41 protein-coding genes and 1 rRNA gene (1 of these 42 only partly in view) are annotated in these 44,168 nt (G+C 51.6%); 14 read left to right on the top strand and 28 right to left on the bottom strand.

The features are described 5' to 3' along the window. Both C4F37_RS22850 and gmhB read right to left on the bottom strand, forming a co-directional pair. Window positions 1–112, bottom strand: a 16S ribosomal RNA gene (locus tag C4F37_RS22850); the annotation flags it as partial. Window positions 113–477: 365 nt separating this feature from the next. Further along, entirely contained in the window at window positions 478–1,050 is a 573-nt protein-coding gene (gene gmhB, locus C4F37_RS22845) for a D-glycero-beta-D-manno-heptose 1,7-bisphosphate 7-phosphatase (protein WP_001140167.1), read from the bottom strand. Window positions 1,051–1,237: 187 nt separating this feature from the next. Here gmhB and metN point away from each other — a divergent pair, with 187 nt between their 5' ends. From metN to C4F37_RS22810, 7 genes are all read left to right on the top strand, one after another. After that, window positions 1,238–2,269: a methionine ABC transporter ATP-binding protein MetN gene (gene metN / locus C4F37_RS22840; protein WP_000593994.1), complete on the top strand. Its 1,032-nt coding sequence runs from the start codon at window positions 1,238–1,240 to the stop codon at window positions 2,267–2,269. Next, complete coding sequence (locus tag C4F37_RS22835) at window positions 2,262–2,915, top strand: methionine ABC transporter permease MetI (protein WP_001294595.1); 654 nt, start codon at window positions 2,262–2,264, stop codon at window positions 2,913–2,915. The genes metN and C4F37_RS22835 overlap by 8 nt, the downstream gene beginning before the upstream one ends. Window positions 2,916–2,954: 39 nt before the next feature. Next, window positions 2,955–3,770, top strand: coding sequence for a methionine ABC transporter substrate-binding lipoprotein MetQ (gene metQ, locus C4F37_RS22830; RefSeq protein WP_000874226.1), 816 nt, complete (start codon window positions 2,955–2,957; stop codon window positions 3,768–3,770). A 117-nt stretch (window positions 3,771–3,887) separates the two neighbouring features. Continuing rightward, entirely contained in the window at window positions 3,888–4,292 is a 405-nt protein-coding gene (rcsF, locus tag C4F37_RS22825; RefSeq protein WP_001202329.1) for an Rcs stress response system protein RcsF, read from the top strand. Then, window positions 4,289–4,996, top strand: a complete 708-nt coding sequence (gene tsaA / locus C4F37_RS22820) for a tRNA (N6-threonylcarbamoyladenosine(37)-N6)-methyltransferase TrmO (RefSeq protein WP_000094007.1) — start codon at window positions 4,289–4,291, stop codon at window positions 4,994–4,996. Before rcsF ends, tsaA begins: the two co-directional genes overlap by 4 nt. A gap of 110 nt (window positions 4,997–5,106) precedes the next feature. Next, entirely contained in the window at window positions 5,107–6,825 is a 1,719-nt protein-coding gene (proS, locus tag C4F37_RS22815) for a proline--tRNA ligase (protein ID WP_001260694.1), read from the top strand. Between the two features lie 52 nt (window positions 6,826–6,877). Then, on the top strand, window positions 6,878–7,702 hold the full coding sequence (locus tag C4F37_RS22810) for a YaeF family permuted papain-like enzyme (RefSeq protein ID WP_000360465.1): 825 nt from the start codon (window positions 6,878–6,880) through the stop codon (window positions 7,700–7,702). A 155-nt stretch (window positions 7,703–7,857) separates the two neighbouring features. Here the strand turns inward: C4F37_RS22810 and nlpE are convergent, their stop codons facing one another. The 3 genes from nlpE to C4F37_RS22795 are packed head-to-tail and all read right to left on the bottom strand — an operon-like array spanning window position 7,858 to window position 9,546. Next, a complete protein-coding gene (gene nlpE / locus C4F37_RS22805; protein WP_000239186.1) occupies window positions 7,858–8,568 on the bottom strand; it encodes an envelope stress response activation lipoprotein NlpE in 711 nt (236 codons plus the stop codon). Between the two features lie 13 nt (window positions 8,569–8,581). Beyond that, window positions 8,582–9,004 carry an alternative ribosome rescue aminoacyl-tRNA hydrolase ArfB gene (arfB, locus tag C4F37_RS22800; protein WP_000635534.1) on the bottom strand — a complete coding sequence of 141 codons (423 nt, stop codon included), beginning with the start codon at window positions 9,002–9,004 and terminating at the stop codon, window positions 8,582–8,584. Continuing rightward, entirely contained in the window at window positions 9,001–9,546 is a 546-nt protein-coding gene (locus C4F37_RS22795) for a YaeQ family protein (protein WP_001540755.1), read from the bottom strand. Before C4F37_RS22795 ends, arfB begins: the two co-directional genes overlap by 4 nt. 165 nt (window positions 9,547–9,711) lie before the next feature. On the opposite strand from C4F37_RS22795, the gene C4F37_RS22790 reads away from it, so the two are divergent. Both C4F37_RS22790 and rof read left to right on the top strand, forming a co-directional pair. After that, entirely contained in the window at window positions 9,712–9,912 is a 201-nt protein-coding gene (locus C4F37_RS22790; RefSeq protein WP_000417058.1) for a YaeP family protein, read from the top strand. Further along, window positions 9,899–10,159 (top strand): Rho-binding antiterminator, encoded by a 261-nt coding sequence (gene rof, locus C4F37_RS22785; protein ID WP_000062305.1) that lies wholly within the window; start codon window positions 9,899–9,901, stop codon window positions 10,157–10,159. The genes C4F37_RS22790 and rof overlap by 14 nt, the downstream gene beginning before the upstream one ends. A gap of 33 nt (window positions 10,160–10,192) precedes the next feature. On the opposite strand, the gene tilS is transcribed toward rof, so the two are convergent. The 20 genes from tilS to rpsB form a co-directional block, all read right to left on the bottom strand. Beyond that, window positions 10,193–11,506, bottom strand: coding sequence for a tRNA lysidine(34) synthetase TilS (tilS, locus tag C4F37_RS22780; protein ID WP_001773843.1), 1,314 nt, complete (start codon window positions 11,504–11,506; stop codon window positions 10,193–10,195). A gap of 64 nt (window positions 11,507–11,570) precedes the next feature. Then, a complete protein-coding gene (locus C4F37_RS22775) occupies window positions 11,571–11,960 on the bottom strand; it encodes a VOC family protein (protein WP_000901082.1) in 390 nt (129 codons plus the stop codon). Between the two features lie 56 nt (window positions 11,961–12,016). Then, window positions 12,017–14,158, bottom strand: a complete 2,142-nt coding sequence (gene ldcC / locus C4F37_RS22770; RefSeq protein ID WP_001540752.1) for a lysine decarboxylase LdcC — start codon at window positions 14,156–14,158, stop codon at window positions 12,017–12,019. 97 nt (window positions 14,159–14,255) lie between these two features. Next, entirely contained in the window at window positions 14,256–15,215 is a 960-nt protein-coding gene (gene accA / locus C4F37_RS22765; protein ID WP_000055741.1) for an acetyl-CoA carboxylase carboxyl transferase subunit alpha, read from the bottom strand. A 12-nt stretch (window positions 15,216–15,227) separates the two neighbouring features. After that, entirely contained in the window at window positions 15,228–18,710 is a 3,483-nt protein-coding gene (gene dnaE / locus C4F37_RS22760; RefSeq protein WP_001294747.1) for a DNA polymerase III subunit alpha, read from the bottom strand. Window positions 18,711–18,746: 36 nt separating this feature from the next. Then, window positions 18,747–19,343 (bottom strand): ribonuclease HII, encoded by a 597-nt coding sequence (rnhB, locus tag C4F37_RS22755; protein WP_000569423.1) that lies wholly within the window; start codon window positions 19,341–19,343, stop codon window positions 18,747–18,749. Beyond that, on the bottom strand, window positions 19,340–20,488 hold the full coding sequence (gene lpxB / locus C4F37_RS22750; protein ID WP_000139678.1) for a lipid-A-disaccharide synthase: 1,149 nt from the start codon (window positions 20,486–20,488) through the stop codon (window positions 19,340–19,342). Before lpxB ends, rnhB begins: the two co-directional genes overlap by 4 nt. Next, the gene (lpxA, locus tag C4F37_RS22745; protein ID WP_000565966.1) at window positions 20,488–21,276 is read right to left on the bottom strand and encodes an acyl-ACP--UDP-N-acetylglucosamine O-acyltransferase; all 789 of its coding nucleotides are present in this window, start codon (window positions 21,274–21,276) and stop codon (window positions 20,488–20,490) included. Before lpxA ends, lpxB begins: the two co-directional genes overlap by 1 nt. Before the next feature lie 3 nt (window positions 21,277–21,279). Then, window positions 21,280–21,735: a 3-hydroxyacyl-ACP dehydratase FabZ gene (fabZ, locus tag C4F37_RS22740; protein WP_000210739.1), complete on the bottom strand. Its 456-nt coding sequence runs from the start codon at window positions 21,733–21,735 to the stop codon at window positions 21,280–21,282. A gap of 104 nt (window positions 21,736–21,839) precedes the next feature. Continuing rightward, the gene (lpxD, locus tag C4F37_RS22735; RefSeq protein WP_001540749.1) at window positions 21,840–22,865 is read right to left on the bottom strand and encodes a UDP-3-O-(3-hydroxymyristoyl)glucosamine N-acyltransferase; all 1,026 of its coding nucleotides are present in this window, start codon (window positions 22,863–22,865) and stop codon (window positions 21,840–21,842) included. Between the two features lie 3 nt (window positions 22,866–22,868). Continuing rightward, window positions 22,869–23,354: a molecular chaperone Skp gene (skp, locus tag C4F37_RS22730; protein WP_000758956.1), complete on the bottom strand. Its 486-nt coding sequence runs from the start codon at window positions 23,352–23,354 to the stop codon at window positions 22,869–22,871. 121 nt (window positions 23,355–23,475) lie between these two features. Then, entirely contained in the window at window positions 23,476–25,908 is a 2,433-nt protein-coding gene (gene bamA, locus C4F37_RS22725; protein WP_001240896.1) for an outer membrane protein assembly factor BamA, read from the bottom strand. A gap of 29 nt (window positions 25,909–25,937) precedes the next feature. Then, entirely contained in the window at window positions 25,938–27,290 is a 1,353-nt protein-coding gene (rseP, locus tag C4F37_RS22720; protein ID WP_001298422.1) for a sigma E protease regulator RseP, read from the bottom strand. A gap of 11 nt (window positions 27,291–27,301) precedes the next feature. Then, entirely contained in the window at window positions 27,302–28,159 is an 858-nt protein-coding gene (gene cdsA, locus C4F37_RS22715) for a phosphatidate cytidylyltransferase (RefSeq protein WP_000922441.1), read from the bottom strand. Between the two features lie 12 nt (window positions 28,160–28,171). Next, entirely contained in the window at window positions 28,172–28,930 is a 759-nt protein-coding gene (gene ispU, locus C4F37_RS22710) for a (2E,6E)-farnesyl-diphosphate-specific ditrans,polycis-undecaprenyl-diphosphate synthase (protein ID WP_001295562.1), read from the bottom strand. Window positions 28,931–29,118: 188 nt separating this feature from the next. Beyond that, complete coding sequence (gene ispC / locus C4F37_RS22705; protein ID WP_000811911.1) at window positions 29,119–30,315, bottom strand: 1-deoxy-D-xylulose-5-phosphate reductoisomerase; 1,197 nt, start codon at window positions 30,313–30,315, stop codon at window positions 29,119–29,121. Window positions 30,316–30,406: 91 nt separating this feature from the next. Next, the gene (frr, locus tag C4F37_RS22700) at window positions 30,407–30,964 is read right to left on the bottom strand and encodes a ribosome recycling factor (protein WP_000622418.1); all 558 of its coding nucleotides are present in this window, start codon (window positions 30,962–30,964) and stop codon (window positions 30,407–30,409) included. 149 nt (window positions 30,965–31,113) lie between these two features. Then, entirely contained in the window at window positions 31,114–31,839 is a 726-nt protein-coding gene (gene pyrH / locus C4F37_RS22695; protein ID WP_000224573.1) for a UMP kinase, read from the bottom strand. Between the two features lie 146 nt (window positions 31,840–31,985). Then, complete coding sequence (gene tsf / locus C4F37_RS22690) at window positions 31,986–32,837, bottom strand: translation elongation factor Ts (RefSeq protein WP_000818114.1); 852 nt, start codon at window positions 32,835–32,837, stop codon at window positions 31,986–31,988. 134 nt (window positions 32,838–32,971) lie between these two features. Then, a complete protein-coding gene (gene rpsB / locus C4F37_RS22685; protein WP_000246882.1) occupies window positions 32,972–33,697 on the bottom strand; it encodes a 30S ribosomal protein S2 in 726 nt (241 codons plus the stop codon). A gap of 367 nt (window positions 33,698–34,064) precedes the next feature. Between rpsB and map the strand changes: the two genes are divergently transcribed. From map to C4F37_RS22655, 5 genes are all read left to right on the top strand, one after another. Beyond that, on the top strand, window positions 34,065–34,859 hold the full coding sequence (gene map, locus C4F37_RS22675; protein WP_001018194.1) for a type I methionyl aminopeptidase: 795 nt from the start codon (window positions 34,065–34,067) through the stop codon (window positions 34,857–34,859). A 61-nt stretch (window positions 34,860–34,920) separates the two neighbouring features. After that, complete coding sequence (gene glnD / locus C4F37_RS22670; protein ID WP_001094534.1) at window positions 34,921–37,593, top strand: bifunctional uridylyltransferase/uridylyl-removing protein GlnD; 2,673 nt, start codon at window positions 34,921–34,923, stop codon at window positions 37,591–37,593. Window positions 37,594–37,623: 30 nt separating this feature from the next. After that, window positions 37,624–38,448: a 2,3,4,5-tetrahydropyridine-2,6-dicarboxylate N-succinyltransferase gene (gene dapD, locus C4F37_RS22665; protein ID WP_001186656.1), complete on the top strand. Its 825-nt coding sequence runs from the start codon at window positions 37,624–37,626 to the stop codon at window positions 38,446–38,448. Window positions 38,449–38,501: 53 nt separating this feature from the next. Beyond that, a complete protein-coding gene (gene yaeI / locus C4F37_RS22660) occupies window positions 38,502–39,314 on the top strand; it encodes a phosphodiesterase YaeI (RefSeq protein WP_001532914.1) in 813 nt (270 codons plus the stop codon). A 161-nt stretch (window positions 39,315–39,475) separates the two neighbouring features. Then, window positions 39,476–39,862, top strand: a complete 387-nt coding sequence (locus tag C4F37_RS22655) for a DUF3461 family protein (protein WP_000272188.1) — start codon at window positions 39,476–39,478, stop codon at window positions 39,860–39,862. 53 nt (window positions 39,863–39,915) lie between these two features. Here the strand turns inward: C4F37_RS22655 and cdaR are convergent, their stop codons facing one another. The 3 genes from cdaR to dgt all read right to left on the bottom strand — a co-directional run. Then, the gene (cdaR, locus tag C4F37_RS22650; RefSeq protein WP_000929439.1) at window positions 39,916–41,073 is read right to left on the bottom strand and encodes a DNA-binding transcriptional regulator CdaR; all 1,158 of its coding nucleotides are present in this window, start codon (window positions 41,071–41,073) and stop codon (window positions 39,916–39,918) included. Between the two features lie 154 nt (window positions 41,074–41,227). Beyond that, complete coding sequence (degP, locus tag C4F37_RS22645; protein ID WP_000753942.1) at window positions 41,228–42,652, bottom strand: serine endoprotease DegP; 1,425 nt, start codon at window positions 42,650–42,652, stop codon at window positions 41,228–41,230. Between the two features lie 129 nt (window positions 42,653–42,781). Then, window positions 42,782–44,168 carry the 3' portion of a dGTPase gene (dgt, locus tag C4F37_RS22635; protein WP_000057086.1) on the bottom strand. Its footprint extends 131 nt past the window's final position, so only the last 1,387 of its 1,518 coding nucleotides appear in the window; its start codon lies off the right edge, out of view; the stop codon is at window positions 42,782–42,784.

The following is a 44,168-nucleotide window of genomic DNA, read 5'->3' as shown; positions in this document are numbered from 1 at the left end:
CCGTCCGCCACTCGTCAGCAAAGCAGCAAGCTGCTTCCTGTTACCGTTCGACTTGCATGTGTTAGGCCTGCCGCCAGCGTTCAATCTGAGCCATGATCAAACTCTTCAATTTAAAAGTTTGATGCTCAAAGAATTAAACTTCGTAATGAATTACGTGTTCACTCCTGAGACTTGGTATTCATTTTTCGTCTTGCGACGTTAAGAATCCGTATCTTCGAGTGCCCACACAGATTGTCTGATAAATTGTTAAAGAGCAGTTGCGACGCGGCTTTCAGCTCACTGTCGCGAGGTGGCGTATATTACGCTTTCCTCTTTCAGAGTCAACCCTGAATTTCAGGATTTTTCTCTTCAACCGAACCGGCTGTTTGTGTAAAGTGATTCACATCCGCCGTGTCGATGGAGGCGCATTATAGGGAGTCGTTTCAGGAAGACAAGCGGAAAAATGCATTTTTATTTCAACCGCTCATCTTTTAATCATCACGCCGGTTTTTGCTGCTTTTTTATCGCTTGCGGAAGGTCTGCCAGACTATTTAACACCCAATCCGCCGCGTTTTCTGCTTCAGGCGTAATAGGTTTACCCGTACGCACCAGCACTTTTGTTCCCACGCTCGCCGCAGCCGCTGCCTGCATATCTTCTAATTTATCGCCCACCATATAAGAAGCGGCCATATCAATATGCAAATAATCGCGTGCTGACAAAAACATCCCCGGATGTGGTTTGCGGCAGTCGCAGACCTGGCGAAACTCTTCAACACTACCCTGCGGATGATGCGGGCAATAATAGATGCCATCCAGATCGACATCGCGGTCCGCCAGCGACCAGTCCATCCACTCGGTCAGCGTTTCAAACTGTGCTTCAGTAAATTTACCGCGAGCAATGCCAGACTGGTTGGTTACTACCACCAGCGCAAAGCCCATTTTTTTTAGCTCGCGCATGGCGTCAATAACACCGTCGATAAATTCAAAGTTGTCGATCTCATGGACATAGCCGTGATCAACATTAATGGTGCCATCACGGTCAAGAAAAATTGCGGGTACGCTCTTCGCCACCTTTTATAGCTCCTTAATAAGGCATGTGACGCTAGTATCGCATGTTTCGACCTGCAAGAAAGTGCTCTTCGCATAAACCTGATTGATTTAGACGTCTGGATGCCTTAACATCCATTTCATTGACGGCGATGCCCGTTCCAGGCATTCGAAATGCCACGACTAACTTAATGACGATAATAAATAATCAATGATAAAACTTTCGAATATCACCAAAGTGTTCCACCAGGGCACCCGCACCATCCAGGCGTTGAACAACGTCAGCCTGCATGTGCCAGCTGGACAAATTTATGGCGTTATCGGTGCCTCAGGCGCGGGTAAGAGTACGCTTATACGTTGTGTAAACCTGCTGGAGCGCCCAACCGAGGGTAGCGTGCTGGTTGATGGCCAGGAGCTGACCACGCTGTCAGAATCTGAGTTGACTAAAGCTCGCCGCCAGATTGGTATGATTTTCCAGCATTTTAACCTGCTCTCTTCGCGTACTGTTTTTGGCAACGTGGCTCTGCCGCTGGAGCTGGACAACACGCCGAAAGACGAAATCAAACGTCGCGTGACGGAATTGCTGTCATTGGTTGGTCTTGGTGATAAGCATGATAGCTATCCGTCGAACCTTTCCGGTGGGCAGAAACAGCGTGTGGCGATTGCCCGTGCGTTAGCCAGCAATCCTAAAGTATTGCTGTGTGATGAAGCCACCAGCGCGCTGGACCCGGCAACGACACGTTCTATTCTCGAACTGCTTAAAGACATCAACCGCCGTCTGGGTTTGACGATTCTGTTGATCACCCACGAAATGGACGTTGTGAAGCGCATTTGTGATTGCGTGGCGGTTATCAGTAATGGCGAACTGATCGAGCAGGACACGGTAAGTGAAGTGTTCTCGCATCCGAAAACGCCGCTGGCGCAGAAGTTTATTCAGTCGACCCTGCATCTGGATATCCCGGAAGATTATCAGGAGCGTCTGCAAGCGGAACCATTCACTGACTGCGTGCCGATGCTGCGTCTGGAGTTTACCGGTCAATCGGTCGATGCCCCACTGCTTTCTGAAACCGCGCGTCGTTTCAACGTCAACAACAACATTATTAGCGCGCAGATGGATTACGCCGGTGGCGTTAAGTTCGGCATCATGCTGACTGAAATGCACGGCACACAACAAGATACGCAAGCCGCCATTGCCTGGCTGCAGGAACACCATGTAAAAGTAGAGGTACTGGGTTATGTCTGAGCCGATGATGTGGCTGCTGGTTCGTGGCGTATGGGAAACGCTGGCAATGACCTTCGTATCCGGTTTTTTTGGCTTTGTGATTGGTCTGCCGGTTGGCGTTCTGCTTTATGTCACGCGTCCGGGGCAAATTATTGCTAACGCGAAGTTGTATCGTACCATTTCTGCGATTGTGAACATTTTCCGTTCCATCCCGTTCATTATCTTGCTGGTATGGATGATTCCGTTTACCCGCGTTATTGTCGGTACATCGATTGGATTGCAGGCAGCGATTGTTCCGTTAACCGTTGGTGCAGCACCGTTTATTGCCCGTATGGTCGAGAACGCTCTGCTGGAGATCCCAACCGGGTTAATTGAAGCCTCCCGCGCAATGGGTGCCACGCCAATGCAGATCGTTCGTAAAGTGCTGTTACCGGAAGCGTTGCCGGGTCTGGTGAATGCGGCAACTATCACCCTGATTACCCTGGTCGGTTATTCCGCGATGGGTGGTGCAGTCGGTGCCGGTGGTTTAGGTCAGATTGGCTATCAGTATGGCTACATCGGCTATAACGCGACGGTGATGAATACGGTACTGGTATTGCTGGTCATTCTGGTTTATTTAATTCAGTTCGCAGGCGACCGCATCGTCCGGGCTGTCACTCGCAAGTAACGTTCAACACAACATAAATAATTGAAGAAGGAATAAGGTATGGCGTTCAAATTCAAAACCTTTGCGGCAGTGGGAGCCCTGATTGGATCACTGGCACTGGTAGGCTGCGGTCAGGATGAAAAAGATCCAAACCACATTAAAGTCGGCGTGATTGTTGGTGCCGAACAGCAGGTTGCAGAAGTCGCGCAGAAAGTTGCGAAAGACAAATATGGCCTGGACGTTGAGCTGGTAACCTTCAACGACTATGTTCTGCCAAACGAAGCATTGAGCAAAGGCGATATCGACGCCAACGCCTTCCAGCATAAACCGTACCTTGATCAGCAACTGAAAGATCGTGGCTACAAACTGGTCGCAGTAGGCAACACTTTTGTTTATCCGATTGCAGGTTACTCCAAGAAAATCAAATCACTGGATGAACTGCAGGATGGTTCGCAGGTTGCCGTGCCAAACGACCCAACTAACCTTGGTCGTTCACTGCTGCTGCTGCAAAAAGTGGGCTTGATCAAACTGAAAGATGGCGTTGGCCTGCTGCCGACCGTTCTTGATGTTGTTGAGAACCCAAAAAATCTGAAAATTGTTGAACTGGAAGCACCGCAGCTGCCGCGCTCTCTGGACGACGCGCAAATCGCTCTGGCAGTTATCAATACCACCTATGCCAGCCAGATTGGCCTGACTCCAGCGAAAGACGGTATCTTTGTCGAAGATAAAGAGTCCCCGTACGTAAACCTGATCGTAACGCGTGAAGACAACAAAGACGCCGAAAACGTGAAGAAATTCGTTCAGGCTTATCAGTCTGACGAAGTTTACGAAGCAGCAAACAAAGTGTTTAACGGCGGCGCTGTTAAAGGCTGGTAATATTTAGGCTGTTTCCACAATTTGTAATATCATTCAGGACGGGCGCTTGCCCGTCTTGTCATTTTTACAAGCGCCTGATTCAATATTGACGTTTTGATCATACATTGAGGAAATACTATGCGTGCTTTACCGATCTGTTTAGTAGCACTCATGCTAAGCGGCTGTTCCATGTTAAGCAGATCCCCTGTCGAACCCGTTCAAAGCACTGCACCCCAGCCGAAAGCGGAGCCTGCAAAACCGAAAGCGCCGCGCGCCACGCCGGTCCGAATTTATACCAATGCAGAAGAATTAGTCGGCAAACCGTTCCGCGATCTCGGTGAAGTCAGTGGCGACTCTTGCCAGGCCTCTAATCAGGACTCTCCGCCGAGCATTCCAACCGCACGTAAGCGGATGCAAATCAACGCCTCGAAAATGAAAGCCAATGCGGTATTACTGCATAGCTGCGAAGTCACCAGCGGTACGCCAGGCTGCTATCGTCAGGCTGTATGTATCGGTTCTGCGCTTAACATCACGGCGAAATGAGCAGTTTCCAGTTCGAGCAAATAGGCGTTATTCGCTCGCCCTATAAAGAAAAATTCGCCGTTCCGCGCCAGCCAGGTCTGGTAAAAAGCGCCAACGGCGAACTACATCTCATTGCTCCCTACAACCAGGCCGACGCCGTTCGCGGCCTGGAAGCATTCAGCCATTTATGGATCCTTTTCGTCTTTCATCAAACGATGGAAGGCGGCTGGCGTCCGACTGTGCGTCCGCCTCGTCTTGGCGGTAATGCCAGAATGGGTGTTTTCGCTACGCGCTCCACTTTTCGCCCTAACCCAATTGGTATGTCGCTGGTAGAGCTGAAAGAGGTTGTTTGCCATAAAGACAGCGTGATTCTGAAGCTCGGCAGTCTGGATCTGGTCGATGGTACGCCGGTAGTGGATATCAAACCGTATCTCCCCTTTGCCGAATCGCTTCCCGATGCCAGTGCCAGCTATGCGCAAAGTGCGCCAGCGGCAGAAATGGCGGTGTGTTTTACCGCAGAGGTCGAAAAGCAGCTTTTGACGCTGAAGAAGCGTTATCCGCAGTTAACGCTGTTTATCCGCGAAGTACTGGCGCAGGACCCGCGCCCGGCCTATCGTAAAGGTGAGGAAACGGGCAAAACCTATGCCGTCTGGCTGCATGATTTTAACGTTCGCTGGCGCGTCACCGACGCAGGTTTTGAAGTCTTTGCGCTGGAACCGCGTTAAATTCACGCCCTTCTCTTTTGACATTTCTTTTGCACTGGTAAACTAAATCACTTTTTTTGTCCCAGGCTCGCCTTGAGCCTGTTCTACCTTCCAACTGGAACCGTAACAACATGCGTACTAGCCAATACCTGCTCTCCACTCTCAAGGAGACACCTGCCGACGCCGAGGTGATCAGCCATCAGCTGATGCTGCGCGCCGGGATGATCCGCAAGCTGGCCTCCGGGTTATATACCTGGCTGCCGACCGGCGTGCGCGTTCTGAAAAAAGTCGAAAACATCGTGCGTGAAGAGATGAACAACGCCGGTGCGATCGAGGTGTTAATGCCGGTGGTTCAGCCATCTGAACTGTGGCAAGAGAGTGGTCGTTGGGAACAGTATGGCCCGGAATTGCTGCGTATTGCTGACCGTGGTGACCGTCCGTTCGTACTCGGCCCAACTCATGAAGAAGTGATTACAGACCTGATTCGTAACGAGCTGAGCTCTTACAAACAGCTGCCGCTGAACTTCTATCAGATCCAGACCAAGTTCCGCGACGAAGTGCGTCCGCGTTTCGGCGTCATGCGTTCCCGCGAATTCCTGATGAAAGATGCTTACTCTTTCCATACTTCTCAGGAATCCCTGCAGGAAACCTACGATGCAATGTATGCGGCCTACAGCAAAATCTTCAGCCGCATGGGGCTGGATTTCCGCGCCGTACAGGCCGATACCGGTTCTATCGGCGGTAGCGCCTCTCACGAATTTCAGGTGCTGGCGCAGAGCGGTGAAGACGATGTGGTCTTCTCCGATACTTCTGACTATGCAGCGAACATTGAACTGGCAGAAGCTATCGCGCCGAAAGAACCGCGCGCTGCTGCTACCCAGGAAATGACGCTGGTTGATACGCCGAACGCGAAGACCATCGCGGAACTGGTTGAACAGTTCAATCTGCCGATTGAGAAAACGGTTAAGACTCTGCTGGTTAAAGCCGTTGAAGGCAGTAGCTTCCCGCTGGTTGCGCTGCTGGTGCGCGGTGACCACGAGCTGAACGAAGTTAAAGCAGAAAAACTGCCGCAGGTTGCCAGCCCGCTGACTTTTGCGACCGAAGAAGAAATTCGTGCCGTGGTTAAAGCCGGTCCGGGTTCACTGGGTCCGGTAAACATGCCGATTCCGGTGGTGATTGACCGTACCGTTGCGGCGATGAGTGATTTCGCTGCTGGTGCTAACATCGATGGTAAACACTACTTCGGTATCAACTGGGATCGCGATGTCGCTACCCCGGAAATTGCTGATATCCGCAACGTGGTGGCTGGCGATCCAAGCCCGGATGGTCAGGGTACGCTGCTGATCAAACGTGGTATCGAAGTCGGTCACATCTTCCAGCTGGGTACCAAGTACTCCGAAGCACTGAAAGCCTCCGTACAGGGTGAAGATGGCCGTAACCAAATCCTGACGATGGGTTGCTACGGTATCGGCGTAACGCGTGTGGTAGCTGCGGCGATTGAGCAGAACTACGACGAACGCGGCATCGTATGGCCTGACGCTATCGCGCCGTTCCAGGTGGCGATTCTGCCAATGAACATGCACAAATCCTTCCGCGTACAGGAACTTGCTGAGAAACTGTACAGCGAACTGCGCGCACAAGGTATCGAAGTGCTGCTGGATGACCGCAAAGAGCGTCCGGGCGTGATGTTTGCTGATATGGAACTGATCGGTATTCCGCACACTATTGTGCTGGGCGACCGTAACCTCGACAACGATGATATCGAATATAAATATCGTCGTAACGGCGAGAAACAGTTAATTAAGACTGGTGACATCGTCGATTATCTGGTGAAACAGATTAAAGGCTGATGCCAGAAAGGGTCCTGAATTTCGGGGCCCTTTTTTACATGGATTGTATAAAATGGATAAACCAAAGGCGTACTGCCGCCTGCTTCTCCCCTGCTTTCTTTTACTTTCGGCCTGTACCGTTGATATCAGCCAGCCAGACTCATCAGCCACAGTGGTAAATGCCGAGGCGAAAACATGGGCTGTTAAATTCCAGCATCAAAGCTCTTTCACCGAACAATCAATAAAAGAAATAACGGAACCAGATCTCAAACCCGGCGATTTGCTTTTCTCCTCAAGCCTTGGGGTAACCTCATTTGGTATCCGCGTATTCAGCACTTCCTCTGTGAGTCACGTTGCAATCTATTTGGGAGATAATAACGTTGCCGAAGCGACAGGCGCTGGCGTCCAGATTGTTTCCCTTAAAAAAGCCATAAAGCATAGTGATAAGCTTTTCGTCTTACGAGTCCCGGATCTTACCCCGCAACAAGCCACAGAAATCACCGCGTTCGCCAACAAAATTAAAGATAGCGGTTACAACTATCGCGGCATTGTCGAATTTATTCCATTTATGGTGACTCGCCAGATGTGCTCACTAAATCCGTTCTCCGAGGATTTTCGTCAACAGTGCGTCAGCGGCCTGGCGAAAGCGCAGTTAAGCAGTGTGGGCGAAGGAGACAAAAAGTCGTGGTTTTGTTCGGAATTTGTCACTGATGCATTTGCCAAAGCCGGGCATCCGCTTACGCTGGCGCAATCAGGCTGGATTAGCCCTGCCGATCTGATGCATATGCGTACTGGCGATATCTCTGCGTTTAAGCCAGAAACGCAGTTACAGTATGTTGGGCACATGAAGCCTGGGATTTATATCAAGGCAGGCCGCTTTGTTGGGCTGACTCAGTGATAAAAGCCAGCCTCGTGCGCAAAATGCCGGATGCGGCGTGAACGCCTTATCCGGCCTACAAAATTGTGCTAATTCAAAATATTGCATTGTATGCTTTAGGACTGATAAGCGCAGCGCATGAGGCAATATTTCATTTGTTTCTGTCTCAAGACGGGTTACAGCCCCAAACTACTGCAATCCTGGTTTGGGTAAAATTTACCTGCCGTATCGGGCGCTAATACTTTGGTCGGCGCACCGGTATCCGGATTAGCCTCAAGCGTAAAGTGACCTTCTACTGACAGTAATACCGGTTTTTCACTGTTACCGCGCGCAGCCAGGTAGCCACGCTCCAGCTCTGCGTTATTCGCCACCATGAAACGTTTTCCGGTCGCGCAATCAGTGAAGGTCGCCGCATCAGCCATATAAAAATACATGCCCCGCAGGGTCATCGGTGTCATGGGTAAGCTGGATTGTGCCGGTTCCAGCGTATAGTTGAACTGCGATTCAATCGGATTACCTTCACGATCGAGCATCTCCAGCGCATCTCCTTTCGCGCGATAATATGACTTTTCACCTTTGCTATCGGTTAATACCAGCTTGTCAGCGGTTCGCGCCCATGTACCGTAGGAAGCGAAGGAGGAAGGTTCTTCACGAGCCCCCAGATAACGCTCATTCATCACCCAGGTTCCGTCTTTTTCGAGGAACAGAGAGGTTTCGATTCCTTCGCAATCAGCACACGGCAGCACGCCGCGCCAACTTTGCGGCATCGGTTTCAGTTCGGCAGCCTGTGCCGGAGAAAGCGTATCGACTTCGGCCCGATTATTACATCCCATCAGAGTAAAGAGGCTGATTACAGCCATCGCTGTCACTATCGCTTTTTTCACCATCCATTCCTTCTTTTTATTCCCGACCGCTGCGCACTTTGCCGCGCATCGCCTTCACGCTTGATTTTTGTGCTTTCGATGCCAGCCTGCGCTCTTTTGATGCGCGGGTGGGCCGCGTGGGTCGTCGGGCTTTTTGTTCTGTTGTTAAATCTTTAATCACTGCCACCAGCCGGGCCAGCGCCGCTTCGCGGTTGAGCTCCTGATTGCGGTATTCCTGTGCCTTAATGACAATCACCCCATCACTGCTGATCAAGTGATGGCTGGCGGCGAGCAGACGTTCTTTGTAATACTCTGGCAGGCTGGACGCCCGAATGTCAAAACGCAGATGAATAGCCGTTGAGGTCTTATTAACATGCTGCCCGCCCGCGCCCTGCGCACGAATGGCGGTGATCTCAAGCTCACCATCGGGGATAGCAACATGTCGGGAAATCACAATCATGAAGGTTGTTGCCAGGCGGTTAAGTTCACTTCCAGATTATTCTTATCATCCGATAACCAGATCACGCCATCCTGAATCGTTGCCTGCAGCGTCATGGTACGATCGGCAAAGGCGCTTACTTTCGCCAGTTGTTCATCGTCCAGATACCAGATGGAAAGATTGGCAAACTGCGCACATTTGCTCTGATTTTGCTGCCACCAGATTTGCGCCGCCCGACTATTATAGGCAAACAGCGCCACTTCTGCGGCCTGGGTGCAGGCTTTCTTAATCCGTCGCTCATCCGGCAGCCCCAGCTCAATCCACAAATCAATACCCAAATGATCGTTACGCAGCCACGCTTCCGGCTCATCATCGGCACACAAACCACGGGTAAATTGCAGACGTTCATCGGCATATTTTAGCCACGCCAGCAGGCGCAGCATCATGCGCTCCTGGGTTTCTGAAGGATGGCGCGCCAGCGTCAGAGAGGCATCGAGAAACTGGTTGCGGTCGAGATCGGCCACATTAACCGTCGCTTTATAAATTGTCGCTTTAAGCGCCATAAGAAAACTCCTTTCGAATCAGGAGGCCATTGTAACGGAATACGTGCAGTTGCGGCGCTGATATTGCAGAAATGAGTGTGGTATAGTCACCTTGCGAAACAGAGTTTATCTTCGTAGGCTTAGACTTGCATCCACGGTTAAGTCAGAGTGCTGACAGGAGGGCATGTGGAAAAATATTGTGAGTTAATACGCAAGCGGTACGCGGAAATCGCCAGCGGAGACTTAGGATACGTTCCGGACGCGCTGGGCTGCGTTTTGAAAGTGCTGAATGAAATGGCTGCCGACGACGCCCTTTCTGAGGCTGTCAGGGAAAAAGCAGCATACGCTGCGGCAAACTTACTGGTGAGCGATTATGTCAATGAATGATACGTATCAACCAATCAATTGTGATGATTACGATAATCTTGAGCTCGCCTGCCAGCATCATTTAATGCTGGCACTTGAGCTGAAAGATGGCGAAAAATTGCAGGCGAAGGCCAGCGATTTAGTCTCCCGCAAAAATGTGGAGTATCTGGTCGTCGAGGCCGCTGGTGCAACCCGCGAGCTGCGTCTGGATAAAATTACCAGCTTTAGCCACCCGGAAATCGGTACGGTGGTGGTGAGCGAGTCCTGATTGACTTTCGCCGGATGCGACGTTTGATGCGTCTTATCCGGCTTTCACTTGACTAAGCGTTTTCTGCCAGACAAAACTGACGCCATTCTCACCTACAGCCACACCTTCTTGCGTCACAAATACCCCTGCCGCCGCAATCAGCGTTTCGCCATAAAACAGCAGTGGCGTGGTGTCACGTAGCCACGGCGGAACGCCTAACTCTTGCCAGATTTTCTTCAGCTTACGTCCGCCGTTGCGCCCGACAATATGCAGCAATCCTGGCGCTTTGAAACGCACGCTGACCGCTTCGTCTGCACGCGGAGGGCGAATATCGCCTCCCGCAGTAAGCTGTACACTTCCCAGCCCCGCCGGTAATTCCAGCGGTTGTAGCCACGTCTGCCACGGCAGAATGGTTTCGCTTTGCCCAGTGACGGATTTAATCCACCACAGTTGCGACTGATAGCGGCGGATTTCAAACGCACCCAAACGTAAACAGGGGGAAGCATCTTCTCGCGCCAGCGCCACTTCCTGCCAGATCCTCACCAACGCGTCGCGGGAAGGCATCGGTGCATTCTGCCCTGCCAGCCAGCGGCGGATAATCGCCGCGCGACGGGCATCACTCATCGCCAGCATTGGCGCAATCTGCAGCGTCCCCTGCGGAGTTTGACAGTGCGCTAAATCATCCGCCAGCAGTTCATCTAACAGGCTCTCTTGTTCAGCGCAAAGTGCGGCGCTGCGGGCTGTTGCTTCGGCAAAATGCGGCCAACGCTGCTGCAATAACGGCACTACGCGCAGGCGCAGAAAGTTACGATCGTAGCTATCATCCTGATTACTTTCGTCTTCAATCCAGCGTAAACCATGCGCCAACACCCACTGCACCAGTTCCCCCCGCGTGCGGGCAAGCAACGGGCGGATAAGCTGTGTTCCGGCAAACTCCGAAACTTCCGCCATAGCCGAAAGCCCGGCAGGGCCGCTACCGCGTTTTAGCGCCAGCAGAAAGGTTTCACATTGATCGTCGAGATGTTGCGCTGTAACCAGCACTTCACCGGGCAACAAGGTGCGGGCAAATGCCTGATAACGTGCCTGCCGCGCCTGGGCCTCAATACCTAGCCCCTCTTGCGCAAGCTGCACACGTTCGACCACCAGCGGCACCTGCCACTGTTGGCAGATGTTTTCACAATGTTTCACCCAGGCATCAGCATTGGCGCTTAAACCGTGATGCACATGGATAGCGCGCAGAGTGACGCCCGGATTTTCCGTCCGCCACTGCACCAGTTGATGCAGTAAGACAGTAGAATCAAGGCCGCCGCTAAAGGCCACCAGAATCTGGCGTGAGGAGAGAAGTTGTCTATTGAGCGTGAGTGTCATGATGGTGCGATTTTACAGTAGCAATGCCGGGCACGTTACCGGGCAAATGCGGCGATGACAAGCCTTACTGCTCATACAGTTCCAACGGCAGCCCGTCCGGATCGTTAAAGAACGTGAAGCGTTTTTGCGTGTAGGGATCGACACGGATGGCTTCACACTTCACGTTATGGCTTTCAAGGTGCGCCACTGCCGCATCGATATCATCAACGCTAAAAGCCAGATGACGCAGGCCGCAAGCTTCCGGTCGGCTGGGGCGCTCCGGCGGGAACGGAAATGAGAAAAGCTCAATCACATATTGTCCATTAAGCGCCAAATCCCCTTTCCACGAGTCGCGCGCTTCGCGATAGACTTCGCTTTGCAGCGTGAAACCAAGAATATCGCAGTAGAAAGCTTTGCTCATCGCATAATCCGTCGCAATAATCGCAATATGGTGAACCTGTTTTAAACCCAGCATAACGTCTCCTTTATTTGTTAACAGCACGTTACTCGCCCGGAAGCCGCTCTGGCAAGTTATCCTGCCATTTTTAGGACTCGTACGCGGTAAACACCGTCTTCGTCCTGTTTCGCGCCGTGAATATCCGTTTCAAAACCGGGGTAATGTTGCCCTACGGAACAAAGCATCAGTAGAAAATCGAGTACCGTGCGGCTCTCTTCGGTAAGCATTTCTCCCGGCATCAGCAGCGGTACGCCGGGTGGATAAGGCAGGATCATATTTGCCGATACTCTACCGACCAGTTGTTCCAGCGCAATGGTTTCTACTTCGCCTTTAATCTGTCTCTGCCATGCCTGATGTGGCGTCATGATCATCTCCGGCAAGGTATCAAATGCCCGCAACATCAAACCGGGAAGATCGTGTTTACGAATCAGCTTATGGATCCCTTGCGCCAGATCCTGAATACGCATATTGCGGTAGAAATCGGGATCTTCTGCATAGAGATCGGGCAGCATATTTTTGATCCGCAGGTTGAGATCGTAAGAGCGCTTAAATTCCGTCAACCCACGCAATAATCCCATTGCTTTGGTTTTATCGATGCCAATACTAAAGAGAAACAGCAGGTTATAAGGGCCGGTTTTCTCTACTACGATCCCACGTTCGTCGAGGAATTTTGCCACCAGCGCCGCCGGGATCCCCTCCTCGCTCATATTGCCCTGCTCGTCCATCCCCGGTGTCAAAATAGTGACTTTAACCGGATCGAGAAACATGTGATTGGCATCCGCATCGCTAAAGCCGTGCCACTGTTCGCCAGGCGCAACGGGCCAGCATTCGGCTTCATCCACCTGCGGCGGTTGCCAGATATCGAAAAACCAGCCGTCAGACTCTTCCCGCAGCCGCTGGACCTCTTTGCGAAAATGCAGAGCTCGTTCTACTGAACGGTTAATCAGCCGTTTGCCCGGATTACCACGCAACATCGCCGCCGCCGTCTCAACAGAAGCAACAATGGGATAACTGGGCGAGGTGGTGGTATGCATCATAAAGGCTTCGTTAAACGCCTCTTCGTCATACTCACCTTTAATGTGGATCAGCGACGCCTGCGATAACGCCGCCAGCATTTTGTGGGTCGACTGCGTTTCGAAGATCACTTTTCCTGCAACACGCTCGCCGCTCATACCACTTTTACCCTGGTAGATTGGATGAAAATGGGTGTACGGCACCCAGGCAGAATCGAAGTGAATCGACGGGACATCCAGCGTCTGTTTGATCCAGTCGGTGTTGTAGAGCAAGCCATCATAGGTGGAGTTGGTGATCACCGCATGAACCGGCCATTGTGCCTGCGTGGTGGCAGCGACTTTCTCTTCGATGCTGTCGCGAGTAAATTCACGGCGCGGGATCCCACCCAGAATCCCCAACGCATTACGCGTCGGTTTCAGCCAGACTGGCACTACATCGTTCATCATCAACAGATGCGCCAGCGATTTATGACAATTGCGGTCGATCAACAGCGTACTGCCGGATGGCGCGGCGTACATACCCACAATTTTGTTCGACGTCGATGTTCCGTTGGTAACGATATAACTCTGTTCCGCGCCAAACGTCCGCGCGATGTACTCTTCCGCTTCCAGGTGTGGCCCGGTGTGGTCGAGCAACGAACCAAGCTCGGTGACCGAAATAGAGACGTCCGCCTTGAGGGTATTCCCGCCGAAAAAATCATAAAACAGACAGCCAACCGGGCTTTTTTGATATGCGGTGCCGCCCATATGCCCCGGCGTACAAAAGGTGTACTTCCGCTCTTTGACGTAGGTAAACAAGGCTTTCGTGAACGGCGGCGTAATGTTATCAAGATATTCGTTGGTGTACTGACGCATACGAATGGCGATATCTTCCGCCTGCCCCAGCGCATATTCAAAAAACCAGAGCGCCATCCGCATATCCTGCACGCTGACATCCATCGTCGAGTGGGTGTTGATGAAGGCATAAAGCGGGAGATATTCATTAAGTTGATTGATATCGCTACATAAATCGAGACTGTACTCATCCCAGTCAAAAATCACGCCGCAAATTCGTGGGTTATGTTCGATAAACTTCAGCAAATCAACGCTGTTTTGTGGCCAGATAATCTGAAAGCCTTGCGCCACCAGCGCCGACTCCAGTTCTTTGATGGGCTCATCTTTATAAAAGACGCCATGCGGTCCCATAATGGCAATGATGTTCATGTGTTCCTCCTGGTAAATCCTTCCTTAATCATAGCCTGCTCAAACCGTGGCGATAAAAAAGGGCCACCGAAGTGACCCTTTTCAGAACATTTGCCGATTACGCGTAGCCGTAGCTCATCAGGCGCTGATAACGACGATTTTTTAAATCTTCAGTGCTTAACACGTCGAGATCGGCCAGATCCGCCAGCAGCTGCGCTTTCAGAGACGCCGCCATCGCTTCCGGGTTACGGTGAGCACCGCCCAGCGGTTCCGGGATGATGGAGTCGATCAGTTTCAGCTCTTTCAGACGCGGAGCGATGATACCCATCGCTTCAGCCGCCAGCGGCGCTTTGTCAGCGCTCTTCCACAGAATGGACGCACAACCTTCCGGCGAGATAACGGAATAGGTGCTGTATTGCAGCATATTCACTTTATCGCCCACGCCAATCGCCAGCGCACCACCAGAACCACCTTCACCGATAACCGTACAAACTACCGGTACGCCGAGGCGAGACATTTCACGCAGGTTGCGTGCAATGGCTTCAGACTGACCACGTTCTTCTGCGCCCACGCCCGGATAAGCCCCCGGGGTGTCGATAAAGGTGATGATAGGCATCTTAAAACGTTCAGCCATTTGCATCAGACGCAGTGCTTTGCGGTAACCTTCTGGCGCTGGCATACCAAAGTTACGGCGAATTTTTTCTTTGGTTTCACGACCTTTTTGATGACCAATGATCATCACCGGACGACCATCGAGACGGGCGATACCACCGACGATAGCTTTATCGTCTGCATACGCGCGGTCTCCAGCCAGTTCGTCAAATTCATCAAATGCCAGGCGAACGTAATCCAGGGTATAAGGACGCTGTGGATGGCGTGCCAGTTGCGCAATCTGCCATGCACCGAGATCGGCGAAGATTTTACGCGTCAGTTCTACGCTTTTTTCACGCAAACGATGCACTTCTTCATCGATGTTAATATCCAGTTTCTCATCCTGACGGCTAACCGCGGTCAGAGAATCGATTTTCGCTTCCAGCTCTGCAATCGGCTGTTCAAAATCAAGGAAATTCAGACTCATAGTATTCCTGTATTAGTCAAACTCCAGTTCCACCTGCTCCGAACCAATGAGGCCACGGAGATCGTTTAATAAACGATCGCTCGGAGAGACACGCCACGTCGCGCCAAAACGCAATCGCGCGCGTGCATCCGCCCTCTGATAGTAGAGATGTACTGGAATTGTCCCAGAGCGGTGGGGTTCCAGAGACTGACGGAGTCGGTTTAAAAGCTGGTCATCAATTTGCCTGTCCGTCAGCGAGATAGCAAGCCCGCGAGCATATTTTTCCCGGGCTTCGTCAATATCCATCACTTCGCGAGCGGTCATTTTAAGCCCACCGCTGAAGTCATCAAAGCTGACCTGTCCGCTGACGATAAGTATGCGGTCTTTTTCCAGCAATTGCTGGTATTTATCCAGGGCGTCAGTAAACAACATCACTTCCAGCCGCCCGGAACGGTCATCCAGCGTGCAGATACCGATACGATTGCCGCGCTTGGTGACCATAACCCGCGCGGCAACAACGAGCCCCGCAGCCGTGATGACTTTACCACGTTCTGTCGGGTGCATGTCTTTCAGCCTTACGCCTCCGACATAACGCTCAATCTCTTTTAAATACTGGTTGATAGGGTGTCCCGTCAGGTACAGACCTAACGTTTCACGTTCCCCATCTAATACCACCTGCTCCGGCCACGGTTGGCAGCTGGCGTAGGATTGTTCAATTTGTTCCGGCTCTTCGGCCAGCACGCCGAACATATCGGCCTGACCGATAGCTTCCGCTTTCGCGTGTTGATCTGCCGCTTTTAACGCATCGCCCAGCGAGTTCATCAGCGCCGCGCGGTGTGGCCCAAGACGGTCAAACGCCCCGGACATGATCAGTTTTTCCAGCACCCGCCGGTTTAACTTTTTGGTGTCGGTACGGGCGCAGAGATCAAACAGTTCGCGGAAGTAGCCGCCTTTATTACGGGCTTCGATGATGGCCTCAATCGGGCCTTCACCTACCCCTTTGATCGCGCCAATACCATACACGATTTCGCCGTCGTCGTTGACGTGGAAATGGTAAAGACCGGAGTTTATATCTGGTGGCAGGATTTTCAGCCCCATCCGCCAGCACTCATCCACCAGGCCCACCACCTTCTCGGTGTTGTCCATATCGGCGGTCATTACCGCCGCCATAAACTCCGCCGGATAGTGCGCTTTCAGCCATAACGTTTGATATGACACCAAAGCATAGGCCGCCGAGTGCGATTTGTTAAATCCGTAACCCGCGAATTTCTCCACCAGGTCGAAGATTTTCATCGCCAGTTCGGCGTTGATTCCGTTCTTTTCTGCACCTTCAGCAAATACAGAACGCTGCTTAGCCATCTCTTCCGGCTTTTTCTTACCCATCGCACGACGCAGCATATCCGCGCCACCGAGGGTATAACCAGAAAGCACCTGGGCAATCTGCATGACCTGTTCCTGATACAGGATGATGCCGTAGGTTGGCTCCAGTACCGGTTTCAGGCTTTCATGCTGCCACTGCACGTCCGGATAGGAGATCTCTTCGCGACCATGTTTACGGTCGATAAAGTTATCCACCATCCCTGATTGCAACGGGCCGGGGCGGAACAGTGCCACCAGTGCGATCATATCTTCGAAGCAGTCAGGTTGCAGACGCTTGATCAGGTCCTTCATGCCGCGCGATTCAAGCTGGAATACCGCCGTGGTTTCCGAGCGTTGCAGCATGTCGAAGCTTTTCTTGTCATCCAGCGGGATCGCGGCGATATCCAGCGGCGGCTCGCCATTCTTCGCCCGCCGCTTGTTGATCATCTCCAGCGCCCAGTTGATGATGGTGAGCGTACGCAAACCGAGGAAGTCGAACTTCACCAGCCCGGCGTATTCAACGTCGCTTTTATCAAACTGGGTGACCGGATGTTTGCCCTCTTCATCGCAATAAAGCGGCGCAAAATCAGTAATTTTGGTCGGCGCGATAACCACCCCACCGGCGTGCTTACCGGCGTTACGGGTGACCCCTTCCAGTTTGCGCGCCATGTCGATCAGCGCCTTAACTTCTTCATCCGCTTCGTAGATTTCCGGCAGCTGCGGCTCGGCTTCAAACGCTTTCGCCAGCGTCATACCCGGATCGGGCGGGATCAGTTTCGAGATACGATCGACAAATCCGTACGGATGCCCCAATACACGGCCTACGTCGCGGATCACCGCTTTCGCCGCCATCGTACCGAAGGTGATAATCTGCGATACCGCATCGCGACCGTACATGTCCGCCACATGTTCGATAACCTGGTCACGTTTCTCCATACAGAAGTCAACGTCGAAGTCAGGCATAGAGACACGTTCCGGGTTAAGGAAACGTTCGAACAGCAGGTCAAATTCCAGCGGATCGAGATCGGTGATTTTTAACGCGTAGGCCACCAGTGACCCTGCACCAGAACCACGGCCTGGCCCTACCGGTACACCGTTATCTTTCGACCACTGGATAAATTCCATAACGATGAGGAAGTAACCCGGGAAGCCCATCTGGTTGATAACCTGAAGTTCAGTATCCAAACGTTCGTCATACTCCGGACGACGCTTAAGACGTTCTTCCTCGTCAGGGAATAAAAATGCCAGACGCTCTTCCAGGCCTTCTTTTGCACGCTTGACCAGATAATCTTCGGTACTCATGTCCCCGGTCGGGAATTGCGGCAGGAAGTATTCACCCAGACGCACGGTTACGTTACAACGTTTGGCAATCTCAACGGTGTTGGCAAGGGCTTCGGGGATGTCGGCAAACAGCTCACACATCTCCTCTTCGCTACGCATATATTGCTGCGGCGAATAGTTACGAGGGCGTTTAGGATCGTCGAGGGTAAAGCCGTCGTGGATCGCGACGCGGATTTCGTGTGCGTCAAAGTCGCTGCTGTCGATAAAGCGCACATCGTTAGTCGCCACGACGGGCAAACCGCGCGCTTCCGCCAGTTCCACCGCCGCGTGCAGATAGCTTTCTTCGTCCGGCCTGCCGGTGCGGATCAGCTCGAGAAAATAGCGATCCGGGAAGTGTTCTTCATAAAACGCGACACACTCATCTACCAGCGCGCTGTTACCACGCAAAAGACTGCGTCCAACGTCGCCCATGCGCCCGCCGGAAAGAAGGATCAACCCTTCATTTAATTCGATAAGCCAGTCGCGATCGATGATCGGCCCGGCGGCACCGTACCCGCGCTGATACGCTTTTGAGATCAGCAACGTCAGATTCTGATAGCCGGTATTGTTCGCCGCCAGCACCGTCAGGTGGGTTAACTCATCACCCAGCAGGTCGCACTGGACGTTAAAATCCGCCCCGACGATGGGCTTAATCCCTGCGCCATGTCCCGCTCCGTAGAACTTCACCAGACCGCAAAGGTTGGTGAAATCGGTGATCGCCAGTGCTGGCATACCCAACGCCGCCGCCTTTTTTACCAGCGGTGCGGTTTTGGCCAGGCCATCGATCATCGAGTAGTCGCTGTGCACCCGCAGGTGTACGAAACGTGGTTCAGACATCTTCAGATTCCGGTTTACTTAATCTCGACACAAGAATCAGGACGCAAGTCCCAGTGCGCGTTTGACAGGCCCAAAGCTGCGCCGATGGTGTTCGGTCGCGCCGTGTTCAGCCAGTTTTTCCAGATGAAAAGCGGTTGGATACCCTTTGTGTTGGGCAAAACCATATTGCGGGAAAACAATATCCAGCGCCGCCATTTCGGCGTCACGCGTCACTTTCGCCAGGATAGACGCGGCACTGATTTCCGGTACGCGGCTATCGCCTTTCACCACAGCCATCGAAGGCATCGGTAATTTCGGGCAGCGGTTACCATCAATCAACACATATTCCGGCGCAATATGCAGTCCAGCGACGGCACGCTGCATCGCCAGCATAGTCGCATGTAAAATATTCAGTTCGTCGATTTCGTGAGGTTCCGCACGGCCCAGACTCCAGCTCAACGCTTTCTCTTTGATCTCTTCACAGAGCGCCAGACGGCGTTTTTCGCTCAGCTTTTTGGAATCATTCAGCCCGGCAATTGGGCGCGCCGGGTCAAGGATCACCGCAGCGGTGACGACCGCGCCAACTAACGGCCCGCGTCCGACTTCATCCACACCCGCAACCAGCTGCGTGTGCGGATAGACAAATTCGATCATTGTGCTAACTCCAGAACGGCTTGTGCCGCCTGCTCATCGGCATTGCAGCGGATCTGCTGATGCAGCTCGCGGAAGGTGTCGTGCATCGCATGGCTGGTTTTCCCGTTCGCCAACAGCGGTAACAGCGCCGCAGCCAATTTTTGCGGCTCACACTCTTCCTGCAATAACTCTTTGACTAACTCTCTGCCCGCCAGCAGATTTGGCAGCGAGACATAATCAGTTTTCACCAGTCGCTTCGCCAGCCAGAAGGTGAAAGGCTTCATGCGATATCCCACTACCATCGGGCATTTAGCCAGCATACACTCCAGTGCTGCCGTACCCGACGCCAGTAGCGCCGCATCACTGGCGACCATCGCCTCACGGCCCATTCCATCCAGCAAATGAACCGACAGGTCTGGCGCGACTGCAGCTTTGATGCGTTCAAACTGCTCGCGGCGTTTGGCATTCACCAGCGGCACCACGATTTCGAGATCCGGATATGTCTGGCGCAAAAGCTGGGCCGTTTTCAGGAAATCGGCACTAAGCATTTCGACTTCTGCACCACGGCTGCCCGGCAACAATGCCAGACAGTGGGCATCGTAAGGGATCCCCAGCACATCACGGGCACCATTTTTATCTGGATCTAATGGCATGGCATCAGCCATGGTATGACCGATAAAGCGGCACGGTACGTTGTATTTGTCATAAAACGCTTTTTCGAAAGGCAGAAATGCGAGCACCAGATCGGTGGCTCTGCCTATTTTGAAAACGCGTTTCTGTCGCCACGCCCAGACGGACGGACTGACGTAATGAATGGTTTTGATACCCTGCTTTTTGAGGTTACCTTCAAGAGTAATATTGAAGTCAGGCGCATCAATACCAACAAAAACATCTGGCTTCAGTTCGCCAAAACGCTTTGTCAGATCGGCACGAATATGTAGTAAGCGACGCAGACGACCGAGCACTTCAACAATGCCCATCACTGCCAGTTCTTCCATTTCGTACCAGGCTTCGCAGCCTTCAGCCTGCATTCGTGGCCCGGCAACACCAACAAAGCGGGCGTTGGGCACACGTTCTTTCAGAGCGCGGATTAAACCGGCCCCCAGGATATCGCCGGAGGTTTCTCCGGCGACCAGGGCAATCGTTAATGGACGCTGTTCAGTCATTAACGAATCAGACCGCGCGTTGAGCGTGCAAAGAAATCGGTAAAGGCTTTCACTTCCGGATATGTTTCCGCCAGTTCAGCAATTTCCGGTTTCACTTCATCGAGCGTTTTACCGCTACGATAAATCAGCTTATACGCATTGCGGATAGCGGTAATCGCCTCACGGCTGAATCCGCGGCGCTTCAGCCCTTCGATATTGACACCGAACGGCGTTGCGTGGTTACCCTGCGCAATGACATAAGGAGGGACGTCCTGCGCCACACCGGAGCAGCCGCCAACCATCACATGCGCACCAATGATGCAGAACTGATGGACTGCGGTCATGCCGCCGATGATCGCGAAGTCGTCAACCGATACGTGACCCGCCAGCGTTGCGTTGTTGGCGAGGATGCAGCGGTTACCTACCGTACAATCGTGCGCAATGTGCGCATTGATCATCAGTAAGTTGTCGCTGCCCACCTTCGTCAATCCACCGCCCTGGACTGTGCCACGATGAATGGTGACGCTTTCGCGAATGCGGTTACGATCGCCGATTTCCACGCGGGTCGGTTCGCCAGCATATTTCAGATCCTGGTTAACTTCGCCGATGGAGGCGAACTGATAAATCTCATTATCGCGGCCAATTTTAGTATGACCATTCACGACAACGTGAGATTTCAGTACGGTACCCTCACCAATTTCGACATGGGGTCCAACGATACAAAAAGGACCAATGTGAGCGTTCGCGCCAATCGACGCGCCCTCTTCCACAATGGCGGTTGGATGCACAAAGGCGGATTTATCAATCACGTATCAGGCCTCCCGGCTACGAGCACACATCATCGTTGCTTCGCAAACTACTTTACCGTCGACCAGAGCAACCCCTTTAAAACGGGTCAGGCCGCGGCGCGTTTTTTCGAAAGTGACTTCCATGATCATTTGATCGCCAGGCACGACCGGGCGCTTGAAGCGCGCTTCGTCAATACCAGCGAAATAGTACAGCTCACCCGGTTCCAGTTTTCCTACGCTTTTAAACGCCAGAATACCTGTTGCCTGTGCCATTGCTTCCAGAATCAGCACACCCGGGAAAATCGGTTTTCCAGGGAAATGGCCCTGGAAGAATGGCTCATTGACAGAGACATTTTTTACTGCGCGCAGAAAACGACCTTCTTCAAAATCCAGCACGCGATCCACCAGTAAGAACGGGAAACGGTGCGGCAGAAGTTCTAAAATCTCTTCAATCTGCAGAGTATGAGTGTTAGTAGTCAAGATACTCTTCCTGTCAAAATATAAGAAACGACAATAATAACACGGCCTGCCGCAATCGTAAGAATGAGACAGGCCGTAAAGTTTGGCGAACAAAAGATGGAACGTTAGTCTTGTTGATTAACCTTGCGCTCAAGCGATTTCAGACGCTTGCTCATGTCATCAATGTTCATCACCAGTGCAGCGGTTTTGCGCCAGACTTTGTTGGGTTGCAGCGGAATGCCTGAGGAATAGACGCCTGGTTCAGTGATGGGACGCATCACCATACCCATGCCCGTAACCGTCACTTTGTCGCATATTTCCATATGCCCGTTGATTACGCTGGCTCCGCCGATCATGCAGTAACGACCAATTTTCAGGCTGCCCGCCATAATGACGCCACCGGCAACTGCCGTATTGTCGCCAATCACGACGTTATGTGCAATCTGGCACTGGTTATCAATGATCACGCCATTGCCAATAACAGTGTCATCCAGCGCGCCGCGATCGATGGTTGTGCAGGCACCGATCTCCACGCAATCGCCAATAATTACGCGACCAATCTGTGGGATCTTCACCCAGTTACCACGATCGTTGGCATAACCAAAGCCGTCTGCGCCTACCACTGTTCCGGACTGGATCAGGCAATTCTGACCGATCTGGATCTCATGGTAAATGGTTACGTTCGCCCAGAGACGCGAACCTGCACCGATTTTGCTGTTTTTACCTACGAAGCAACCGGCACCGATAATCACGTTATCGCCCAGTTCAACGCCGGATTCAATCACCGCGTTAGCGCCAATCGATACGTTGTTACCCAGCTTCGCCGTCGCGTCGATCACCGCACTGGGTGCAATGTTCTGCGCGGGCTGCGGCGTGGTATCTAAAATTTGCGCCATGCGCGCGTAAGTCAGGTAGGGATTCTTCACTACCAGCGCGGCACTTTTCGCGAAAGGAAGATCGTCCTGGGTCATGACAACCGCGGACGCCTGGCACAAGCCTAAATGCTCACGGTATTTTGGGTTAACCATGAACGTAATGTGACCTGTTTGTGCAGATTGCATGGACGCAACGCCGGTGATGACGATATCGCCATCACCGTGTAGTTCTGCATCCAACTGCTGCGCTAAATCAGCCAGTCGAATTGAAGGCATTACTTATTTAACCTGTTTCAGTACGTCGGCAGTGATGTCTTTTACATCGCTGCTGTTGTAAGCAACGGCGTTTGCATCAACAACCAGATCGATATCCTGGCTGTTGGCAACGGATTTCACAGCAGTCTGGATGCGAGTAACCAGTTTGCCGCGTTCTTCGTTGGAACGACGTGCGCGATCCTGCTCAAAAGCCTGCGCTTTCTGAGCAAAAGTCTGGCGCTGAGCCATCACGTCTTTTTCCAGCTTAGTGCGATCGCTGCCCGCTTTCATGGACTGCAGCTTTTTCATTTTAGCCTGCAGATCGGTTTCCATACGCTGCAGTTCGCTGGCACGGCCTTTGAACTCATTTTCCAGCGTGTTAGAAACACCGGTTTTCTGCGCTACCTGCTGGAACAGGCTGCCCATGTTGACGATTGCAATTTTGTCAGCCGCCTGAGCAGATGTTGCCAGTGCTAAACCGAGACCTGCAGCTAATAACCACTTTTTCACAATAAACTCCTTACCATCCCATTTGCACCGGAGGGTGCAGTTCTTTGCGTGGCCCGGCGATCTTATATTGATCGCCTAAAGTCATCGCTACACTACCACTACATTCCTTTGTGGAGAACACTTACCAGGTTTTACCGATGTTAAACTGGAACTGTTCTGCCTTGTCTCCATCGTACTTTTTGAACGGCTGGGCGTAGGAGAACACCAACGGCCCCAATGGGGACATCCATTGTAATGCGATACCCGCAGACATACGGATATTGCTTGGATCACTATAGTCCGGATATCCAGAATATTGGCTGGAATCCCAGTTTGTATCCCAAACGGTACCCATATCCCAGAAGAAGGAAGTACGAACCGAGTTAGCATACTTATCGCTAATAAACGGCGTCGGGGTGATGAACTCGAGGCTGGCAACCGCCATGGCGTTACCGCCTACAGCATCATCCGATTTACACAGATCTTTCGCGCCGTCCTGAGTCGCACATTCGTAATCATAGTCCGGATCATAATTACTGGCCTGATGCGGGAAGTAAACTGCTTTCGGACCAATGGTATTGGACTGGAAGCCACGCACGGTGCTGGAACCACCGGCATAGAAGTTCTCATAGAACGGCATCTCTTTGCCGCCTAAACCATCACCATAACCCCAGCGGGTACGACCCAGAACAACCCATTTGTGATCGTCATCAATCGGCACATAAGTCGCCGTGTCTAACGTCACTTTGTAGTATTCGTTATCCGATCCCGGAATGGTCACTTTACCGGTCAGGTTGACACGTGAACCATCTGTCGGGAAGTAACCACGGTCAAGCTTGTTATAGGTCCAACCATAGTTGAACGTGAAGTCGTCCGTTTTGAAGCTGTTATCCTGATCAGAGGTGCTCGGATGTTCACCCATAGAGTACAGATAACGCCACATCGCAACCTGAGGCTGCATGTTGGACAGGGAGTTATGTACATAACCCAGACCTGCACGCAGCGAGTTATATTCGTTGATCGGGAAGCCCAACGTCACGTCTGTACCATAACTCTTGTTGGTATAGTCGGACAGGTCGGCGTCATCTGCCTGGAAGTCATTATAGAAGAGACGACCACCGAGGCTTACACCATCTACGGTGAAGTACGGGTTGGTTACCGACAGTTCAGCATAGGTCTGGTAATCGTTTTTGGTCCCGTTGATACCAACAGCATAACCCGTACCTAACCAGTTATCCTGTTGCACACCAGCCTGGAAGCTCACGCCACTTTCAGTACCGTAACCAATCCCGAAGTTGAAGCTACCGGTGTTACGTTCTTTCACCTTGTAGACTACATCAACCTGGTCCGGGCTACCCGGAACGCGTTGGGTATCGGTATCGACAGTTTCAAAGAAGCCCAGACGATTCAGACGCTCCTTACCCTGATCGACCAGATCGCTCCCCAGCCATGCACCTTCCATCTGACGCATTTCGCGACGCAGGACGGCATCTTTCGAGGTATCGTTACCTTCAAAACGGATCTTACGCACGTAGAAACGGTTACCCGCATCAACGTTCACACGTAATTTAACGGTTTTGTCGGCATCGTTAATTTCAGGCATCGACTGTACGCGCGGATAGGCATAACCATAGCGACCAAGAAGCTTTTTAATGTCATCTTCCATTTTGGTCACTTTGGTGCCGTTATACAGCTCGCCCGGCTCGATCTTAGTCAGCTGCTCAATTTCAGCGGAGTGCCCGGCAAGGTTGCCGCTCACTTCAACGCCAGAAAGCTTGTACTGATCGCCTTCGGTGATGTTCACCGTGACGTAAATACCTTTTTTATCTGGCGTCAGACTGACCTGGGTAGAATCGATGTTGAAACGGGCATAACCGCGATCCAGATAGTAACTGCGCAGGGTTTCAAGGTCGCCCGCAAGTTTCTGTTTCTGGTATTTACGATCGCCTACCACGTTCCACCACGGCACTTCGTCACGCAGTTGGAAATGAGAGATCAGTTCATCGGTGGTGAAAGCATGGTTACCAACAATGTTAATTTGCTGGATTTCAGCTGACACACCTTCCTGGAACACCAGTTTTAGGTCAACACGGTTGCGCGGCAGCGGGGTCACGACAGCTTTAACGCTGGCGCTATATTTACCGACGCTGTAGTAGAAGTCTTCCAGACCTTTCTCGATATCGGCAATGGTGGTGCGATCGAGGGATTCGCCCACACGCACACCAGAAGCCTCGAGGTTTTGCTTCAGCATGTCATCTTTCACCGATTTGTTACCGGAGAAAGTAATGCTGGCAATGGTCGGACGTTCTTTTACCTGAACCAGAAGGGTATCACCATCACGAAGGACGCGAACATCCTCAAAGTTGCCGGTAGCAAACAGAGCGCGAATGGTATTACTGATATCTTCATCATTAACCGTGTCGCCTGTGCGCACCGGCATACTGAGGAGGGCCGCACCAACGGCGACACGCTGAAGGCCTTCGAAATGAATATCTTTCACTACGAACCCTTCAGCACCGTATACGGTGGCGCTGCTAAACAGCAGCGACGCTATGAGCAACTTTTTCATCGCCATCGTTATTATGCGTTCTTCCTAACTAACTCTCATAACCGAGAGAAATCATTGAAAAGTGCAAGCCCCATTAACAGCACCAGCAGAATCGAGCCAATGCGATAACAAAAGTCTTGAACCCGCTCGGATACCGGTCCGCCCTTGATCTTTTCGATCGCAAGGAACAGCAGATGCCCCCCGTCAAGTACGGGCAACGGAAACAGGTTAATTATCCCTAAGTTCACGCTAATAAGCGCAAGAAACGGCAGGTAATAAACTACCCCGAGTTCCGCTGTCATCCCAGCCCCCTTGGCGATAGAGATCGGCCCACTGAGGTTGTTCAGTTTCACATCACCGGTGATCAATTTTCCCAGCATACTGACCGTCAGCTTCATCAACTGCCACGTTTTGTCCGTGGCTTCGACGATAGCGTTGAACGGCCCATACTGGCGTACAACTTTATACTCATCTGGCAAAGGAATGACTTTCGGCTCAATACCGACAAAACCAATCGCTTTACCCTTACCCGGTTTACTCTCCGGGATTAATGTCAAAGACAAGGGACTCCCCTGCCTTTCGATTTCTAACGCTAAGGATTTACCCGGGTTATCCCGGACAAGCATCACAAAGGTCACCCACTGCGTTAAGGGCTGACCATCGACTTTAACGATCCTGTCGCCTGCTTGCAAACCTGCCTTGCTTGCCGCCGAGTTTGGCTGCACATTTTCCAGTACAGGTTCAATTTGCGGCCCACGAGGACGAATCCCCAACGAAGATACCGGATCTTCTTTATCAGGCTCAAACGCCCAGTGACGTAAATCGAGCTTTACATCCCGCCGTTGGTCGCTGCCAAATGGCGCTACCGTAATGGTGGTGCTTTCATCGCCAATTTTATCGACCAACTGCAAACGCACGGCATCCCAATCAGGCGTTTCGATACCATCTACGGCTTTTAGTTCCGTACCTGGTGCAATTTGTGCTTCCGCAGCTATCGAATTGGCTGCTATTTCACCAACCACCGGACGTACGCCAGGCACACCAATAATAAAAACCAGCCAGTAGGCAAAGATAGCAAAAATGAAGTTTGCAACCGGACCTGCGGCAATAATCGCCGCTCGTTGGCCGACAGATTTATTATTGAAGGCATGGTGGCGGAGTTCCGGAACAACCGGTTCTGCGCGCTCATCCAGCATTTTGACATAACCGCCCAACGGGATCAGGGCGATAACATATTCGGTGCCGAGCTTATCAGTTCGCCGCCAGAGCGCCTTACCAAACCCTATTGAGAAACGCTCAACGCGAACACCACAACGCCGGGCAACCCAGAAATGACCAAATTCATGCACGGTGATAAGTACACCCAGTGCAACGATGAACGAAGCCAAATCCCAGAGAAAACTCAGCATATTACCTTCCGTTAAAGCGTCCTGAATACCAGTAACAACAAGCAAGCAAAGACCGGTACCGCAGCCGTCAGGCTATCAATACGATCTAAAATACCACCGTGTCCTGGAATTAAATGACCGCTGTCCTTAATTCCTGCTTCACGCTTAAACATACTTTCGGTCAGATCGCCGAGCACTGAGGCTAACGCTGCGACAATAGAGCAAATGAGTAAGGTGACGGGAGCGACGTCGAGATTCACCCACATGCCATAACCCCATGAGATTACCGCTGCGGTCACTAGTCCACCGATAAAGCCTTGCCAGGTTTTACCCGGAGAAACCTTCGGTGCTAGTTTATGTTTACCAAACAATTTGCCAAACATATATGCGCCAGAGTCAGCGCCCCATACCAGGATCATGACATAGAGCAGCCATATTGCGCCACTGTAATGATTCTCGTCGTAGTGCCAGGCCCGTAACGCCAGCATGCCCCAGAAGAAGGGAACAATGGTTAGCACGCCAAAAATAATGCGCAATGTTTTAGAGTTACGCCAGATTGCTGCGGAACCTGGGTAAAACAGCACCAGCAATAGCGCGACAATCCACCAACCCAGCGAAGCCCAAAGTGAGATTTCAACCAGCGGTTGATGAATATTTCGGTGATATTCCGGCAACAGAAAAAGCATCAGCGCCAACAATAACCCGCATAACACCGCCAACCATACTCGCTGCGAACGAGTGGTAAAACCGCTAAGCTGTCCCCATTCCCACGCTGCCAGCATACAGACCACCAGCGTTACAATGGCGAACCCCACCGGCGGCAACAGAAACAACGCCGCGATGACGACGGGTATTAACACAAAAGCAGATATCAGGCGATACTTCAGCAAAAGCGACCCCCATCAGGCTGTTTCATCACCGGGCTCGGTGCCGCCGAAACGACGCTCTCGATTAGCAAAGGCATTTAACGCCCCTTCAAAGTCTTGTTCATCGAAATCGGGCCAGAGAACATCTGTAAAGTAAAGTTCGGCATAGGCAATTTGCCAAAGCAAAAAGTTACTAATGCGATGCTCCCCCCCAGTCCTAATTACTAAATCTACAGGGGCCAGTTCATGCATACAGACATGCTGGTTTAGCATCTCTTCATCTATCTGATCTGGTTGCAGGTTTCCTTGCTGCACCTTTTCAGCCAGTTGCCTGACTCCCTGGACTATATCCCAACGTCCACCGTAGTTCGCCGCAATATTCAGCGTCAGACCGGTATTCCCGGCTGTTAGCGCTTCAGATTTACGAATACGTTCTTGCAAACGCGAGTTAAAGCGACTGGTATCGCCAATAATACGCAGACGCACGTTATGTCGGTGCAGACTTTTTACTTCGCTATCTAGCGCCCACACAAACAGTTCCATTAACGCACTGACTTCCTGCGCTGGTCGGTTCCAGTTTTCACTACTAAAGGCATACAGCGTTAACGCCTCAATACCGTTGTTGGCCGCAAAAGAGACAGCCCGGCGGACGGATTTTGCCCCGGCTTTATGCCCAAAGGCACGAATCTTCCCTTGCTTTTTTGCCCAGCGACCATTGCCGTCCATAATGATCGCAACATGACGACAGCCATGCGCTGGCAATTTTTCGCTAAGTGGTTGAGTAGCAGACAACATCACGCGTTTCTTATTCCCTGACAGGGTTTACGGTACTCAGGAATACTGAAGCCTATACAAAAAAAAGCCGTGTAAAACCACGGCATACCTGACCTTATAAAGCCAACTACTTACGATCAGATGGCGCAGACTATATCACTGAAGCCCTACGCTAACAAATAGCGCGACTCTCTGTAGCCGGATTATCCTCAGCTTGCGAGACGCATCACCTCTTTTCTGGCGACTTCACGCGCGTTCGCATCAACAGATAACACATCATCCACACATTGTGGTTCGCGCATATCCATTTTTTCCAGTACGGATAAATTCAACGCAGCGATATCCGTAAAGCGGATTTGTTGCGCAAGAAAAGCAGCCACGGTGATTTCGTTTGCGGCATTCAATGCTGTCGTCGCTGCCTGGCCTTGTTCGAACGCCTCCATCGCCAGTTTCAGGCATGGATAACGATCATAATCCGGTGCGGCAAATGTCAACGCACTTAGTTTGCAAAAATCGAGCGGCTTCACGCCAGAGTTCACGCGATTCGGCCATGCCATGGTGTGAGCAATTGGCGTACGCATATCCGGTTCACCCAGCTGCGCCAGAACACTGCCGTCCTGGTAGCGCACCATTGAGTGAATCACTGACTGCGGGTGAATCAGCACTTCCATCTGGCTGGCGCTGGCGTTAAACAGCCAACGCGCTTCAATGTATTCCAGACCTTTGTTCATCATGGTAGCCGAATCGACAGAAATTTTACGTCCCATCGACCAGTTCGGATGACGGCAGGCTTGATCGGGCGTCATTGTTGCCAAATCGCGCAATGGCGTCTCACGGAAAGGGCCACCAGACCCGGTAAGTAAAATGGACACCACGCCATTTTGCTCAAGGTCAGCGTATCCCAGATTATGCTGGATAGGTTGCGGTAAACTCTGAAAAATGGCGTTATGTTCGCTATCGACCGGTAACAATTGCGCTTTGCTCTGCTTTACGGCGTCCATAAACAGACGTCCGCAGGTAACCAGTGATTCTTTATTGGCCAGCAAAATGGTTTTACCCGCGCGGATCGCAGCAAGCGTAGGTAACAGCCCAGCAGCGCCAACAATGGCTGCCATCACCTGATCAACATCCTCAAGCGCTGCCATATCGCAAGCGGCTTGTTGCCCACTTAAGACTTCGGTGCGGCTACCCTGTTGCTGTAGCATCGTTTTAAGAAGTTTCGCACTCGCTTCATCGTCCATTACAGCATAGCGGGGAGAGAATTCCAGGCACTGTTCTACCATGCGAGCGACATTTTTGCCTGCCACCAGCGCAACTACGCGGAAGTGTTCGGGATTATGGCGCACCACGTCCAGCGTGCTGCAACCAATCGAGCCGGTCGAGCCCAGAATGGTGAGTTGCTTCATGAAACATCCAGAGTTGAGACAGAATAAAAAGCAAAACGCCGCCAGCCGATCCGCAAGGATCTACTGAGCGGCGTTTTTGTCGTTCAAGAAATCAGAACTGCATCAGTTCTGCTTCTTTGTCTGCCAGCGCCGCTTCAATTTTCTTGATTGCAGCATCAGTCAGTTTCTGTACATCGTCCTGAGAACGGCGATCGTCGTCTTCGCTGATCTCTTTATCTTTCAACAGTGCTTTCACTTTGTCGTTCGCGTCACGACGCACATTACGTACTGCAACACGCGCTTGTTCTGCTTCACCACGAACGATTTTGGTCAGATCTTTACGACGTTCTTCCGTCAGCGGCGGCAGCGGAACACGGATGTCGCTACCCGCAGAGTTCGGGTTCAGGCCAAGATCGGACGCCATAATCGCTTTTTCAACGGCCGGAGACATTGAACGATCAAACACGTTGATTTTCAGAGTACGGGAATCCTCTACCGTTACGCTTGCCAGCTGACGCAGCGGCGTCGGCGTGCCGTAATATTCCACGACAATGCCATCCAGCAGGCTGGGAGAAGCACGACCCGTGCGTATTTTGCTGATTTGGGTTTTGAACGCTTCTACGCATTTGTCCATGCGTACTTCAGCATCTTTTCTGATATCGCTAATCACGTTACGAATCCTTGAAAACTTGTCTCAGTCAGACCAGACAGTCACACACAGTGGAAGTGTGCTAAGTATAGCCCTGATTAAACATATTACGGGTAAGATCCCCCGCGATACTTACGCGGAATCTTACCCTTATTTATCCATCACGGGAATTATTCCGTGATTAAAGTCCCTTCTTTTTCACCCATTACCACACGGCGCAGCGCACCCGGTTTGTTCATGTTGAAAACACGAATCGGTAATTTATGGTCACGAGCAAGCGTGAAGGCCGCCAGGTCCATGACTTTCAGCTCTTTTTCCAGCACTTCGCTGTAAGTCAGTTGCTCGTACATGGTTGCGGTTGGATCTTTCGCCGGATCAGCAGTAAACACGCCGTCAACTTTGGTTGCTTTCAGCACCACATCGGCTTCAATTTCGATACCACGCAGGCAAGCTGCTGAGTCGGTGGTAAAGAACGGGTTACCTGTACCGGCGGAGAGGATCACCACACGGTTGTTGCGCAACAGGCTGATAGCTTCTGCCCAGCTGTAGCTGTCGCACACGCCATTCAATGGAATAGCGGACATCAGACGAGCGTTCACATAGGCGCGGTGCAGTGCATCACGCATTGCCAGGCCGTTCATTACGGTCGCCAGCATCCCCATGTGGTCGCCCACAACGCGGTTCATACCCGCTTTCGCCAGACCAGCGCCACGGAACAGGTTACCCCCACCAATCACCACACCAACCTGAATACCCAGTTCAACCAGTTCTTTGATTTCCTGAGCCATGCGATCCAGTATGCTTGCATCAATACCGAAGCCTTCAGTGCCCTGCAGAGCTTCGCCACTCAACTTAAGCAGAATGCGTTTATAGACGGGTTTTGCATTGGTAGCCATGTTTCTTTCCTGAGACTGTCAACGATTGAAATGAATTAATACTAGCGACATTGTACGTCGCTTTTCAGCGCAGCCCCACAAGGGTTAGCTGAATTTACAAGATGGGCACAAAAAGAAGCCGCCCTCAGGCGGCTCCTTTTCGATAATTAAGACTGCTTGGACATCGCAGCAACTTCTGCTGCAAAGTCAGTCTCAACTTTCTCGATGCCTTCACCCACTTCGAAGCGGATGAAGCCAGTCACTTCAGCGTTATGCTCTTTCAGCAGCTGACCAACAGTTTTGCTTGGTTCCATAACGAACGGCTGACCGGTCAGAGAAACTTCGCCGGTGAATTTCTTCATGCGGCCTTCAACCATTTTCTCTGCGATTTCTTTCGGCTTACCAGACTGCATCGCGATATCCAGCTGTACCTGGTATTCTTTTTCTACCACTTCAGCGGATACGTCTTCTGGTTTGATGAATTCTGGCTTGCTTGCAGCAACGTGCATAGCGATGTGTTTAACCAGCTCTTCGTCAGCGCCTTTAGCAGCAACCAGAACACCGATACGCGCACCGTGCTGATAAGAACCCAGAACGTCGCCTTCCAGCGCAGCAACGCGGCGAATGTTGATGTTTTCACCAATTTTCGCTACCAGCGCAACACGTTCTTCTTCGAACTGTGCTTTCAGTACTTCAACGTCAGTGATTTTGCCAGCAACAGCTGCGTCCAGAACTTTGTCTGCGAACGCCTGGAAACCAGCGTCTTTTGCAACGAAGTCAGTCTGGCAGTTAACTTCCAGAATGATGCCGTAGTTGCCGTCGATTTTGGTTTTGATCACGCCGTCAGCAGCAACGTTGCCTGCTTTTTTCGCTGCTTTAATAGCACCGGACTTACGCATGTTTTCGATTGCCAGCTCGATGTCGCCGTTAGCTTCAGTCAGTGCTTTTTTGCAATCCATCATGCCTGCGCCAGTACGCTCACGCAGCTCTTTTACCAGGGATGCGGTAATTTCAGCCATTCTAAAATCCTCGGAGATGTGATCTGCCCGGCATTAAACCGCACAGATATAAAAGTGAAAAAGGGGGCCATATGCAGGCCCCCTAACCAAACGTGTACTACCTGGTCTATAAGGGCTCGTACGAGCGTGCCTTATTACTCAGCTTCTACGAAGCTTTCTTCCGCCTGGGAAGCCAGATCCTGAGAACGGCCTTCACGTACGGTTGCAGCAACAGCGCCCAGGTACAGGGTCACAGCACGGATTGCGTCGTCGTTACCCGGGATAACGAAGTCAACACCGTCCGGATCAGAGTTGGTATCAACGATAGCAAATACCGGAATACCCAGGTTGTTTGCCTCTTTGATAGCAATGTGTTCGTGGTCAGCATCGATTACAAACAGAGCGTCCGGCAGACCGCCCATGTCTTTGATACCGCCCAGGCTGTTTTCCAGTTTCTCCAGCTCACGAGTGCGCATCAGCGCTTCTTTCTTGGTCAGCTTGTCGAAAGTACCGTCCTGAGACTGAGTTTCCAGGTCTTTCAGACGTTTGATGGACTGACGAACGGTTTTCCAGTTAGTCAGCATACCGCCCAGCCAGCGATGGTTCACGAAGAACTGGTCGCAGCTCAGAGCAGCGTCTTTCACCGCTTCGCTTGCAGCGCGTTTAGTACCAACGAAAAGGATTTTACCTTTGCGAGAAGCAATCTTGTTCAGTTCAGCCAGAGCTTCGTTGAACATCGGTACAGTTTTCTCAAGGTTGATGATGTGAACTTTGTTACGCGCACCGAAGATGAACGGCTTCATTTTCGGGTTCCAGTAACGGGTCTGGTGACCGAAGTGAACACCAGCCTTGAGCATGTCGCGCATGGAAACAGTTGCCATGATTAAAACCTCTATATAAAAGTTGGGGTTATGCCTCCACGTATCCCATATTACCGACCCCAAAGGGCACCCCGGAATATGTGCCGATACGTGTGTGTTGTTACACAAAGTGAGATTGTCGCTTCCGTCCAGTCTGTGTATACGAAATGGATCGGAAGTCCGGCGCGCTTTATACCACAAATACGTCGTGGACACCAATAATTGTTGGCGCTGTGTACAGCATCAGACGTTGAATTTTCTATTATAGAAAACCTTCAGTGGCACGTTTGGCGAAATTCAGAATGATTCTCAATTTGCCCGGGTGTGATACCATTGACGGCACTTACATATATATTGTCGGTATCACCGACGCTGATGGACAGAATTAATGGCTATCTCAATCAAGACCCCAGAAGATATCGAAAAAATGCGCGTCGCTGGCCGACTGGCTGCCGAAGTGCTGGAGATGATCGAACCGTATGTTAAACCGGGCGTCAGCACCGGCGAGCTGGATCGCATCTGTAATGATTACATTGTTAATGAACAACACGCGGTTTCTGCCTGCCTCGGCTATCACGGCTATCCGAAATCCGTTTGCATCTCTATTAATGAAGTGGTGTGCCACGGTATCCCGGACGACGCCAAGCTGCTGAAAGATGGCGATATCGTTAACATTGATGTCACCGTAATCAAAGATGGTTTCCACGGCGATACCTCGAAAATGTTTATCGTCGGTAAGCCGACCATCATGGGCGAACGTCTGTGCCGCATCACGCAAGAAAGCCTGTACCTGGCGCTACGCATGGTAAAACCTGGCATTAATCTGCGCGAAATCGGTGCGGCAATTCAGAAATTTGTCGAAGCAGAAGGCTTCTCCGTCGTTCGTGAATATTGTGGACACGGTATTGGTCGCGGCTTCCACGAAGAACCGCAGGTGCTGCACTATGACTCCCGTGAAACCAACGTCGTGCTGAAACCGGGGATGACGTTCACCATCGAGCCAATGGTCAACGCGGGTAAAAAAGAGATCCGCACCATGAAAGATGGCTGGACGGTAAAAACCAAAGATCGCAGCTTGTCTGCACAATATGAGCATACTATTGTGGTGACTGATAACGGCTGCGAAATTCTGACGCTACGCAAGGATGACACCATCCCGGCGATAATCTCGCACGACGAATAAAATGAAGCCGGCGAATGCCGGCTTTTTTAATGCAATAATTTAATCTTATGGGTGGCGCACAATGAATACCCTTCCAGAACAGTACGCAAACACCGCTCTCCCCACCCTGCACGGTCAACCGCAAAATCCATGCGCCTGGCCCCGTGATGAATTAACCGTCGGTGGGATAAAAGCCCATATCGATACTTTCCAGCGTTGGCTGGGTGATGCCTTTGACAATGGTATCTCCGCAGAACAGTTGATTGAGGCGCGTACCGAGTTTATCGACCAGCTTCTTCAACGATTATGGATTGAAGCGGGATTCAGCCAGATTGCCGACCTGGCATTGGTCGCCGTCGGTGGCTACGGTCGTGGCGAGCTGCATCCACTTTCTGACATCGATTTACTGATTTTAAGCCGTAAAAAGCTCCCGGACGATCAGGCGCAAAAAGTGGGCGAGCTGTTAACGCTGCTCTGGGATGTAAAGCTGGAAGTAGGTCATAGCGTGCGCACGCTTGAAGAGTGCATGCTGGAAGGGTTATCGGATTTAACCGTCGCCACCAATTTAATCGAATCCCGCTTATTAATTGGCGATGTTGCGCTGTTCCTCGAACTGCAAAAACATATTTTTAGCGAAGGATTCTGGCCTTCCGACAAGTTCTACGCGGCGAAAGTTGAAGAACAGAACCAGCGCCATCAGCGTTACCACGGCACCAGCTACAACCTTGAACCAGACATCAAAAGTAGCCCCGGCGGCTTGCGCGATATCCACACTCTGCAATGGGTGGCCCGCCGTCATTTTGGCGCAACATCGCTGGATGAAATGGTAGGGTTTGGCTTCTTAACCTCTGCGGAGAGAGCGGAATTAAACGAATGCCTGCATATATTGTGGCGCATTCGCTTTGCCCTGCATCTGGTCGTCAGTCGTTACGATAATCGCCTGTTATTCGATCGCCAGCTTAGCGTCGCCCAGCGTTTGAATTATAGTGGTGAAGGTAACGAACCGGTCGAGCGGATGATGAAGGATTACTTCCGCGTTACACGCCGCGTCAGTGAACTCAACCAGATGCTGCTGCAACTGTTCGATGAAGCCATCCTCGCCCTTCCCGCCGACGAAAAACCACGTCCAATCGACGATGAGTTTCAGCTACGCGGAACGCTGATCGACCTGCGTGATGAAACACTATTTATGCGCCAGCCGGAAGCCATCTTGCGTATGTTCTACACCATGGTGCGCAACAGTGCGATCACCGGCATTTACTCCACCACACTACGCCAGTTACGCCACGCCCGTCGCCACCTGCAACAACCTCTGTGTAATATTCCGGAAGCGCGAAAACTGTTTTTGAGCATTCTGCGTCACCCCGGAGCGGTGCGGCGCGGGCTATTGCCAATGCATCGCCATAGCGTGCTCGGCGCGTATATGCCGCAATGGTCGCATATCGTCGGGCAGATGCAGTTTGACCTGTTCCATGCCTACACGGTGGATGAACATACTATCCGCGTGATGCTGAAACTGGAGAGTTTTGCCAGTGAAGAAACGCGCCAGCGCCATCCGTTGTGTGTGGACGTCTGGCCGCGCCTGCCGTCAACTGAGCTGATTTTCATCGCCGCGCTGTTTCACGATATCGCCAAAGGACGCGGCGGCGACCACTCCATTCTCGGTGCTCAGGATGTAGTGCATTTTGCCGAACTCCACGGGCTGAACTCCCGCGAAACACAGCTGGTCGCCTGGCTGGTTCGCCAGCACTTGCTGATGTCGGTGACAGCTCAGCGCCGCGATATTCAGGACCCGGAAGTCATCAAGCAGTTTGCCGAAGAAGTTCAAACGGAAAATCGTCTGCGCTATCTGGTATGCCTGACAGTGGCTGACATTTGCGCCACCAACGAAACACTGTGGAATAGCTGGAAGCAAAGTCTGTTGCGCGAACTCTATTTTGCCACCGAAAAGCAGCTACGACGCGGAATGCAAAACACGCCGGATATGCGCGAACGGGTTCGCCATCACCAACTCCAGGCGCTGGCACTACTGCGCATGGATAACATCGACGAAGAGGCGCTGCACCAAATTTGGTCACGCTGTCGCGCTAACTATTTTGTCCGCCATAGCCCAAATCAACTGGCCTGGCACGCACGCCATTTATTACAGCATGATTTAAGCAAACCGCTGGTACTGCTTAGCCCGCAGGCTACGCGTGGAGGCACCGAGATTTTTATCTGGAGCCCGGACCGCCCCTATCTGTTTGCCGCCGTCTGTGCCGAATTAGACCGCCGCAATTTAAGTGTTCACGACGCACAAATTTTCACCACTCGTGACGGTATGGCGATGGATACCTTCATCGTACTGGAACCCGATGGCAGCCCGCTGTCCGCCGATCGTCATGAGGTTATTCGGTTTGGTCTGGAGCAGGTGCTGACACAAAGTAGCTGGCAGCCACCGCAGCCGCGTCGCCAACCTGCCAAATTGCGCCATTTTACTGTTGAAACCGAAGTGACGTTTTTGCCGACCCATACCGACCGCAAATCGTTCCTCGAACTGATCGCCCTCGACCAACCTGGACTGCTGGCGCGAGTCGGGAAAATTTTTGCCGATCTGGGAATTTCGCTTCATGGCGCCCGAATTACAACCATTGGCGAGCGAGTAGAAGATTTATTCATAATTGCCACCGCTGACCGGCGTGCGCTTAATAACGAGTTGCAGCAGGAAGTGCATCAGCGGTTGACAGAGGCCCTCAATCCAAACGATAAAGGGTGATGTGTTTACTGATATGAAAAGAGTTTAACAATGCAGCAGTTACAGAACATTATTGAAACCGCTTTTGAACGCCGTGCCGAGATCACGCCAGCCAATGCAGACACCGTTACCCGCGAAGCGGTAAATCAGGTGATCGCCCTGCTGGATTCCGGCGCACTGCGTGTAGCGGAAAAAATTGACGGTCAGTGGGTGACGCATCAGTGGTTGAAAAAAGCGGTGCTGCTCTCTTTCCGTATTAATGATAATCAGGTGATCGAAGGGGCAGAAAGCCGCTACTTCGACAAAGTGCCGATGAAATTCGCTAACTACGATGAAGCACGTTTCCAGAAAGAAGGCTTCCGCGTCGTGCCACCAGCGGCAGTGCGTCAGGGCGCGTTCATTGCCCGTAACACCGTGCTGATGCCGTCTTACGTCAACATCGGCGCATATGTTGATGAAGGCACCATGGTTGATACCTGGGCGACCGTCGGTTCCTGTGCGCAGATTGGTAAAAACGTCCACCTTTCCGGTGGCGTGGGTATCGGCGGCGTGCTGGAGCCGCTGCAGGCTAACCCGACCATTATTGAAGATAACTGCTTCATCGGCGCACGCTCTGAAGTGGTTGAAGGGGTGATTGTCGAAGAAGGTTCCGTCATCTCTATGGGCGTATACATTGGTCAGAGCACCCGTATTTACGACCGTGAAACCGGCGAAATCCACTACGGTCGCGTTCCGGCGGGATCTGTGGTTGTTTCAGGCAATCTGCCGTCGAAAGATGGCAAATACAGTCTTTACTGTGCGGTTATCGTTAAGAAAGTTGACGCGAAAACTCGCGGCAAAGTCGGCATTAACGAACTGCTGCGTACCATCGACTAAAAGTATGTACACGGGCAGCACGACGCTGCCCGATTTTTTTGCAGGGATGAGCGATGATTTCACGCCGCCGATTTTTGCAGGCTACTGCCGCGACGATAGCCACGGGCTCAGGTTTCGGTTATATGCATTACTGGGAGCCAGGCTGGTTTGAATTAATCCGTCACCGCCTCGCCTTTTTTAAAGACAACGCAGCACCATTCAAAATTCTTTTTCTGGCCGATCTCCATTACTCTCGTTTTGTTCCTTTAAGCCTGATTTCTGACGCGATTGCTCTTGGCATAGAACAAAAGCCCGATTTGATATTACTGGGCGGCGATTACGTATTATTTGATATGCCGCTGAATTTTTCGGCGTTTAGTGACGTACTCTCCCCCCTTGCCGAATGTGCGCCGACGTTTGCCTGCTTCGGCAACCACGATCGCCCTGTTGGTACAGAAAAAAATCACTTAATTGGCGAGACGTTGAAATCAGTGGGCATCACGGTGTTGTTTAACCAGGCTACGGTGATCGCCACGCCGAACAGGCAATTCGAACTGGTAGGCACCGGTGACTTATGGGCCGGACAATGCAAACCGCCTCCCGCCAGCAAAGCCAATCTGCCAAGACTGGTGCTGGCGCATAATCCTGACAGCAAAGAAGTCATGCGTGATGATCCCTGGGATCTGATGCTGTGCGGCCATACTCACGGCGGGCAACTGCGCGTACCGTTGGTTGGTGAACCTTTTGCCCCTGTCGAAGATAAACGTTACGTCGCCGGATTAAATGCCTTTGGCGAACGACACATCTACACAACCCGTGGCGTGGGCAGTTTGTATGGTTTGCGTCTGAACTGCCGCCCGGAAGTAACGATGCTGGAACTGGTGTAGAACGTGAATTTTATCACCACAATAAAGCAGGTAATTTTTTGATTTTTACGCCATGATAGAAGTCTGGAAGAAAAAGGCTTTCTGCGATCACAGTCGAGCCGGGCGGGCCTGGCCAAATGCTAAAATAAGCACAATTTACTGACTCATTTTGAGGTAACGCTATGTACGACAATCTGAAAAGTCTGGGTATTACCAATCCTGAAGAAATTGATCGTTACAGCCTCCGGCAGGAAGCCAACAACGATATTCTGAAAATCTATTTCCAGAAAGACAAAGGCGAGTTTTTCGCCAAGAGCGTGAAGTTTAAATACCCGCGTCAGCGTAAAACGGTCGTCGCTGATGGTGTGGGTCAGGGTTATAAAGAAGTCCAGGAAATTAGCCCGAATCTACGGTATATCATTGATGAGCTTGATCAAATCTGCCAGCGTGACCGCAGCGAAGTTGATCTTAAGCGTAAGATCCTCGACGACTTACGTCACCTGGAGTCAGTAGTAACCAATAAGATCAGCGAGATTGAAGCCGATCTGGAAAAACTGACGCGTAAATAATGCCATTCTGTGGGCCGGGTAAAGTCTCACCCGGCTGTAATTTTGTAATCGACCTACCGCTCTTCATCCAGTTGTAACGCCACATACAGCAGCAACCTGTCATCAAAATTGCCCAAATCAAGCCCGGTCAGTTCCGATATACGATTAAGCCGATATTCCAGAGTATTACGATGAATAAACAACGCCTTTGACGTTGCCAGCGGTTGCACATTGTGGCGAAACCACGCCGCCAGCGTTCGCCGCAGCAAGCCGTTATTGTCCATCGCTTTCAGCCGCGCCAGCGGTCGCGCCAGTTCGTTGGCCTGCCAGTCGCCACGCAAACTGTCGAGTAACACAGGTAACATCAGATCCTGATAAAAATAGCAGCGACTTTCTGGCATCCGCTGTTTACCCACCACCATCGTCGTTTTCGCCGTACGATAGGATCGGGCAATACTGCCAGGACCGGTAAAATAGTTGCCCAGCGAAACGCGAAAACGCAGCTGGCCATACTCTTTCATGCGGGTAATCAGTTGTTCAACTCGCTTACGATGATCTTCTGCGTCCCAGCGCCCAAAAGAGTTCAACGCCGGTTTCAACACCACCATTTCGGTTAGCGAGACAATCGCCACCAGATTATTACGCTCGGGCGTAGTCAGCGCATTTTGCAGTTGCTGTAACTCCGCCATTGCGCTGTCCACGCCAAGCTGACCGCTGTCGACCTCAACAATAGCCACCACTCGCGGTTGATTGAGATCGATCCCCAGCCGTTGCGCCCATTCAGTAAGTGCGGGAGTATTCTCCTCAGCCTGAATGAGGTTCATCACCAGTTCTTCCCGCAAACGGCTATCCTGCGCCAACAGGTGCATCAACCGCGACTGTTCCAGCATCATTTCAGCCGTCATGCAGACCAGTTCGCCATATTTACGCAGATTCTCTGGTTCACCTGTCAGGCCAATTACGCCGACAATTTCACCTTCCAGCCGTAACGGTAGATTAATCCCCTGCCGCACACCGTGCAGATGACGTGCCACCGCGTCATCGATATCGACGACTCGTCCTTGTGAAAGTACCAGCAATGCTCCTTCGTGCAATTCACCAATACGCTCACGATCGCCGCTGCCGATAATTCGCCCGCGGGCATCCATTACGTTGATATTGGTATCGATGATGCGCATGGTACGTGCCACGATATCCTGCGCCATTTTGGTATCAAGATGCCAGCCAGCCATAAGTCCTCCATTATGCACGGCTTAGCATAAGGAAGTACGTAACGTACGGCATTGTGCAAATGCCCAAAGGATGATGAAGATGTATGGAGTTGTGGTAAAGTTCACAGATTGTAAGGAGAACCCCTTCCCGTTTTCAGGAAGGGGTTGAGGGAGATTACTGCATTAACAGGTAGATGGTGCTGTCGCCGCGCTGAATGTTCAGTGCCAGCACAGACGGTTTGCTGTCGAGAACTTTACGCAGTTCAGCGATGTTTTTCACTGCCTGCTGGTTCGCGCCAATAATCACATCACCTTTCTTCAGGCCGATCTGCGCAGCCGGAGTGCCCGTTTTCACGTTGTTCACCACCACGCCCTGATCTTTGCCTTTGTTACTCATCTCAGCGCCTTCAATGCCGTTGAAGATGGTGCTGGAATCAACCTGATTCTGGCTGCTCTGCTGAAGTTCCAGGTTCACGTTAACCTGCTTCCCGTCGCGCAGTAAGCCCAGGGTCAGTTTGCTACCTACCGGCATAGTGCCCACCTGAGCACGCAGTGCGGCAAAGCTGCTGATTGGCTTACCGTTCAGTGAGGTGATCACATCACCCGCTTTAATGCCCGCTTTCGCGGCGGAAGAATTCGGCAGAACCTGGCTTACGAAAGCACCGCGCTGGGCGTCAACTTTCATCGCTTTCGCCAGATCGGAGTTCAGCTCAGTGCCCATAATACCCAACTCACCACGTTTCACCTGGCCGTATTCCACCATCTGCGAGGTCAGGTTTTTCACCATGTTGCTCGGGATAGCAAAACCGATACCGATGTTTCCGCCGTCCGGTGCGAGAATCGCGGTGTTGATACCAATCAGTTCGCCGTTCAGGTTAACCAACGCACCACCTGAGTTACCCCGGTTGATCGCTGCATCAGTCTGGATGAAGTTTTCGTAGTTTTCAGCGTTCAGGCCGCTACGTCCCAGCGCAGAGACAATCCCGGAAGTTACTGTCTCGCCCAGGCCGAACGGGTTACCAATTGCTACGGTGTAATCACCCACGCGCAGCGCATCAGAATCCGCCATCTTAATTGCGGTCAGGTTTTTCGGGTTCTGGATCTGGATCAGCGCGATATCAGAGCGCGGATCTTTGCCAACCATCTTCGCGTCGAACTTACGACCATCGCTCAGTTGGACTTTAATCACCGTCGCGTTATCAACAACGTGGTTGTTGGTGACGACATAGCCTTTATCGGCATCAATGATAACGCCGGAACCCAGCGCCATGAATTTCTGTTGCTGGCCGCCGCCATTACCGCCCTGGCCCCCCTGGCAGAACGGAGAGCTCTGGAACGGAGAACCCTCCTGGCAGAACGGAGAATCATCACCGAAGAACTGCTGGAAATTACGCGGCATACGCGGCGTATTAACGGTTGTGCTACCTTCTACGTTAATGCTGACCACTGAAGGCATCACCTTTTCGAGCATCGGTGCAAGGCTTGGCATCTGCTGGGCTGTCGTTGCTGAAGAAGTCTCAGCCGCCGTTGCAGAGAGCGGAGATAACGCCAAACCTAAACTCAGAGCCAGTGCACTCAGTGCTAATGTGGTTTTTTTCATGTATTTCAGTCTCGATTAACAGATAACGCAAAATTGCTGTGTTCTTCAGATTCGTTTTATAGCGCGAAGTTCCGAACTAAAGTTTCTGCAAAAGGTAAAAATTTATTGTTCGTCTTTACAAAAGCCTGGTTATTGTTCTACGGCCATCAGACGTCGGTATTCATCCCACGCATAGAGGTCGGTCATACCGCTGATATAATCCTGCAGCAGGCGGCAACGGTAATAATATTCCCATAGCGGAAACTCAGGAGAATCTGACGGTAATTTACTGACAGCCTCGACATAGGCCAGCCGATGGCGCGTCGAGAGTTTGTGGAATAAGCGCGTTTCAATAGGGAAACGTTTCACCCGTTCTTTTTCTACCAGTTCAGTAAAGTCTGATAACGGCAGGTTTAATAAAGGACGATAAATCTCTAATAATCCGCTAATGACCCGATAGCCCTGCAATTCAAGCTGCTCGACATCTGGATGGCTAAACACATGTTTTACAGCGACATTTTTATATAGCTTAAGAAGATCGCTGCATTCGCTGGCATCTTCCAATAATGCATGATTAAACGTTCCGGCGAAAATCGCAGGCAGATTATCAATAAATCGTTGTGCCGCATAGGGTACCAGTTTATTTAGGGTGTTTACCCGTAAATACATAAAAAACTGATCTTCCGTACTGCGGCTTAAACTATTTGAGCGTGATTTTTCCCAGGCATTTTCAACCACCAGCGAAAAGAGCGAACCTTTCTCATGCTGGCCCCACGCCTCGTGCAAATGATGATAAAGCTGCTCAACGGTAAATATCCTTTTCTCTACCGCATCTTCAAGGTCTGCCACACAATAGGAGATGTCGTCGGCAGCTTCCATAATCCACGTTAACGGAAAACGACTGTAAAGCGCCAAATTAAGTTCTTTACGCAACCGGGCAATATAGGCTTCTTCGGAAAGATAATAGCCCGGCTTTTTCATTAAATAGTGATGTGTCTCAGGCGTTTCGCCACGCCACCACGCCGGACGGGTATATTTTAAAATACCGCCAACCTGTGCCCAGGTGAGATTCATCCGCATCAATGTATGCACCAAACGAATACCCTGTGCGTTACCTTCAAAATGACATAAGTCCTGACGAATCTTGCGCCGCAGCGCGTTAAGCGGTTCTTCCCCGTCCCGTAAACGTAGTGCCGCCACGCTGCAGCGATCGTCAGTCAGAGGCTGGCTTTCGGCATCTTCCGGGTACAAACGCTGGCGAAACCAGTCATTTATCGCCGCTTCGCCAAAATGACCAAACGGCGGATTGCCGATATCGTGCATCAGGCATGACATCTCAACAATGCTTTCAAAGGGCCCGGTCAGTTCATCGAGACCATACGCCTCCAGTAATTTAAGCTCTTTCAAACGGCTTAAAATTTCTTTAGCGATGTAGCGCCCCACCTGCTGGACTTCCATCGAGTGGGTAAGACGCGTGCGCACGGCGGCATTGCGCTCCAGTGGAAAAACCTGGGTCTTTTGTTGCAGACGACGAATT

This window comes from Escherichia sp. R1 (genome assembly GCF_003000935.1).
GTDB classification, from domain to species: domain Bacteria; phylum Pseudomonadota; class Gammaproteobacteria; order Enterobacterales; family Enterobacteriaceae; genus Escherichia; species Escherichia coli.
This window is presented reverse-complemented; position numbering and strand designations above follow the sequence as displayed.

Coding starts and splice junctions, on each gene's coding strand:
- metN (WP_000593994.1), top strand. CDS start 1,238: ATGATAAAACTTTCGAATATCACCAAAGTGTTCCACCAGGGCACCCGC.
- C4F37_RS22835 (WP_001294595.1), top strand. CDS start 2,262: ATGTCTGAGCCGATGATGTGGCTGCTGGTTCGTGGCGTATGGGAAACG.
- metQ (WP_000874226.1), top strand. CDS start 2,955: ATGGCGTTCAAATTCAAAACCTTTGCGGCAGTGGGAGCCCTGATTGGA.
- rcsF (WP_001202329.1), top strand. CDS start 3,888: ATGCGTGCTTTACCGATCTGTTTAGTAGCACTCATGCTAAGCGGCTGT.
- tsaA (WP_000094007.1), top strand. CDS start 4,289: ATGAGCAGTTTCCAGTTCGAGCAAATAGGCGTTATTCGCTCGCCCTAT.
- proS (WP_001260694.1), top strand. CDS start 5,107: ATGCGTACTAGCCAATACCTGCTCTCCACTCTCAAGGAGACACCTGCC.
- C4F37_RS22810 (WP_000360465.1), top strand. CDS start 6,878: ATGGATAAACCAAAGGCGTACTGCCGCCTGCTTCTCCCCTGCTTTCTT.
- nlpE (WP_000239186.1), bottom strand. CDS start 8,568: ATGGTGAAAAAAGCGATAGTGACAGCGATGGCTGTAATCAGCCTCTTT.
- arfB (WP_000635534.1), bottom strand. CDS start 9,004: ATGATTGTGATTTCCCGACATGTTGCTATCCCCGATGGTGAGCTTGAG.
- C4F37_RS22795 (WP_001540755.1), bottom strand. CDS start 9,546: ATGGCGCTTAAAGCGACAATTTATAAAGCGACGGTTAATGTGGCCGAT.
- rof (WP_000062305.1), top strand. CDS start 9,899: ATGTCAATGAATGATACGTATCAACCAATCAATTGTGATGATTACGAT.
- tilS (WP_001773843.1), bottom strand. CDS start 11,506: ATGACACTCACGCTCAATAGACAACTTCTCTCCTCACGCCAGATTCTG.
- C4F37_RS22775 (WP_000901082.1), bottom strand. CDS start 11,960: ATGCTGGGTTTAAAACAGGTTCACCATATTGCGATTATTGCGACGGAT.
- ldcC (WP_001540752.1), bottom strand. CDS start 14,158: ATGAACATCATTGCCATTATGGGACCGCATGGCGTCTTTTATAAAGAT.
- accA (WP_000055741.1), bottom strand. CDS start 15,215: ATGAGTCTGAATTTCCTTGATTTTGAACAGCCGATTGCAGAGCTGGAA.
- dnaE (WP_001294747.1), bottom strand. CDS start 18,710: ATGTCTGAACCACGTTTCGTACACCTGCGGGTGCACAGCGACTACTCG.
- rnhB (WP_000569423.1), bottom strand. CDS start 19,343: ATGATCGAATTTGTCTATCCGCACACGCAGCTGGTTGCGGGTGTGGAT.
- lpxB (WP_000139678.1), bottom strand. CDS start 20,488: ATGACTGAACAGCGTCCATTAACGATTGCCCTGGTCGCCGGAGAAACC.
- lpxD (WP_001540749.1), bottom strand. CDS start 22,865: ATGCCTTCAATTCGACTGGCTGATTTAGCGCAGCAGTTGGATGCAGAA.
- bamA (WP_001240896.1), bottom strand. CDS start 25,908: ATGGCGATGAAAAAGTTGCTCATAGCGTCGCTGCTGTTTAGCAGCGCC.
- rseP (WP_001298422.1), bottom strand. CDS start 27,290: ATGCTGAGTTTTCTCTGGGATTTGGCTTCGTTCATCGTTGCACTGGGT.
- ispU (WP_001295562.1), bottom strand. CDS start 28,930: ATGTTGTCTGCTACTCAACCACTTAGCGAAAAATTGCCAGCGCATGGC.
- ispC (WP_000811911.1), bottom strand. CDS start 30,315: ATGAAGCAACTCACCATTCTGGGCTCGACCGGCTCGATTGGTTGCAGC.
- pyrH (WP_000224573.1), bottom strand. CDS start 31,839: ATGGCTACCAATGCAAAACCCGTCTATAAACGCATTCTGCTTAAGTTG.
- tsf (WP_000818114.1), bottom strand. CDS start 32,837: ATGGCTGAAATTACCGCATCCCTGGTAAAAGAGCTGCGTGAGCGTACT.
- rpsB (WP_000246882.1), bottom strand. CDS start 33,697: ATGGCAACTGTTTCCATGCGCGACATGCTCAAGGCTGGTGTTCACTTC.
- map (WP_001018194.1), top strand. CDS start 34,065: ATGGCTATCTCAATCAAGACCCCAGAAGATATCGAAAAAATGCGCGTC.
- glnD (WP_001094534.1), top strand. CDS start 34,921: ATGAATACCCTTCCAGAACAGTACGCAAACACCGCTCTCCCCACCCTG.
- dapD (WP_001186656.1), top strand. CDS start 37,624: ATGCAGCAGTTACAGAACATTATTGAAACCGCTTTTGAACGCCGTGCC.
- yaeI (WP_001532914.1), top strand. CDS start 38,502: ATGATTTCACGCCGCCGATTTTTGCAGGCTACTGCCGCGACGATAGCC.
- C4F37_RS22655 (WP_000272188.1), top strand. CDS start 39,476: ATGTACGACAATCTGAAAAGTCTGGGTATTACCAATCCTGAAGAAATT.
- cdaR (WP_000929439.1), bottom strand. CDS start 41,073: ATGGCTGGCTGGCATCTTGATACCAAAATGGCGCAGGATATCGTGGCA.
- degP (WP_000753942.1), bottom strand. CDS start 42,652: ATGAAAAAAACCACATTAGCACTGAGTGCACTGGCTCTGAGTTTAGGT.